The organism is Pantoea sp. C1E2, assembly GCF_056491465.1.
In genome coordinates this window covers 1,268,776-1,326,446 of sequence record NZ_JBSZHT010000002.1, presented here as the reverse complement: position 1 = coordinate 1,326,446, position 57,671 = coordinate 1,268,776, and the positions used below count along the sequence as shown (strand labels likewise).

At 53.8% G+C, this 57,671-nt stretch carries 52 protein-coding genes and 1 pseudogene (1 of these 53 running past the window's edge); 23 read left to right on the top strand and 30 right to left on the bottom strand.

Features of this window, described 5'->3' with window-relative positions:
* The 3 genes in view from ACXI0A_RS06275 to ACXI0A_RS06265 are tightly spaced (at most 24 nt apart) and all read right to left on the bottom strand, a layout consistent with a single transcriptional unit that may run on beyond the window.
* On the bottom strand, positions 1–451 hold the 5' portion of the coding sequence (locus ACXI0A_RS06275) for a SmdB family multidrug efflux ABC transporter permease/ATP-binding protein (RefSeq protein WP_476149844.1). It extends 1,325 nt beyond the left edge of the window; only the first 451 of its 1,776 coding nucleotides appear in the window; its start codon is at positions 449–451; its stop codon lies off the left edge, out of view.
* Entirely contained in the window at positions 444–2,213 is a 1,770-nt protein-coding gene (locus ACXI0A_RS06270) for a SmdA family multidrug ABC transporter permease/ATP-binding protein (RefSeq protein ID WP_476149846.1), read from the bottom strand. The genes ACXI0A_RS06275 and ACXI0A_RS06270 overlap by 8 nt, the downstream gene beginning before the upstream one ends.
* Before the next feature lie 24 nt (positions 2,214–2,237).
* Positions 2,238–2,699, bottom strand: coding sequence for an Lrp/AsnC ligand binding domain-containing protein (locus ACXI0A_RS06265; protein WP_476149847.1), 462 nt, complete (start codon positions 2,697–2,699; stop codon positions 2,238–2,240).
* A gap of 115 nt (positions 2,700–2,814) precedes the next feature.
* Here ACXI0A_RS06265 and ACXI0A_RS06260 point away from each other — a divergent pair.
* Positions 2,815–3,840: pseudogene (locus ACXI0A_RS06260) on the top strand (PLP-dependent cysteine synthase family protein); the annotation flags it as partial.
* Between the two features lie 168 nt (positions 3,841–4,008).
* Here ACXI0A_RS06260 and cof read toward each other — a convergent pair.
* Positions 4,009–4,830: an HMP-PP phosphatase gene (gene cof, locus ACXI0A_RS06255; protein ID WP_476149849.1), complete on the bottom strand. Its 822-nt coding sequence runs from the start codon at positions 4,828–4,830 to the stop codon at positions 4,009–4,011.
* 93 nt (positions 4,831–4,923) lie between these two features.
* Between cof and ACXI0A_RS06250 the strand changes: the two genes are divergently transcribed.
* Positions 4,924–6,639, top strand: a complete 1,716-nt coding sequence (locus tag ACXI0A_RS06250; RefSeq protein ID WP_476149851.1) for an SgrR family transcriptional regulator — start codon at positions 4,924–4,926, stop codon at positions 6,637–6,639.
* Between the two features lie 26 nt (positions 6,640–6,665).
* Complete coding sequence (gene queC / locus ACXI0A_RS06245) at positions 6,666–7,361, top strand: 7-cyano-7-deazaguanine synthase QueC (protein ID WP_476149852.1); 696 nt, start codon at positions 6,666–6,668, stop codon at positions 7,359–7,361.
* Between the two features lie 245 nt (positions 7,362–7,606).
* Here queC and ACXI0A_RS06240 read toward each other — a convergent pair whose 3' ends face one another.
* The 9 genes from ACXI0A_RS06240 to bolA all read right to left on the bottom strand — a co-directional run bounded on the left by ACXI0A_RS06240 (position 7,607) and on the right by bolA (position 17,991).
* A complete protein-coding gene (locus tag ACXI0A_RS06240) occupies positions 7,607–8,014 on the bottom strand; it encodes a YbgC/FadM family acyl-CoA thioesterase (protein WP_476149854.1) in 408 nt (135 codons plus the stop codon).
* A gap of 101 nt (positions 8,015–8,115) precedes the next feature.
* Positions 8,116–8,439, bottom strand: a complete 324-nt coding sequence (locus ACXI0A_RS06235) for a ComEA family DNA-binding protein (RefSeq protein ID WP_224934137.1) — start codon at positions 8,437–8,439, stop codon at positions 8,116–8,118.
* 140 nt (positions 8,440–8,579) lie between these two features.
* A complete protein-coding gene (ppiD, locus tag ACXI0A_RS06230) occupies positions 8,580–10,448 on the bottom strand; it encodes a peptidylprolyl isomerase (protein WP_476149857.1) in 1,869 nt (622 codons plus the stop codon).
* Between the two features lie 237 nt (positions 10,449–10,685).
* Positions 10,686–10,958 (bottom strand): nucleoid-associated protein HU-beta, encoded by a 273-nt coding sequence (gene hupB / locus ACXI0A_RS06225; protein WP_034828113.1) that lies wholly within the window; start codon positions 10,956–10,958, stop codon positions 10,686–10,688.
* Positions 10,959–11,171: 213 nt separating this feature from the next.
* Complete coding sequence (gene lon / locus ACXI0A_RS06220) at positions 11,172–13,526, bottom strand: endopeptidase La (RefSeq protein ID WP_224934139.1); 2,355 nt, start codon at positions 13,524–13,526, stop codon at positions 11,172–11,174.
* Positions 13,527–13,712: 186 nt separating this feature from the next.
* Positions 13,713–14,984, bottom strand: a complete 1,272-nt coding sequence (clpX, locus tag ACXI0A_RS06215; protein WP_100702281.1) for an ATP-dependent protease ATP-binding subunit ClpX — start codon at positions 14,982–14,984, stop codon at positions 13,713–13,715.
* Positions 14,985–15,110: 126 nt separating this feature from the next.
* Complete coding sequence (gene clpP, locus ACXI0A_RS06210) at positions 15,111–15,734, bottom strand: ATP-dependent Clp endopeptidase proteolytic subunit ClpP (RefSeq protein WP_008103933.1); 624 nt, start codon at positions 15,732–15,734, stop codon at positions 15,111–15,113.
* A 336-nt stretch (positions 15,735–16,070) separates the two neighbouring features.
* The gene (gene tig / locus ACXI0A_RS06205) at positions 16,071–17,375 is read right to left on the bottom strand and encodes a trigger factor (RefSeq protein WP_200573274.1); all 1,305 of its coding nucleotides are present in this window, start codon (positions 17,373–17,375) and stop codon (positions 16,071–16,073) included.
* A 301-nt stretch (positions 17,376–17,676) separates the two neighbouring features.
* Positions 17,677–17,991, bottom strand: coding sequence for a transcriptional regulator BolA (gene bolA, locus ACXI0A_RS06200; RefSeq protein ID WP_034828103.1), 315 nt, complete (start codon positions 17,989–17,991; stop codon positions 17,677–17,679).
* 267 nt (positions 17,992–18,258) lie between these two features.
* Here bolA and ACXI0A_RS06195 point away from each other — a divergent pair, with 267 nt between their 5' ends.
* The 8 genes from ACXI0A_RS06195 (at position 18,259) to ACXI0A_RS06160 (ending at position 27,073) form a co-directional block, all read left to right on the top strand.
* Positions 18,259–18,837, top strand: coding sequence for a YajG family lipoprotein (locus tag ACXI0A_RS06195; RefSeq protein ID WP_476149861.1), 579 nt, complete (start codon positions 18,259–18,261; stop codon positions 18,835–18,837).
* A 54-nt stretch (positions 18,838–18,891) separates the two neighbouring features.
* Positions 18,892–20,379, top strand: coding sequence for a muropeptide MFS transporter AmpG (gene ampG / locus ACXI0A_RS06190; protein ID WP_476149862.1), 1,488 nt, complete (start codon positions 18,892–18,894; stop codon positions 20,377–20,379).
* A 440-nt stretch (positions 20,380–20,819) separates the two neighbouring features.
* Positions 20,820–21,746: a cytochrome o ubiquinol oxidase subunit II gene (gene cyoA, locus ACXI0A_RS06185; RefSeq protein WP_200573279.1), complete on the top strand. Its 927-nt coding sequence runs from the start codon at positions 20,820–20,822 to the stop codon at positions 21,744–21,746.
* Positions 21,747–21,750: 4 nt separating this feature from the next.
* Entirely contained in the window at positions 21,751–23,733 is a 1,983-nt protein-coding gene (cyoB, locus tag ACXI0A_RS06180) for a cytochrome o ubiquinol oxidase subunit I (RefSeq protein WP_224934141.1), read from the top strand.
* A complete protein-coding gene (locus ACXI0A_RS06175; RefSeq protein WP_007886985.1) occupies positions 23,733–24,347 on the top strand; it encodes a cytochrome o ubiquinol oxidase subunit III in 615 nt (204 codons plus the stop codon). The genes cyoB and ACXI0A_RS06175 overlap by 1 nt, the downstream gene beginning before the upstream one ends.
* Positions 24,347–24,676, top strand: coding sequence for a cytochrome o ubiquinol oxidase subunit IV (locus ACXI0A_RS06170; protein ID WP_200573281.1), 330 nt, complete (start codon positions 24,347–24,349; stop codon positions 24,674–24,676). The genes ACXI0A_RS06175 and ACXI0A_RS06170 overlap by 1 nt, the downstream gene beginning before the upstream one ends.
* Positions 24,677–24,689: 13 nt before the next feature.
* On the top strand, positions 24,690–25,577 hold the full coding sequence (gene cyoE / locus ACXI0A_RS06165; protein ID WP_200573283.1) for a heme o synthase: 888 nt from the start codon (positions 24,690–24,692) through the stop codon (positions 25,575–25,577).
* A gap of 131 nt (positions 25,578–25,708) precedes the next feature.
* Positions 25,709–27,073 carry an MFS transporter gene (locus ACXI0A_RS06160; RefSeq protein ID WP_224934142.1) on the top strand — a complete coding sequence of 455 codons (1,365 nt, stop codon included), beginning with the start codon at positions 25,709–25,711 and terminating at the stop codon, positions 27,071–27,073.
* A gap of 64 nt (positions 27,074–27,137) precedes the next feature.
* On the opposite strand, the gene adhP is transcribed toward ACXI0A_RS06160, so the two are convergent.
* Entirely contained in the window at positions 27,138–28,178 is a 1,041-nt protein-coding gene (gene adhP / locus ACXI0A_RS06155) for an alcohol dehydrogenase AdhP (protein WP_414004107.1), read from the bottom strand.
* 30 nt (positions 28,179–28,208) lie between these two features.
* The gene (gene exaC, locus ACXI0A_RS06150; protein ID WP_476149866.1) at positions 28,209–29,729 is read right to left on the bottom strand and encodes an acetaldehyde dehydrogenase ExaC; all 1,521 of its coding nucleotides are present in this window, start codon (positions 29,727–29,729) and stop codon (positions 28,209–28,211) included.
* Between the two features lie 290 nt (positions 29,730–30,019).
* Here exaC and ACXI0A_RS06145 point away from each other — a divergent pair, with 290 nt between their 5' ends.
* Positions 30,020–31,792 carry a sigma-54-dependent Fis family transcriptional regulator gene (locus ACXI0A_RS06145; RefSeq protein WP_224934144.1) on the top strand — a complete coding sequence of 591 codons (1,773 nt, stop codon included), beginning with the start codon at positions 30,020–30,022 and terminating at the stop codon, positions 31,790–31,792.
* Here ACXI0A_RS06145 and ACXI0A_RS06140 read toward each other — a convergent pair.
* Entirely contained in the window at positions 31,789–32,280 is a 492-nt protein-coding gene (locus ACXI0A_RS06140) for a YajQ family cyclic di-GMP-binding protein (protein ID WP_034831052.1), read from the bottom strand. The two genes, ACXI0A_RS06145 and ACXI0A_RS06140, sit on opposite strands and share 4 nt — an antisense overlap.
* A 125-nt stretch (positions 32,281–32,405) precedes the next feature.
* Between ACXI0A_RS06140 and panE the strand changes: the two genes are divergently transcribed.
* Both panE and yajL read left to right on the top strand, forming a co-directional pair.
* The gene (gene panE, locus ACXI0A_RS06135; protein ID WP_224934145.1) at positions 32,406–33,326 is read left to right on the top strand and encodes a 2-dehydropantoate 2-reductase; all 921 of its coding nucleotides are present in this window, start codon (positions 32,406–32,408) and stop codon (positions 33,324–33,326) included.
* Positions 33,280–33,891: a protein deglycase YajL gene (gene yajL, locus ACXI0A_RS06130; RefSeq protein ID WP_476149869.1), complete on the top strand. Its 612-nt coding sequence runs from the start codon at positions 33,280–33,282 to the stop codon at positions 33,889–33,891. Before panE ends, yajL begins: the two co-directional genes overlap by 47 nt.
* 69 nt (positions 33,892–33,960) lie before the next feature.
* Here yajL and thiI read toward each other — a convergent pair whose 3' ends face one another.
* A complete protein-coding gene (thiI, locus tag ACXI0A_RS06125; protein WP_476149870.1) occupies positions 33,961–35,409 on the bottom strand; it encodes a tRNA uracil 4-sulfurtransferase ThiI in 1,449 nt (482 codons plus the stop codon).
* Between the two features lie 233 nt (positions 35,410–35,642).
* Here thiI and xseB point away from each other — a divergent pair, with 233 nt between their 5' ends.
* The 4 genes from xseB (at position 35,643) to ACXI0A_RS06105 (ending at position 39,706) form a co-directional block, all read left to right on the top strand.
* Positions 35,643–35,885: an exodeoxyribonuclease VII small subunit gene (gene xseB, locus ACXI0A_RS06120; RefSeq protein WP_034831045.1), complete on the top strand. Its 243-nt coding sequence runs from the start codon at positions 35,643–35,645 to the stop codon at positions 35,883–35,885.
* Positions 35,885–36,784 carry a (2E,6E)-farnesyl diphosphate synthase gene (ispA, locus tag ACXI0A_RS06115; RefSeq protein ID WP_224934147.1) on the top strand — a complete coding sequence of 300 codons (900 nt, stop codon included), beginning with the start codon at positions 35,885–35,887 and terminating at the stop codon, positions 36,782–36,784. The genes xseB and ispA overlap by 1 nt, the downstream gene beginning before the upstream one ends.
* Before the next feature lie 19 nt (positions 36,785–36,803).
* On the top strand, positions 36,804–38,669 hold the full coding sequence (gene dxs, locus ACXI0A_RS06110; RefSeq protein WP_476149872.1) for a 1-deoxy-D-xylulose-5-phosphate synthase: 1,866 nt from the start codon (positions 36,804–36,806) through the stop codon (positions 38,667–38,669).
* A gap of 62 nt (positions 38,670–38,731) precedes the next feature.
* Positions 38,732–39,706 carry an aldo/keto reductase gene (locus tag ACXI0A_RS06105; RefSeq protein WP_476149873.1) on the top strand — a complete coding sequence of 325 codons (975 nt, stop codon included), beginning with the start codon at positions 38,732–38,734 and terminating at the stop codon, positions 39,704–39,706.
* A gap of 162 nt (positions 39,707–39,868) precedes the next feature.
* Here the strand turns inward: ACXI0A_RS06105 and pgpA are convergent, their stop codons facing one another.
* The 6 genes from pgpA to nrdR form a co-directional block, all read right to left on the bottom strand.
* Positions 39,869–40,360 (bottom strand): phosphatidylglycerophosphatase A, encoded by a 492-nt coding sequence (gene pgpA, locus ACXI0A_RS06100; RefSeq protein WP_224934150.1) that lies wholly within the window; start codon positions 40,358–40,360, stop codon positions 39,869–39,871.
* The gene (gene thiL / locus ACXI0A_RS06095; protein ID WP_476149876.1) at positions 40,347–41,324 is read right to left on the bottom strand and encodes a thiamine-phosphate kinase; all 978 of its coding nucleotides are present in this window, start codon (positions 41,322–41,324) and stop codon (positions 40,347–40,349) included. Before thiL ends, pgpA begins: the two co-directional genes overlap by 14 nt.
* A gap of 46 nt (positions 41,325–41,370) precedes the next feature.
* On the bottom strand, positions 41,371–41,790 hold the full coding sequence (nusB, locus tag ACXI0A_RS06090; RefSeq protein WP_007887007.1) for a transcription antitermination factor NusB: 420 nt from the start codon (positions 41,788–41,790) through the stop codon (positions 41,371–41,373).
* Positions 41,791–41,809: 19 nt separating this feature from the next.
* Positions 41,810–42,280 carry a 6,7-dimethyl-8-ribityllumazine synthase gene (gene ribH, locus ACXI0A_RS06085; RefSeq protein WP_224934152.1) on the bottom strand — a complete coding sequence of 157 codons (471 nt, stop codon included), beginning with the start codon at positions 42,278–42,280 and terminating at the stop codon, positions 41,810–41,812.
* Between the two features lie 93 nt (positions 42,281–42,373).
* Positions 42,374–43,477: a bifunctional diaminohydroxyphosphoribosylaminopyrimidine deaminase/5-amino-6-(5-phosphoribosylamino)uracil reductase RibD gene (gene ribD, locus ACXI0A_RS06080; RefSeq protein ID WP_476149879.1), complete on the bottom strand. Its 1,104-nt coding sequence runs from the start codon at positions 43,475–43,477 to the stop codon at positions 42,374–42,376.
* A gap of 3 nt (positions 43,478–43,480) precedes the next feature.
* On the bottom strand, positions 43,481–43,930 hold the full coding sequence (gene nrdR / locus ACXI0A_RS06075) for a transcriptional regulator NrdR (RefSeq protein WP_034831027.1): 450 nt from the start codon (positions 43,928–43,930) through the stop codon (positions 43,481–43,483).
* A gap of 172 nt (positions 43,931–44,102) precedes the next feature.
* On the opposite strand from nrdR, the gene lysM reads away from it, so the two are divergent.
* Both lysM and ACXI0A_RS06065 read left to right on the top strand, forming a co-directional pair.
* A complete protein-coding gene (gene lysM, locus ACXI0A_RS06070; RefSeq protein WP_224934154.1) occupies positions 44,103–44,540 on the top strand; it encodes a peptidoglycan-binding protein LysM in 438 nt (145 codons plus the stop codon).
* A gap of 15 nt (positions 44,541–44,555) precedes the next feature.
* Positions 44,556–45,119, top strand: coding sequence for a DUF3251 domain-containing protein (locus ACXI0A_RS06065; protein ID WP_476149881.1), 564 nt, complete (start codon positions 44,556–44,558; stop codon positions 45,117–45,119).
* 139 nt (positions 45,120–45,258) lie between these two features.
* Here the strand turns inward: ACXI0A_RS06065 and secF are convergent, their stop codons facing one another.
* From secF to queA, 5 genes are read right to left on the bottom strand one after another with little or no spacing between them, the layout of a single operon-like run.
* Positions 45,259–46,227 (bottom strand): protein translocase subunit SecF, encoded by a 969-nt coding sequence (secF, locus tag ACXI0A_RS06060; RefSeq protein ID WP_476149882.1) that lies wholly within the window; start codon positions 46,225–46,227, stop codon positions 45,259–45,261.
* A gap of 10 nt (positions 46,228–46,237) precedes the next feature.
* On the bottom strand, positions 46,238–48,085 hold the full coding sequence (gene secD / locus ACXI0A_RS06055; protein WP_476149883.1) for a protein translocase subunit SecD: 1,848 nt from the start codon (positions 48,083–48,085) through the stop codon (positions 46,238–46,240).
* 25 nt (positions 48,086–48,110) lie between these two features.
* The gene (gene yajC / locus ACXI0A_RS06050) at positions 48,111–48,443 is read right to left on the bottom strand and encodes a preprotein translocase subunit YajC (protein ID WP_034831018.1); all 333 of its coding nucleotides are present in this window, start codon (positions 48,441–48,443) and stop codon (positions 48,111–48,113) included.
* A gap of 25 nt (positions 48,444–48,468) precedes the next feature.
* On the bottom strand, positions 48,469–49,593 hold the full coding sequence (gene tgt, locus ACXI0A_RS06045) for a tRNA guanosine(34) transglycosylase Tgt (RefSeq protein ID WP_476149884.1): 1,125 nt from the start codon (positions 49,591–49,593) through the stop codon (positions 48,469–48,471).
* A gap of 38 nt (positions 49,594–49,631) precedes the next feature.
* On the bottom strand, positions 49,632–50,702 hold the full coding sequence (gene queA / locus ACXI0A_RS06040; protein WP_476149885.1) for a tRNA preQ1(34) S-adenosylmethionine ribosyltransferase-isomerase QueA: 1,071 nt from the start codon (positions 50,700–50,702) through the stop codon (positions 49,632–49,634).
* Positions 50,703–50,930: 228 nt separating this feature from the next.
* Between queA and ACXI0A_RS06035 the strand changes: the two genes are divergently transcribed.
* The 3 genes from ACXI0A_RS06035 to ACXI0A_RS06025 all read left to right on the top strand — a co-directional run bounded on the left by ACXI0A_RS06035 (position 50,931) and on the right by ACXI0A_RS06025 (position 54,721).
* On the top strand, positions 50,931–51,512 hold the full coding sequence (locus ACXI0A_RS06035) for an ACP phosphodiesterase (RefSeq protein ID WP_476149887.1): 582 nt from the start codon (positions 50,931–50,933) through the stop codon (positions 51,510–51,512).
* Positions 51,513–51,676: 164 nt separating this feature from the next.
* Entirely contained in the window at positions 51,677–52,486 is an 810-nt protein-coding gene (locus tag ACXI0A_RS06030; protein ID WP_476149889.1) for an inositol monophosphatase family protein, read from the top strand.
* A gap of 282 nt (positions 52,487–52,768) precedes the next feature.
* Positions 52,769–54,721, top strand: a complete 1,953-nt coding sequence (locus tag ACXI0A_RS06025; RefSeq protein ID WP_476149891.1) for an SGNH hydrolase domain-containing protein — start codon at positions 52,769–52,771, stop codon at positions 54,719–54,721.
* Positions 54,722–54,848: 127 nt separating this feature from the next.
* Here ACXI0A_RS06025 and proY read toward each other — a convergent pair whose 3' ends face one another.
* Together proY and brnQ are read right to left on the bottom strand one after the other, a co-directional pair.
* Positions 54,849–56,204 carry a proline-specific permease ProY gene (gene proY / locus ACXI0A_RS06020; protein WP_476149893.1) on the bottom strand — a complete coding sequence of 452 codons (1,356 nt, stop codon included), beginning with the start codon at positions 56,202–56,204 and terminating at the stop codon, positions 54,849–54,851.
* A gap of 67 nt (positions 56,205–56,271) precedes the next feature.
* Positions 56,272–57,591, bottom strand: coding sequence for a branched-chain amino acid transporter carrier protein BrnQ (brnQ, locus tag ACXI0A_RS06015; RefSeq protein ID WP_224934163.1), 1,320 nt, complete (start codon positions 57,589–57,591; stop codon positions 56,272–56,274).
* Positions 57,592–57,671 lie beyond the last annotated feature (80 nt).

The following is a 57,671-nucleotide window of genomic DNA, read 5'->3' as shown; positions in this document are numbered from 1 at the left end:
CCGCACTGCGCAGCACGGTGGCCACCACCGTGACATACAGGTCTTTGATCACTTCGGTATCGTTGGTGACGCGCGAAATAATCTGCCCCACCGGCTGGGTATCGAAGGCGCTCAGCGGCTGACGCAGCGCAGCGTTCATCACGTCCACGCGCAACTGCTGCACCACACCAATCGCTGCGCGGTTAAACAACAGTGCCTGGAAATAATGTAAACCGGCAGCCAGCAGTTGTAGCAAAATAAAGCACACCAGCAGACCGATGGCGATGCCCCACGGCATCTGGTGTTTCGCCACCAGATTGTCGATGAAGTAGCTCACCAGTACCGGACCGGTAACTTCGGCCGCCGCGGCGATCCACAACATACCGACCGCCAGCCACAGCGATTTGCGCCAGGGCTTACCGTAAGCCAGTAGACGCTTGAGCGTTGGCCATAAACGTTGCGATTTAGCCATGGTTGGAACCCTCTGCCACTTCGTCCTCATCCAGCGCCGCTTCGAGTTGCTGATAGCGATACATATCGCGATACCAACCCTCTTGCACCGCCAGGCTTTCATGGTCGCCGCGCTGGGTCACCGCACCTTGTTGCAGCACCAGAATTTCACTGGCTTCTGTCAACGCCGATAAACGATGTGCGCTGATGATCAACGTGCGGCCTTTGCCCCACTGACGCAGGTTATGCAGAATTTCATACTCCGTGCGGCCGTCAACGGCTGACAGTGCATCGTCGAGGATCAGGATTTCCGCGTTCAGCAACAGTGCACGAGCAATGGCAATACGTTGCTTTTGACCGCCGGAAAGCATCACACCGCGCTCACCCACTTCGGTGTCATAGCCTTGCGGCAGGCGCAAAATGTCATCATGTACACAGGCCATGCGCGCCACGCGCTCAATCTCTTCCTGAGACGCATTCGGACGCCCCAGCGCCAGGTTATTGGCGATGGTATCGGAGAACAAAAACGGTGTCTGACTCACCACAGCCAGCCGACTGCGCCAGCTATCGAGTCGCAGCTGTGTCAGCGGCAGGTTATGGTAGCGGATGTCGCCCTGGTCGATGTCAAAGTGGCGCTGAATCAGGCTCAGCAGCGTGCTTTTACCACAGCCGGTTGGACCGCACAGCCCCAGCATCTGGCCCGGTTTCAGTTGAAAATTAACATGGCTTAGCGCTGCGCCGGAATTAGCGGGATAACGGAATTCTCGAATGGCGACCTGTAAAACACCAGCGTCGTCGGGCAGGGTTTTCTGTCCATCTTCCACCGCCGGGGCTTCCGCCAACAGCGCGCGAATGCGACTCCATGCCGCACTACCCCGCTCAACGATATTGATCATCCATGCCAGCGCCAGCATCGGCCAAATCATCAGGCCGAGATACATGACAAAGCTGGTGAGCTGACCGAGCGTCAAGCTGCCGTGCCACACCATCCAGCCACCACCGGCAATCGCCAGCAGGTTAGAGAAACCCACAGCGATATAAATGATGGGATCAAAGCGTGCATCAACCCGCGCCACATGCAGGTTTTTTTTACCCGTATCGCGGGCAATGTCTGCAAACTGCTGTGATTGATGATCTTCCAGGCCGAACGCTTTGATCATACGGATACTGGTGAGGCTCTCCTGTGTTTGATCGTTCAGGCTGGAGAAGGCTGCCTGCGCGACTTTGAAGCGCTGGTGCAGACGCGAACCATCTTTCTGAATGGCAATCGCCATCAGTGGCATCGGGATCAGCGCCAGCAGCGTCAGCTGCCAACTGATCTGAGTGCTCATTACGGCCAATACCACCAGGCCCATCACCAGCGAATCCACCAGTGTCAGGACGCCCTCGCCGGCGGCAAACACCACGCGATCGACATCATTGGTCGCGCGCGCAATCAGATCGCCAGTGCGATGGCGCAAGTAGAACGCAGGATGCTGGCGACTCAGCTGGCGATAGAAATCCTCGCGCAGCTCCACCGCGAGTTGATAGGACGCGCCAAACAGCAGCACACGCCAGACATAGCGCAGCAGATAGACGATCACCGCCGTCACCAGCATCACGCCAATCCACATGAAAATTTTGCTGCTGCTTAAAGTGTGTTGCGTCACGCCATCGACGATGACGCCAACTACATGCGGTGGCAACAGCTGCAATAGCGCAATCACAATCAGCAAGCTGACGGCACCCAGATATCGCCGCCACTCGCGCAGGAAATACCAACTTAATTGGCTAAATAATCGCACAAGACACTCTCTTTCTGTGCCCGCTCAGGGCGCTACCGGCAAGGCGGTGGTGTATTTAATCTCTTCCATGGCGAAACTGGAGGTCACATCAATCAGGCCTGGCACGCCATTTACCAGACGCTTGTAAAAAGCATCGTAACTTTTCATATCGGCCACCTGAATGCGCAGCAGATAATCGTATTCACCGGCCATGCGATAGAATGCCATCACTTCTGGCATCTGCTGTACCACGGCAACAAATTGCTGAAACCAGTCGCTGCTGTGCTGCTGAGTTTTCACAAACATAAATGCCGTGAGCGAAAGACCGATCTTCTCCCCATCCAGCAACGCCACGCGCGCACGAATAATGCCATCATCTTCCAGCTTTTTCAGGCGTTTCCAGCAAGGCGTGGTGGTGAGATTGACCGCCTCCGCCAACGCTTGCAGCGATAATGTGCAATCCTGTTGCAGCAGAGCCAGCAAAGTGCGGTCAGTTTTATCTAGCATTGGGCGCTCCGGGAGAAAATTTTTCTCTTATTCGGGCATTATACCCGGATTAAAGCAACCTTATTTTCCTGCCAGTGCCTTACACTGTGCACAATAATTATTACGGATTCACCACATGCAAACGCCCTGGGTTCGCCACGCCATCAATGAAATTAACGCCGATTTTCAACGCTCTGCGGATACGCACCTTATTCGTTTCGCATTGGATGATTTTCCTGGCATCCGCTTTTATCTTAAAGATGAAAGTACTCATCCGAGTGGCAGCCTGAAGCATCGCCTGGCACGATCACTATTCCTGTATGGGTTGGCTAATGGCTGGATCCGCGAGAACACGCCGATTATTGAAGCCTCATCAGGCAGCACAGCGGTATCAGAGGCTTATTTTGCGCGTTTGCTGGGTCTGCCTTTTATCGCGGTAATGCCCGCCAGCACCGCGAAACGCAAAATTGAAATGATTCGTTTTTATGGCGGCGAGTGCCATTTCGTTGCCGATCCTTGTCAGCTGTATAGCGAATCGGAACGTCTGGCGCGTGAACTCAACGGTCATTTTATGGATCAGTTCACCTATGCCGAGCGCGCCACCGACTGGCGCGGCAACAACAACATCGCAGAAAGCATTTTCCGTCAGATGGCGCATGAACCTTCCCCCGTGCCGCATACCGTGGTCATGAGCGCCGGCACCGGCGGGACCTCGGCCACACTGGGCCGCTATATTCGTTATCAGGGACACAATACGCGTCTGTTGGTGGTGGATCCGCAGCATTCCGTGTTCTTTGATTTCTGGCATAGCCGCGACAGGGCGCTGCGCAGCGATCGTGGCAGCATGATCGAAGGCATCGGACGTCCGCGCGTGGAGCCTTCATTTTTACCCGATGTCATCGACGAAATGATCAAAGTGCCAGATGGCGCAACGGTGGCTGCGATGTTGCAACTGGAGAAGATTCTGGGTCGTCGCCCGGGCGCTTCAACCGGCACCAATTTCTGGGGCATGTTGCAGGTGGCGAAACGCATGCGGGAAAATGGCGAGCAAGGTTCACTAGTGACACTGTTGTGCGACAGTGGTGATCGTTATCCGGACACCTACTACAACCCTGAATGGGTCGCGCAGAATATCGGGGATATTCAACCGTGGCTGCGTGAGTTTTACCCTAAAAAATTCGAATTACAGGAAGGCAGCAAACAAGAGCATCCCGATGAGCTTACTGAAGTCAGTGATTCGGGTAAACGAGTGCAGCCAACCCACCTGTGATTCGAACTATGACGTGTATGCAATAAAAAACCGGACGTCCTGTCCGGTTCACTGTAAGCCTCAGCATTCGGGGGAATAATCGAGGTGTGGTGTGGTCATCCAGTGATTTAAGTAATGAGACACCGCCTGTGTCTCGCAATGTCCAATAATCGGTAAATGTGGCAGCGACGATTTCAATTGATGCATGGCGTTGCCCATGATGAAGCCACTGCCCACGCGCTCCAGCATCTCGCGGTCATTCATCGCATCACCAAACGCCATACAATCCGCCATTGATAGCGACAGATGCTGGCACAAGTGCGCCAGCGCCGCGCCTTTATGGCACTCCAGCGGCAGAACTTCCAGACAATCCCATGCTGAAAAGCAGATATTGGCGCGCTCGCCCAGCGCATGCTGCAACTCCACTTTTAACGCCTGCAGCATCTCATGCGGCGCAATAAAGCAAATTTTGGTCACCTCATGCGCCGACATCTGACGCAAATCGCGCAGCTGATAGTGGAAGCCGCTCATCACGTGCGCTTCCAATGCTCCCAGCAACGGTTTATCGGTAAACCAGCCTTCATCGTTAAAGATGTGGATTGATGCTGGCGTTTGCCAATGAGTGTGAATCACCTCTTCGGCAACGGATGAGGACAAATCACAACCAAATAGCTGCTGCCCTTCCAGATCGTGAATACGTGTGCCATTGCCGGTGATCAGCCAGGCTGGCAGAGTCAGTTGGTCGCGTACCACCTGCACGTCCATCAGATGGCGGCCCGTGGCGAAAGCAATGGTGATATCGCGCTGATGCAAGGCATGCAGGGTGTCGATGGTCTCATTCCCTAACCGGTGCGTCGGCAGTAACAACGTGCCATCCATATCAAATGCCGCGAGGCGAGCCATGCAATTTCTCCTGTCTGAGTGAGGAATCTACTATCACCTGGTAATTGCGGAACTAATAGTGAATACTTTTACAAAACTGTTCCGGGTTTAGCCATGCGCCAACTTCATCGGGTTAATCAATTTCAGCGCCTGTGGCAACTCAGCCAGGGCGAGCCTCTGCGTCTGAGCGTAGCCGCCATGGCGCAGCACTGTTTTTGCAGTGAGCGCCATGTGCGAACCTTATTACGTCAGTGGCAGGATGCAGGCTGGCTGCGCTGGCGCGGCGAGTCCGGCCGCGGAAAACAAGGCGAACTAACGTTTCTGATCTCCCCTGAACAACTCCGCCAGCAGCTGTTAACCCAACAACTGGAAGCGGGCGAAGCGGTTCAGGCGTTGCAGGTGCTGGATCTCCATCCTGAACGGCTGGTGAAAATGCTGCGACCGCTCATGGGCGGCCAATGGCAAAACCAGGCACCTGTGTTGCGTATCCCCTACTATCGCGCAATGGAGCCGCTGCGGCCGCTTCGTCTGACCGGAAGGGCTGAACAGCACCTGGTGCGGCAGATTTTCTCCGGCCTGACGCGCTTTAATGGCGACGATGTAGAAGGCGATCTTGCGCATCACTGGCAACATGATGGCAGCGGCTGTGACTGGTATTTCTGGTTGCGCCCGCAGCTCAGCTGGCACAACGATGAGCCAATTCAAGCGGCGCAGCTGGCCTCGCAACTGCAGCAGATTATGCAAACCGTGCGCGGCAGCCGCCTGCTGGCTTCTATCGAACATATTGAGGCGCCACATCCGCTGGCTCTGCGTATTCAACTGCGTCAGAGTGACTACTGGCTGCCGCAGCGGCTGGCCCATCAATACTGCCTGCTGCCACACCCTGATGCGGTTGACGTTGGTAGTGGGCCGTGGAAGCTGACCCATTTCACTGATGAGCTGGTTCGCCTGGAAAGCCATGCCCGCTGGCATCTGCAACGTCCTCTGATTCAGGTGGTGGAATACTGGATTACACCACAGCTGTTTGCCCATGGCCTCGGCACCAGCTGTCGCCATCCGGTGCAAATCGCTATTGGCGATCCTGACGAACTGGACGCATTGCGCCCCGTCGATCACAGCATCAGCCTCGGCTTCTGTTATCTGGCACCGCGCATTTCCGTCGATTTCACTGCCGCACAAGTCACGGCACTGATTGCATTAATACAACACAGCGGAGTGATTCAGCAGTTACCGTTGGATGAAGGCTTGATTACCGCGAGCAAGGAATTGCTGCCCGGTTGGCCGGTGCCGTCTGCCGGGATGACAGCCGTCACGCTGCCCGAGAAACTCACACTGCATTATCATCTCCCTATCGAACTGCATGTAATGGCACAGGCGCTGGTGCCGTTGCTGGCAAAACAGGGCTGCAAATTAACCTGTGTTTTTCATGATGTGAAAAACTGGCGTGACGATATCGACCTGAGCGATGCCGATGTGGTGATGGGTGACCGTTTGATTGGCGATGCCCCGCTGTTTACCCTGGTGAACTGGCTGGAGAACGATCCCGTATGGACTCCCTTACGTGCTCCGGTATTACAAGCGCCACTTCGCGCTATCGCCCATCAGCCCAGCCCAGAGCAACGCGCAGCATTAACGCACCAGCTTTTCCAGCAGCTGATGCGTGACGGACATCTGTTACCGCTGTTTAACTATCGCTATCAGGTGTTTGCCCCGCCTGGCGTCGAAGGCATCCAGCTCAATACGCTGGGCTGGTTTGATTTCACCCGCGCCTGGATTCCACCTCCCAGTGCCGCAGGGACTGTTCAGCCTGCGCCCGAGCCAGTACCATAGACGCACTGCTTTTTGGGGAAATAAAGATGAAACAAGCCGTTGTCGTATTCAGTGGCGGACAAGATTCCACCACCTGTCTGATTCAGGCACTGCAACAATATGATCAAGTGCACTGTGTCACCTTCGATTATGGCCAGCGCCATCGCGAAGAGATTGAAGTCGCGGCTCAACTCGCGCAGAAACTGGGCGCCTGTGCGCACAAAGTGCTGGATGTGACGCTGCTCAATGAACTGGCGGTCAGCAGCCTGACGCGCGATAACATTCCGGTGCCCACTTACGATCCTGATGCCAGCGGTTTGCCGAGCACTTTTGTACCGGGCCGCAATATTCTGTTCCTGACCTTAGCCTCCATCTACGCTTACCAGGTGGAAGCCGAAGCGGTGATTACCGGTGTTTGTGAAACGGATTTCTCCGGCTACCCTGATTGCCGCGATGAGTTCGTCAAAGCACTCAACAATGCCGTCAGCCTGGGCATGGCGCGCAACATTCGCTTCGAAACGCCACTGATGTGGCTGAATAAAGCGGAAACCTGGGCGCTGGCCGATTACTGGCAGCAGTTGCCACTGGTACGTGCGGAAACCCTGACCTGCTACAACGGTGTGAAAGGTGATGGCTGTGGTGAATGCGCGGCTTGCCATCTGCGTGCGCGAGGGTTGGCGGATTACCAAGCCAATACGTCTGCGGTGATGGCAGCGATGAAACAAAAAAGCGGCCTTAACTGATTGCGCTGAATCGGTGGCTCGCAATGATTAATTGGTGGCTCGCACTGATTGAGCGGCTTTGCTGGCTGTAACTGATTAAACAGCTTTGCTCGATGTAACTGATTAAGCGGCTTAGCTGGCTTGAACTTATTAAGCTGGAACTCATTGAGCAGCTTCGCTAGCAGGTAATGATTGAGCTGCTTTACTCGCTGAACTCATTAAGCTTCTTCGCTGGCTGGCGTTTCTGACGCCAGCTCGCTCCACTGTTAATGGCTTTCTACCATCAACGCCGACATACGGTCGCGCAACTCCCCTTCCATCGGTACCGCTTTTTGCGTACGCAAATCGATGCAGACGAAGGTCAAGGCCGCATCCGCCACCACGGTGTTATCACCTGCCAGCAGCACGCGCTGCGAAATGATGCCGCTTTTGCCACTGAGCTGTGATACTTCGCTCTCAATATGTAATACGTCGCCCAGCACCGCCGGACGACGATAGTTAATGTTGATATTGACCACCACAAACGCCAGCTTCTTATCCATCAACCAATGAAAGGCATCGACATCCTCCAGCCACTGCCAGCGCGCTTCTTCCAGAAACTCCAGATAGCGCGCGTTGTTCACATGCTGATAAACGTCGAGATGATAGCCGCGTACTTTGATGGTGGTTTGCATTGTTGCTCCTGTTCTGGCTGTGAATGACAACTGGTATGACCTGTTGAGCATAGCACAGCCAGATTTAACGCTTTATCAATCCTTCAAAGTCGCGAGCCGCCTCACAGTTTCAGCCGGCCGCTATTACGCTCCACCAGCGCATTGCCGATGCCCGGTATTTCCTTGAGCTGCTCGATGGCGGTAAACGGACCATACTGCTCGCGATAACTGACTATCGCCTGCGCTTTCTTCAGGCCGATGCCGTTCATTGCGGCGGCGAGTTGTTCAGCACTGGCTTGATTAATGCTGACCTGTCCTTCTTGCGGCGGGGATACCTGCGTCGCCTGCGTTTCGCTGGGGCTTTCGGCAGCGGCCAGTCCGGTGGTATAGAGTGCGCCACCCAGCGCCAGCGTGACGCATAATGCGCGAAATGTAGATTTCACCATGCTGTGTTTCTCCTTGTGTTTGACAGCCACAGCAGAGTGTCACAGCGGGTTTTCAGGCTCAAAAGGACAATGACAGAAATGGAAAAGGCCGCAGAAGCGGCCTTTGTGTTGTTGCAGCGGATTCACATTTTTTGTGAGGCTTACTGGTTTTGAGCCGCCGCACCGTATTTGATTTTCGCGTCTTTGCGCAGGTTTTCCAGCAGTGCTTCAAACGCAATCTGCGCGTTATTCTGCGTTACGCCTTTCACCATCTCATCCATCTGCGCCTGCGGCATATTACCTGGGCTGACCTTATCTAGCGCGACCAGTACCACGTTGCCCTGCATATCTTCACTCACGCCCCAGGACGGTTTGTTGTCCGCTGGCTGTGGCAGGTTAAAGGCAGACTGTGCAACCGGATCCTGCGCATTGCGATCAAAGGATTTGCTGGCGCTCAGGGTTAAGCCTGCCGCTTTCAGCGCATCTTCTTTACCGGCTTTCAGATCAACCAGCAGTTTATCTGCCTGCGCTTTAGCCTGCTGGGTGGCTTTGTCATGCTTCAGCGTGTCGGCAATCTGCGCTTTCACCTGATCCAGTGGTTTAACGGCTTCAGGCTTGTGCTCGCTAATGCGCAGCACGAATGCACGATCGCCATCGACGCTAATGATGTCAGAGTTATTACCCGGCGCACCATTTTGCCCCACCAGTCCACCATTAAAGATCGCCTGCTTAACCTGATCGAAATCGAGTTCTGCTGGAACGTCATCACGGGTGATCCAGCCGGTTTCAGCCACTTTCAGACCAGAAGCCTGTGCTGCACCTGCTAGCGACTCGTTGTCATTGCTGGCCGCTTCACTGACTTTTTGCTGCAGCTTGTAGAAAGCATCGACTGCTTTTTCCTGCTTCACCTTGTCGGCAACAGCGTCATGGATCTCAGCCAGCGGTTTAACCTGTTCTGCCTGGATATCATCCAGACGCACCACCAGGAAGCCAACTGAAGATTTGATCACACCAGACAGCTGACCTTTTTGCGTCAGGTTGGCGTTTTTCAGCTCATCCGGCGTGGTGCCCGGCTCCAGCCAACCCATATCGCCGCCTTTGCGCGCCGAGATTGGGTCAATGGATTTGCTTTTGGCCAGCGTGGCGAAGTCTTCACCCTTTTTCAGCGCATCCAGAACCGCATTGGCATCCGCTTCAGTTTTGGTCTGAATCACGCTGTAGCGATTACGCTGCGGCTGTGAATAGTCGGCTTTGTGTTGATCGAACCAGCTCTGGATGTCAGCTTCGCTCGCTGTTTCCTGCATGCTGGCTGCATCCATCTTGATGTAGCTGACGCGGAACTGCTCTGGTGCCATGAAGCTGTTCTGGTGCTGCTGGTAATACTGATTGATCTCATCATCATTGACAGTTTGTTTCGCTGCCAGCGCGTTGACATCAATCACTGCCTGACGCACTTCACGCTGCTGCGAGACCAGATCCACCAGCTTGCTGGTTTCGCCTTTCAGCATGAAATCGGTATTGGCAACCGCATTGATCAACTGCTGAGTGGCTAACTGCTTGCGCAGTGCTGCCGCGTACTGATCCGGCGTAAAGCCCATCTGGGTGATTAAACCGTTGTACTTCGCGTTGTCGAACTTACCGTTGGTCTGGAAGGCTTTTTGATTAAAGATGGCCTGCTTGATCTGATCATCGCTGATGCCAATCTTTAAATCTTTGATGTATTGATCGAGCAAAGCCTGATCAATCAACTGTGACAGCGCCTGCTGACGCATCTGCTGCATGTAGCCTTCGTTACTGGCCAACTGTGAGAATTGATCGCCCAGCATCTGCTGCTGACGATTACGCTCGTTGTTATAGCCTTGCTCAAGCTCTGCACGGCTAATTTCATGACCATTAACTTTGGCAGCGTAGTCGCTGCCACCGCCGATCAGGTAGTTGCCCACCCCGGTCAGTACGAAAGACAGGATGATCAATCCCAGAATAATCTTGAGCACGACATGATTCGACGCCGCGCGTAAATTGTCCATCATGGTATGACAACACTCCGCTGTAGTGTGAATGTAAAGCTCTGACACGATGTCATCATCGTGCAACTGCTGTTCAGGCTGGCAGTTGGCAACCATGCGGAGACAATAGCCTAAGGCCATCGCCGCGCATCAAGAATAAAAAAGGCACATCAAAAATGATGTGCCCGTATGTTACATGAGAACGGCTTTTTCGTCCTCAATCCATAGAAGAAAATGCTTCAATGGATGTATCAGCGGTCATTAATTGACTGAGTCTTTCAGTGCTTTACCTGCACGGAAGCCCGGTACTTTACCAGCCGGGATGGTGATCTCTTTACCAGTTTGCGGGTTACGGCCTGTACGAGCAGCACGCTCACGTACAGAGAAAGTACCGAAACCAACCAGTGCCACTTCATCACCGCCTTTCAGCGCGTCAGAAACGGAGCCCATGAATGCATCTAACACACGTCCCGCTGCTGCTTTAGAAATGTCAGCGTCTGCAGCAATTTTGTCGATCAACTGTGACTTATTCACTCTATTCATCCCCTCTTTTATTATTCACATCGCACCCGCGCTTCCCGCCCGGTGCGAACGCGCAGCCAGTTATATCAAGCCTGTGGAGCTGAAACAACGGTATTCATCTTAATCGTTGATTCAACAGCCCCCTAAAGTAGCGGCACAAAAAAAAGCTGGCAAGCACCATTTGGCCTGCCAGCTTCGCTTTTTAACGGTTTTTGCCGCTAATCACTATTTTGCCGTCGCAACCTGCATACCGTAAGGCGCATTTTCCAGTGCCAGGTTCAGCACTTCTTCAATACGCTTCACAGGATGGATAGTCAGATCGGCAATCACGTTCTGTGGAATCTCTTCCAGATCGCGCTTGTTTTCATCAGGGATCAGCACGGTTTTGATGCCGCCGCGATGCGCTGCCAGCAGCTTCTCTTTCAGGCCACCAATTGGCAGCACCTGACCGCGCAGGGTGATTTCACCCGTCATCGCCACATCAGAGCGCACCGGGTTACCCGTGAGACATGAAACCAGTGCAGTACACATCGCGATACCGGCACTTGGACCATCTTTCGGCGTTGCCCCTTCCGGCACGTGCACGTGGATATCACGTTTCTCGTGGAAATCACCGTTAATGCCGAGTTTCTCCGCACGCGCGCGAACCACTGTCAGCGCCGCCTGGATAGACTCCTGCATCACTTCACCCAGCGAGCCAGTGTAAGTCAGTTTACCTTTGCCAGGTACGCAGGCGGTTTCGATGGTCAGCAGATCGCCGCCCACTTCCGTCCATGCCAGACCGGTCACCTGACCCACGCGGTTTTCAGTATCCGCGCGACCATAGTCAAAGCGCTGCACGCCCAGGAAGTCGTTAAGGTTTTCACCGTTAATCTTGATGCTCTTCCTGGTCTTATCCATCAGCAACGTTTTCACCGCTTTACGGCACAGCTTGGACAGTTCACGTTCCAGACTACGCACGCCCGCTTCACGGGTGTAATAGCGGATAATGCCGATGATGGCGCTATCGTCAACGCTGATCTCTTTCTCTTTCAGCGCATTACGTTCAATCTGTTTCGGCAGCAAATGCTGTTTGGCGATGTTGAGTTTTTCATCTTCGGTATAACCCGACAGACGAATCACCTCCATACGGTCCAGCAGCGGTGCCGGGATGTTCATGGAGTTAGAGGTCGCCACAAACATCACATCGGAGAGATCGTAATCCACTTCCAGATAGTGATCGTTGAACGCGATGTTCTGTTCTGGATCCAGCACCTCAAGCAGGGCTGAAGCCGGATCGCCACGCATGTCCGAAGACATTTTGTCGATCTCATCCAGCAGGAACAGCGGGTTCTTAACACCCACTTTCGCCATTTTCTGGATCAGTTTGCCCGGCATAGAACCGATGTAAGTACGACGATGTCCGCGGATTTCCGCTTCATCGCGCACGCCACCCAGTGCCATACGCACATATTTACGGCCGGTGGCTTTAGCAATTGACTGACCCAGCGAGGTTTTACCCACCCCTGGCGGTCCGACGAGGCACAGAATTGGCCCTTTAATTTTGCTGACGCGACTCTGCACCGCAAGATACTCAAGGATGCGATCTTTGACGCGTTCTAAACCGTAGTGGTCGATATCCAGCGTTTCCTGCGCTTTCAGCAGATCTTTCTTCACTTTGCTACGCGCGACCCACGGAACCTGAACCATCCAGTCGATATAACCGCGCACCACGGTGGCTTCTGCAGACATCGGCGACATCATCTTCAGCTTCTGCAGTTCTGCTTCGGCTTTTTCGCGCGCTTCAGTCGGCATTTTTGCCGCTTCAATTTTACGTTTCAGCGCTTCGTATTCGTCCGGCGCATCATCCATTTCGCCCAGCTCTTTCTGAATGGCTTTCATTTGCTCATTCAGATAGTACTCACGCTGGCTTTTCTCCATCTGCTTTTTCACGCGATTGCGAATGCGCTTCTCAACCTGCAGCAGATCGATTTCGGATTCCATCATCGCCATCAGATATTCGAGACGCTCGTTGATGTCGGACATTTCCAGCACTGACTGCTTATCAGCCAGCTTCAGCGGCATATGCGCTGCCACGGTGTCGGCGAGACGCGCCGCATCGTCGATGCTGTTCAGTGAGGTCAAAACCTCAGGTGGAATTTTTTTATTCAGTTTGATGTAGCCTTCAAACTGATTGATCGCCGTGCGCACCAGCACTTCCTGCTCGCGCTCTTCAATTTCTGGCGAGATCAGGTATTCGGCCTGGGCAACAAAATGGTCGCCATTGTCAGCCAGCGTGGTGATGTGTGCACGCTGCAAGCCTTCAACCAGCACTTTTACCGTGCCATCGGGCAGCTTGAGCATTTGCAATACGGAAGCGACGGTCCCTACCGAGAAGAGATCGTTGATACCAGGTTCATCCGTTGAAGCCTCTTTCTGGGCAACCAGCATGATCTTCTTGTCATGATCCATCGCCGCTTCGAGGCAACGAATCGATTTTTCCCGACCAACAAACAACGGAATTACCATGTGCGGATAAACCACCACGTCGCGCAAAGGCAACACGGGGATTTCAATGCGTTCAGAACGCTCAGGATTCATAGAGCTCTCTCTTAGTTTAATGTCCGCCAGGTGATGGGTACCGCGTATAAGAAGTTTGCAGTTCAACCCACAGGATATTGAGTATATGGGGATGCTTGGTCGACATTCAATGTCACGGGAGAGAGAAAAACAAAAGGGGAAACATTTTCCCCTTTTTTAAGATAACAACATGGTTCGATTGTTTATTTATTCGCCAGAAGCCTGAGCTTCATGCTTGCCATAAATCAACATCGGCTCGGATTGACCGTCAATCACTGACTCGTCAATCACCACTTTTTCCACGTCATCCATCGATGGCAGATCGTACATGGTTTCCAGCAGCGCACCTTCAACGATAGAACGCAGACCACGTGCACCGGTTTTACGGGACATCGCTTTCTTCGCAATCGCCGTCAGCGCTTCGTCGCGGAACTCCAGCTCAACGCCTTCCAGGTTAAACAGCGCCTGGTACTGCTTGGTCAACGCATTCTTCGGCTCACGCAGAATCTGAATCAGCGCTTCTTCGCTCAGCTCATTCAGCGTCGCCACAACAGGCAAACGACCAATGAACTCAGGAATCAGACCAAATTTAATCAGATCTTCAGGCTCAACCTGCGACAGCAACTCGCCTTCGCTGGCTTTCTGAGATTTGCCCTTCACCGTTGCACCAAAGCCAATACCGGTTCCAGTCTCAACACGCTGAGAAATCACTTTATCGAGGCCGGCAAATGCGCCACCACAGATGAACAGAATTTTTGAGGTATCAACCTGCAAGAATTCCTGCTGCGGATGCTTACGTCCACCCTGCGGAGGAACGGCTGCCACGGTGCCTTCGATCAATTTCAGCAACGCCTGCTGTACACCTTCACCGGAAACGTCACGCGTGATTGACGGGTTGTCTGACTTACGAGAAATCTTGTCGATTTCATCGATGTAGACAATGCCGCGCTGTGCTTTCTGCACATCGTAATCACACTTCTGCAGCAGTTTCTGGATGATGTTTTCCACATCCTCACCCACATAACCGGCTTCGGTCAGTGTGGTCGCATCCGCCATAGTGAACGGAACATCCAGCAAACGTGCCAGGGTTTCAGCCAGCAACGTTTTACCGCTACCGGTTGGACCGATCAGCAGAATGTTACTTTTGCCCAGCTCAATACCATTGCTGGTATCGCCGTTGCGCAGACGTTTGTAGTGGTTATATACCGCAACCGCCAGCACTTTTTTCGCCTTTTCCTGACCGATGACGTAATCATCTAAATGATGACGAATTTCATGCGGCGTCGGCAGTGCACTGCGCTCACGATGCGGAGCGACTTCTTTGATCTCTTCGCGAATGATGTCATTGCATAAATCAACACACTCGTCGCAAATATACACTGACGGCCCGGCAATCAGCTTACGGACTTCATGCTGGCTTTTGCCGCAGAAAGAGCAGTACAGCAACTTACCTGAACCGTCTTTGCGCTTATCTGTCATCAGCTAACCTCTTTTCTTTCTCAGACTCAATTTGGTGTACGGCACTGGCCGTACATCAACGGCCGTATTCATTCAACCCAACTACCTGCCCCGTTAACTATAGCGTAAGGGGCAGCCAGATGTGTCTTATTGGCGATGCGTCAGGATGGAATCGACCAAGCCATACTCTACCGCTTCGCTGGCAGAGAGGAAACGATCGCGTTCGGTATCGCGTTCGATCTCTTCCAGTGATTTGCCGGTGTGTTCAGCCATCAATTCATTCATACGCTGCTTCACTTTCAGAATTTCACGCGCATGGATTTCAATATCCGTCGCCTGGCCCTGATAGCCGCCCAGCGGCTGGTGAATCATGACGCGGGAGTTAGGCAGGCAGAAACGCTTGCCTTTCGTGCCTGCGGTCAGCAGGAACGCACCCATTGAACAAGCCTGACCCATACAAATGGTGCTGACGTCCGGCTTGATGAATTTCATGGTGTCATAAATCGACATCCCGGCAGTAATCACGCCGCCTGGCGAGTTAATGTAGAGATAAATGTCTTTTTCAGGATTCTCAGCTTCCAGAAACAGCATCTGTGCCACGATCAGGTTGGCCATATGATCTTCAACCTGGCCGGTCAGGAAGATCACACGCTCTTTGAGCAGGCGGGAGTAGATGTCGTATGAACGCTCGCCGCGCGAGGTTTGTTCGACCACCATTGGCACCAGCGCCATGTGCGGTGCAGTAAATTCACGATCGCCACTGTATGACATTACCGTCTCCTGATAAATTTCATTGGCAACATTCTGTACCGATATTACGTGAGGCGCGTCGGGAAAACTATGCGCTGCCCTCTCACTCCGACATAACAGGACGGTTAATCAGCCAGTCTCACTGTTTTCATGCATGCTCCCTGTATCTGGGGATGCTGGCCAGTTGTTTCAAGCATAACAACCTTTTGCCCATTCGCTAACACGGAAAAAGAGCTTAGCGAACAATTTGCCGATTAATTAGGCAAATAGAGGACAAATCTGTGCGGTTAACGCCTCAAAACGAAAAAGCCCGCGACTTTTCAGTCGCGGGCTTCGCACTTTCGGTTAACTAAAGAATCAGGCCGCTGAGGTCTGGTTCATCAGTTCCTGGAAGTTGGTTGCTTTATCGGTCACTTTAGCTTTCGCCAGAACCGCTTCAACAGCCTGCTCTTCCAGCGCAACGTTGCGCATGTTGTTCATCAGCTCGTTATTCTTGCTGTAGAACTCGATCACTTCCTGCGGATCTTCGTACGCAGAAGCCATCTCTTCGATCAGCGCTTTAACGCGGTCTTCGTCAGCTTTCAGCTCGTTGATGCGAATCACTTCGCCCAGCAGCAGACCGACAACAACGCGACGTTTAGCCTGCTCTTCGAACAGCTCACGTGGCAGTTCGAAAGCTTGCTTCTCGTTGCCACCAAAACGCTGAGCAGCCTGGCGACGCAGAACGTCGATTTCGCTGTCGATCAACGCGACTGGCACGTCGATGTCGTTGGCTTCAACCAGACCATCAATCGCCTGAGACTTAACGCGGTTACGGATAGCGCCTTTCAGCTCACGATCCATGTTCTTACGCACTTCTGCACGCAGACCGGCCACTGAACCATCTTCAACGCCGAAGCGTTTGATGAACTCTTCAGTCAGCTCTGGCAGTTCGCGAGTTTCCACTTTCTTCAGCACGATTTCGAACTTCGCGTCTTTCCCTTTCAGGGTTTCAGCGTGGTAATCGTCTGGGAATTTCACGTCGATAGTGAAGGTTTCGCCCGCTTTGTGGCCAACAACACCTTCTTCGAAGCCTGGGATCATACGACCCTGGCCCATCGCCAGTACGAAGTCAGACGCTTTGCCGCCTTCGAACTCTTCGCCGTCTACAGAACCGGAGAAGTCGATGGTTGCGCGATCTTCAGCAGTAGCTGCTGCATCGCTCTCTTTCCAGGTCGCCTGCTGCTTCTGCAGGGTTTCCAGCATGGTATCAACGTCAGCATCGGTGACTTCAACCACTGGCTTCTCAACTTCGATAGCGTCCAGGCCTTTCAGCTCAACTTCTGGATACACTTCGAACTCAACCGCGTAAGTGAAATCTTCACCTTCTTTATACTCACCTGGCACGTAGTTCGGTGCGCCAGCTGGGTTGATTTTCTCTTTGATGATGGCGTCAACGAAGTTGCGCGTCATCAGCTCGCCCAGCACGTCCTGGCGAACAGAAGCACCGTAGCGCTGAGAAATGATGTGTGCCGGCACTTTGCCTTTACGGAAACCGTCGATACGGACTTTCTTAGCTACTTCCACCAGTTCTTTCTTCACTGCGCTTTCGATGCTGTCCGCTGGAACAGTAATCGAAATGCGACGGCCCAGACCCTGAGTGGTTTCTACTGAAACTGTCATCTTGTTACCTCAAAAAATCACGTGCTCGGTCAACTTCAGACACCACACATTAAATGCGCCGTATCCAACAACCGGGACGGCCTCTGCAGGCAGAACCTAATCCCTGTCACCAGAAGCGTCCCGAAGACATTCCGGAAAAATAGACGCAGCATTATAGCGACATCGCTGGAATGAGTCGAGGCTGCAAACTCACCACTTTTTAGCGGTTTTGCTGCTTTTTTGCGCCATGGATCGCGTTTAAGGGTAATTAATGAAAAGAAAACGGCCCGCAGGCCGTTTTGAGAGAGGATGAAGTGTGAACTCAGGCGAGGGTGCCGGCACCCCGACAGTTAGGTGATGCCAGTACGGTATCTTGTAATCCATCCCACTCTTTTTGCGTGTAAGTGTGCAGCGCCAGCGCGTGCACGCTCCCTGCTAACTCTTCGGTCAATTCGCCATAAATGGCACGATGACGCTGCAGGAATCGTTGGCCGGTAAACACATCGCTGACAATCACCACTTTAAAGTGACTTTCAGAACCAGCGGGCACGTTATGACGGTAGCTCTCATCATGCACTTCGAGATGTGCAGGTTCGAACGCCTTACGCAGCTTTTCTTCTATTTGTTCGCGAATCATTGTTAACTCTCCTCAACGGCGAGCGCTGTGCCCATCTGTTTAAATATTAGTAGGTTTTTTGCCCAACCCGCAGGCGAGCCGGAAATAAATCCTGATCTGCTGCGCATCTTAACGGGCTCATTCGTCAGGTCAACGCTGTTAAGTGACCGTCTGTCCGAAAAAAGCCTTTACAATCAATTTCCACTGGCACGGGGCTTTTTTCGCCGTCGCGCAATGCTATGATGGCCGCAGTTTTGCAAACCAACCCATATGCTAACGAGAATGAGTATGTTGAAAAAACTGTTATTCCCTCTGCTGGCTGCTTTTATTTTGGCCGGCTGCGCCAGCAATAACACCACCCTGAACATTCAGCCTAAGATCCAGCTGCCACAGCAAGATCCTGGTCTGATGGGTGCGACCATCAGCGTTAACGGTGCCGATCAGCGTTCCGATCAGGCACTGGCAAAAGTGAATCGTGACGGCCAGTTAGTCACTTTAACGCCATCCCGCGATCTGCGTTTCCTGTTACAGGAAGTGCTGGAGAAGCAGATGACATCACGCGGTTACATGATCGGACCTAACGGTGCGGTTGACCTGCAGATTGTCGTCAATGGTCTTTACGCTGATGTGACACAAGGTAACGTGCGTTACAGCATTACCACCAAGGCTGACATTTCCATCATTGCGACCGCGAAAAACGGTAACAAGCAGGTTAAAAACTATCGTCAGACATACAGCGTAGAAGGCGCATTTACCGCCACTAACGCGAAGATCACCAACGCGGTCAACTCTACCCTGAGTGACGTGATTGCTGATATGGCACAGGACACCAGCGTTCACGAATTCATTAAACAGAACGCCCGCTAATTCCTCAGCTATTCTGCCCGGTCATCTTTGGCCGGGCATCATTTCAGGTTGGTTATGACTTCTCACTATCTGCGCATTTTCACCCAACGTAATGCCGCCGTATTGCTGTTGCTCGGCTTTGCTTCCGGACTGCCTTTAGCACTCACAGCCGGGACTTTGCAGGCGTGGATGACCGTAGAGAATGTCGACCTGAAAACCATCGGTTTCTTCTCCCTTGTCGGCCAGGCTTATGTATTTAAGTTCCTGTGGTCGCCGATGATGGATCGCTATACCCCGCCATTTCTTGGTCGTCGTCGTGGCTGGCTGCTGGTCACTCAACTCGCGCTGATCGCGGGAATTGTCGCCATGGGCTTTATGCAGCCCTCGCACGACCTGACGCTGCTGGCTGCCCTGGCCGTGCTGGTGGCCTTCTGTTCAGCTTCGCAAGACATCGTGTTTGATGCCTGGAAGACCGATGTGCTGCCACCAGAAGAGCGTGGTAGCGGCGCGGCAATTACCGTGCTGGGTTATCGCCTGGCGATGCTGATTTCAGGCGGCCTGGCGCTGTGGCTGGCCGATCGTTATCTCGGCTGGCAGGCAACATACTGGTTAATGGCGCTATTAATGCTTCCAGGGTTGATTGCGACATTGCTGGCTAAAGAGCCCGCGACACCTGCGCGTGAGCCGCACACCCTGCGTCAGGCCGTATCGTTCCCGCTGAAAGATTTTTTCCTGCGCAACAATGCCTGGCTGCTGATCACCCTCATCATCCTTTATAAGCTGGGTGATGCTTTTGCTGCATCACTCACCACCACTTTCCTGATTCGCGGCGTGGGTTTCAGCGCGGGCGATGTAGGGCTGGTGAATAAAACGTTGGGATTGCTGGCAACCATTATTGGTGCGCTGTACGGCGGCGTGCTGATGCAGCGCCTGAGCCTGTTCCGCGCGCTAATGATTTTCGGCATTCTTCAGGCGGTTTCCAACTTCGCTTATTGGCTACTGGCCGTGACGCCACCTCATTTATGGAGCATGGCCAGCGCCGTGTTCATTGAGAACCTTTGCGGAGGGATGGGCACCGCCGCCTTTGTTGCGCTGCTGATGACGCTGTGCAACAAATCGTTTTCCGCGACGCAGTTTGCCCTGCTCTCTGCCCTTTCTGCCGTTGGGCGTGTCTATGTGGGACCTGCAGCGGGATGGCTGGTTGAGCTGTGGGGCTGGCCGACCTTCTACGCTTTCACCGTCTTTGCTGGCGTGCCTGGCTTATTGCTGTTGTGGATTAGTCGCGGCACTCTGCACGCCATTCAGCAGGATGGGCGTTTTGTCATGCGGAGCCTGTGGCCACAAGGTTATCGCTGGACAGTACGCCTGTTTAGCACCGGTTGTGGCCTGCTGGCGCTCTGGTTAGTGCTGCTGGCACTGAATGCAGCGGACATCTGGCATGTCAATGCCTTGCTGACACCGCTTTTTGAGTTGGGCATGGCGCTGGCACTGATGGCTGTGGCGCTGGGTGTGATTCTGGATTGTCTGGCGTTAAGAAAAATTCCGGGAAAAAATCTGAGTTAAGTAATGATAATTTGCCAGCCGCTAAATATTTGGCTAAAAAAATAACAACGAACTCATTTTAACGAATAGCATTTTTTTCATCGCGAAAAAGAAACATTAAATTAACATCCTTAGATTATATTTAAATCCGGTGCGCAATTACTTTGTAGAAAAGTCATCACCCAAATGCTACATAATTGTTAAATAAATGAGCATTAAGAGTACGGTTTATGCTTTCCCTGATTTTTCTGCGGTTTCTATCATTGATTTTTGTTATATTGACGCCAACTGCTTGTCGCAATTAATAATTTGTCACCCTGCGCAACATCTGTGACACCCTTAGCAAAAGGTGTCAACAGCCTTCTGACACATCCTTAAGCTGGTTTACACTGCATAAACCTTCCCGTAAAATGCGCGCACACTTAAACGACAATAGAGCCCTTTGTCATTGAGGTCGTTAAATGAGACTCAGTAAATACAATAAAAGTTTGGGGATTTTGTCATTAATAGCAGGCGCTGTATTACTCAGTGGCTGTGATAGTGCGTTGTTAAATCCCAAAGGACAGATTGCACTGGAGCAACGTTCGTTGATTCTGACAGCTTTCGGCTTGATGATGATCGTGGTTATCCCGGCAGTCTTCATGGCGGTATTCTTTGCCTGGAAATATCGGGCAACAAATACTAATGCAACATATAGCCCTAACTGGTCACACTCTAACAAAGTGGAAGCCGTGGTCTGGACCATTCCGATCCTGATCATTATCTTCCTCGGCGTGCTGACCTGGAAATCGACCCACGCACTGGAACCGAGCAAACCGCTTGTTTCTGATGTGAAGCCGATTGAGATCGATGTTGTCGCGCTGGACTGGAAATGGCTGTTCATTTACCCAGAACAGGGTATCGCAACCGTGAACCAGATTGCCTTCCCGGCAAATACTCCGGTGAACTTCAAGATCACGTCCAACTCCGTTATGAACTCCTTCTTTATTCCTACGCTTGGCAGCCAGATTTACGCCATGGCCGGTATGCAGACTAAACTGCATCTCATCGCCAATGAGCCAGGAACATTCGACGGTATCTCTGCGAACTTCAGTGGTCGCGGTTTCTCTGGTATGAAGTTCAAAGCCATTGCAACCAAAGACGATGCGGAATTCCAGCAGTGGGTTGCCAAAGTTAAAGCGGCACCTAACGCGCTGACCACTATGGATGATTTCGAAAAACTGGCTGCGCCAAGCGAAAATCACCCGGTGGAATATTTCTCAACTGCGAATCCAGAACTGTTCAAGCAAGTTATTGATAAGTTCATGATGAGCCACGGGAAAATGGACATGTCAGAGCACAAAGGCATGGACATGAATCACGCCGCTACTGCGGGAGCCGAGGAATAATACGATGTTAGGAAAATTAACACTGGATGCAGTGCCATACCACGAACCCATTATCGTGGTTACGGTTGCCGCTATCATCTTAGGTGGTCTGGCACTGGTTGCCGCGATTACTTATTTTGGTAAGTGGCAGTACCTGTGGTCAGAATGGTTCACCTCCATCGACCACAAAAAACTGGGTATCATGTACATCATCATGGCTTTCGTCATGCTGCTGCGCGGCTTTGCCGATGCGGTAATGATGCGTACCCAACAAGTGATGGCTTCCGCAGGTGAAGCCGGCATATTACCACCGCATCACTACGACCAGATCTTCACCGCTCACGGCGTGATCATGATCTTCTTCGTGGCGATGCCTTTCGTGGTAGGTCTGATGAACATCGCGGTACCGCTGCAAATCGGTGCACGTGACGTTGCCTTCCCGTTCCTGAACAACCTGAGCTTCTGGTTTACCGCGATCGGTGTGATCCTGGTTAACTTGTCTCTGGGTGTGGGCGAGTTCGCACAGACTGGCTGGTTGGCTTATCCACCACTTTCGGGCGCGGAATACAGTCCTGGCGTCGGGGTCGATTATTGGATCTGGAGTCTCCAGCTATCCGGTATCGGTACGACACTGACCGGTATCAACTTCTTCGTGACCATTCTGAAGATGCGTGCACCGGGCATGGACCTGTTCAAAATGCCTGTTTTCACCTGGGCATCACTGTGTACTAACGTCCTGATCATCGCTGCGTTCCCGGTCCTGACCGTAACGTTGGCACTGTTGACACTTGACCGTTACCTCGGCTTCCATTTCTTTACCAATGAAATGGGCGGTAACATGATGATGTACGTCAACCTGATTTGGGTCTGGGGTCACCCGGAAGTATACATCCTCGTACTGCCAGTCTTTGGTGTGTTCGCGGAAGTCACTGCAACCTTCTCCAAAAAGCGTCTGTTCGGTTACACCTCTCTGGTGTGGGCGACCATCGCGATTACCGTTCTGTCGTTCATCGTTTGGCTGCACCACTTCTTCACCATGGGTGCCGGTGCGAACGTTAACGCCTTCTTCGGTATTATGACTATGATCATCGCGATTCCGACCGGCGTGAAAATCTTCAACTGGCTGTTCACCATGTATCAGGGTCGCGTTGAGTTCCACTCAGCGATGCTGTGGACTATCGGCTTCCTGGTCACCTTCTCTATCGGTGGTATGACCGGTGTTCTGCTGGCAGTTCCAGGCGCAGACTTCATTCTGCACAACAGCCTGTTCCTGATTGCACACTTCCATAACGTAATTATCGGTGGTGTGGTGTTCGGTTGTATGGCTGGCGTGACCTACTGGTTCCCTAAAGCATTCGGCTTCACCCTGAACGAAAAATGGGGTATCCGTGCATTCTGGTTCTGGATCATTGGTTTCTTCGTAGCCTTTATGCCGCTGTATGCCCTGGGCTTCATGGGTATGACCCGTCGTATCAGCCAGGACATCGATCCACAGTTCCACTCACTGCTGGTTGTTGCAGCAGGCGGTGCGGCACTGATTGCATGCGGTATCTTGTGCCAGCTGACTCAGTTCTACGTTTCTGTGCGTGACCGCGACCAGAACCGCGATCTGACCGGTGACCCGTGGGGTGGTCGTACGCTGGAGTGGGCAACCTCTTCACCGCCGCCGTTCTACAACTTTGCTGTTATCCCTGAAATCCACGAGCGCGATGCGTTCTGGGAAATGAAAGAGAAAGGCGAAGCGTACAAGCAACCAGAAAAATATGAAGAAATTCATATGCCGAAAAACAGCGGCGCAGCCATTGTTATCGCAGCGTTCATGACCATCTTTGGTTTCGCGATGATCTGGCACATCTGGTGGCTGGCTGGCCTTACCTTCCTGGCCACAGTAGTGACCTGGATTGTGAAGAGCTTCGACGAAGACGTGGATTACTACGTTCCGGTTGCTGAAGTTGAGCAGATCGAGAAGAAGCACTTTGACGAAATCAGCAAAGCAGGTCTGAAATAATGTCAACTGAAACTGCAAAACATCACCACGACGCCCATGCGGAGCATGGGCATCACGATGCAGGAGCCAATAAAGTCTTTGGCTTCTGGATCTACCTGATGAGTGACTGCATTATCTTCGCAACCCTGTTTGCGACCTATGCTGTCATGGTCAATAACACTGCCGGTGGCCCGGCAGGTAAAGACATCTTTGAACTGCCGTTTGTGCTGGTTGAAACCGCGCTGCTGCTGCTCAGTTCCATTACTTATGGAATGGCAGTGATTGCGATGAACAACCAGAACAAAGGTTCAGTCATCAGCTGGTTGGCATTGACCTTCCTGTTCGGTGCTGGATTCATCGGCATGGAAATCTATGAATTCCATCACCTGATCAAAGAAGGCTTCGGTCCTGACCGCAGTGGCTTCCTGTCAGCGTTCTTTACGCTGGTCGGTACCCACGGTCTGCACGTGACCTCAGGCCTGATCTGGATGGCTGTGATGATGTTCCAGATTTCTAAACGTGGTCTGACTGCAACCAACCGCACCCGTATCATGTGCCTGAGCTTGTTCTGGCACTTCCTGGATGTGGTTTGGATCTGCGTATTCACCGTTGTCTATCTGATGGGAGCCATGTAATGAGTCATTCAGTTAACGAACATGGCGCTTCTCACGGTAGCGTGAAGTCTTACATGATCGGCTTCATCCTCTCTATCATCCTGACCGGTATTCCGTTCTGGATGGTAATGGATGGCGGCGCATCTCACGGCACGATTCTGGCTGTGGTTCTGGTGTGTGCGGTAATTCAGGTGCTGGTTCACCTGGTTTACTTCCTGCACCTGGACAGCAAATCAGAAGGTGGCTGGAACATGGTGGCGATAGTCTTCTCAGCACTCATCATTCTGATTGTTGTCGTGGGCTCACTGTGGATCATGTGGAACCTCAACTACAACATGATGGCCGACTAAAGAGTCACACGTAATGATTAAGCAATACCTGCAAGTAACAAAACCAGGAATTATTTTCGGCAACTTAATTTCTGTGATCGGTGGATTCTTGCTGGCCTCGAAAGGCAGCATTGATTACCCCCTATTTCTCTATTCACTGGTAGGCGTTTCGCTGGTTGTCGCATCAGGTTGTGTATTCAACAACGTGATTGACCGCGATATCGACATCAAAATGGAGAGAACGCGGAACCGTGTTCTGGTCAAAGGCCTGATCTCGGCGAAAGTAAGCCTGGTTTATGCAACCGCATTGGGTATTGCTGGCTTTGCGCTGCTGTATTTCGGTGCTAACCCGCTGGCCATGTGGCTGGCGGTGATGGGCTTCGTCGTCTATGTGGGCGTTTATAGCCTGTATATGAAGCGTAACTCCGTCTATGGCACGCTGATTGGTAGCCTCTCTGGTGCAGCGCCACCCGTCATTGGCTACTGTGCGGTGACCAACCAGTTTGATGCTGGTGCCTTGATCTTGCTGGCTATTTTTAGCCTGTGGCAGATGCCGCACTCGTACGCGATTGCGATTTTCCGCTTCAAAGATTATCAGGCGGCCAATATCCCGGTTCTGCCGGTCGTGAAAGGCATCTCTGTGGCCAAAAATCATATTACGCTGTATATCCTGGCGTTTATGATTGCCACCTTGATGCTGACACTCGGCGGTTATGCGGGCTATAAGTATCTGGTTGTCGCAGCAGCGGTTAGCGTGTGGTGGCTGGGCATGGCACTCTCAGGTTACAAAACCTCAAACGACAAAGTTTGGGCGCGTAAGCTGTTTGTGTTCTCGATTGTCGCTATCACTGCACTGAGCGTGATGATGTCGGTAGATTTCATGACGCCAGCGTCGAAAGATCTCCTGACATACGTCTGGTAATACAGCTCCGCAACACCAGAAAGGGCGCGAATTTCGCGCCCTTTCTTTTTGTTACCACTGCTTAAGAACAAATGTTTTACCCGCCCTGCCCTGCTCCCTAAAATGAGAGCAGCAAAATTACAGAGGTTGGAATGAACGATAACAAAATGACGCCAGTAGAGCTTCGGGCTACATGGGGTTTAGGCACAGTTTTTTCCCTGCGCATGCTGGGAATGTTTATGGTCCTGCCGGTTCTCACCACTTACGGTATGGCGTTACAGGGAGCCAGTGAAACCTTAATTGGTCTGGCGATTGGCATCTATGGTCTGGCGCAAGCCCTATTCCAGATTCCGTTTGGTCTGCTCTCCGATCGCGTCGGTCGCAAACCGCTCATCGTCGGCGGATTATTAATCTTTGTTCTCGGTAGCGTGATCGCCGCCATGACCACCTCCATCTGGGGGGTGATCCTGGGTCGTGCGCTGCAGGGTTCTGGCGCGATTGCCGCTGCTGTTATGGCGCTGTTGTCTGATCTCACTCGCGAACAGAACCGTACTAAAGCGATGGCGTTTATCGGCATCAGCTTTGGCGTAACCTTTGCGATTGCGATGGTCGTCGGACCGATTGTGACCCACGCATTAGGGCTGAACGCCCTGTTCTGGATGATCGCTATCCTTGCCAGCCTGGGTATTGTCATCACGCTACTGGTGGTGCCAAACGCGCCTAATCACTTACTCAATCGTGAGTCCGGCATAGTAAAAGGCAGCATCCGTGCGGTGCTCACCAATCCGAGGCTGTTAAAACTCAACATCGGCATTCTCTGCCTGCACATTTTACTGATGTCGAGTTTCGTCGCCCTGCCGGGTCAGTTTGAGCAAGCCGGTCTTCCGGCATCAGAGCATTGGAAAATTTATCTGGTGACCATGCTGGTGGCATTTGTGGCGGTGGTACCTTTTATAATTTATGCCGAAGTTAAGCGCCGCATGAAGCGCGTGTTTGTCGGTTGCGTGGCACTGATTCTTATCGCCGAAATTGTGCTGTGGGGCGCGGTGGGCCATTTTTGGACGCTGGTGATTGGCGTGCAACTCTTCTTCCTGGCCTTCAACGTGATGGAAGCGATTCTGCCTTCTCTGATCAGTAAAGAGTCACCGCCGGGCTATAAAGGCACTGCGATGGGGATTTACTCCACCAGCCAGTTTATCGGCGTGGCGATTGGCGGCAGCATGGGCGGCTGGATTTTTGGTCACTTCGATGCGCAAACCGTGTTTCTGGTCGGCGCGATTGTGGCGGCAGCGTGGCTGTTTGTAGCGATGTCGATGCAGGAGCCACCTTATGTCAGCAGCCTGCGCATGGTGCTCAGTGATGCTGTGCTGGCGGTGCCAAACCTTGAAAAGCGTTTGAAAGCGCAACCGGGTGTCTCTTCAGTCTTTATCGTACCGGAAGAGAAAAGCGCCTATATCAAGATCGACAGTAAAGTGACGAGCCGCGTCGAGATCGAAGCGCTGCTCGCCAGCTGTTAGTAAGCGGTTGCACACATTGTAGCGGCGCAATTTATTGCGCGATAAATTACGCCGCTGCAAAACATTACAACGACATATCCACCACGATACGCCCTTCAATTTTACCCGCATGCATACGCGCAAAGATGTCGTTGATGTTGGTCAGCGGTTCAACCGCCACGTTGGCTTTCACTTTATGACGACCAGCGAAATCCAACGCTTCCTGCAGATCTTTACGCGTGCCGACAATCGAGCCACGCACCGTAATCCCGTCCAGCACCATATCGAAAATCGACAGATCGAATTTGCCCGGTGGCAGACCGTTCAGCACCATAGTACCGCCTCGACGCATCGTCCCAATCGCCTGCTCAAACGCCTTCGGTGATACTGCCGTCACCAGTACACCATGCGCACCACCGAAACTCTCCTGGAACACTTTAGCCGGATCGACGTTCTTCGCATTGGCCACCACGCTGGCACCGAGACGCTTGGCAAAGGCCAGCTTCTCATCGTCGATGTCCACCGCAGCCACATTCAGCCCCATCGCCACCGCGTACTGCACCGCCATATGGCCCAGACCACCAATACCGGACACCACTACCCAGTCACCCGGTTTGGTATCGGTCATTTTCAGGCCTTTGTACACCGTCACACCAGCACACAGAATTGGCGCGATTTCGTTGTAATCGATATTGTCCGGAATGATGCCGACATAATTAGCGTCAGCGAGGCAATATTCGGCGAAGCTGCCGTTCACGGAATACCCGGCGTTCTGTTGAGACAGACACAGCGTTTCCCAGCTATCCAGACAGTGCTCGCAGTGACCGCATGCGGAATAGAGCCACGGCACACCCACACGATCGCCCAGTTTTAAATGCTTCACACCTTCGCCCAGCGCCACTACCTGCCCTACGCCTTCGTGGCCAGGAATGAACGGAGGATTAGGTTTAATCGGCCAGTCACCTTCGGCGGCATGCAAGTCGGTATGGCACACGCCGGTCGCGGCGATTTTCACCAGGATCTGACCCGGTCCCACTTGCGGTACCGGTACCTGCTCAATAACTAAAGGTTCGCCAAAGGCTTTAACAACAGCGGCTTTCATGGTGGTTTTGATTTGCATATTCATCTTTCACTCTCCATTTGATCGGATGCAGACTCAGAACAGGCCCAAAGGCGCGGTGCCATAGCTGACCAGCAGATTTTTGGTTTGTTGGTAGGCGCTCAGCGCCATCTTGTGCGTCTCACGACCCACACCAGACTGCTTGTAGCCACCGAAGGCCGCGTGTGCAGGATAGATGTGATAGCAGTTGGTCCAGACGCGACCGGCTTTGATGCCACGTCCCATGCGATAGGCCAGATTGGTATCGCGCGTCCACACACCCGCACCGAGGCCAAACTGGGTTTCGTTGGCAATCGACAAGGCTTCCGCTTCATCTTTAAAGGTGGTGATGCCGATCACCGGCCCAAAAATCTCTTCCTGGAAACACCGCATCTGGTTGGTGCCTTTGATCAGGGTTGGCTGGATATAGAATCCGTTATCCAGTTCCGCAGCGACGCTGGCGCGATCGCCTCCGGTAAGAATTTGCCCCCCTTCGTCGCGCGCGATGTTGATGTAAGACAGGATTTTGTCGAATTGCTGACGGGAAGCCTGAGCACCGATCATGGTGTCAGTATCCAGCGGATCGCCACGGCGGATGTTCGCCACTTTATCCATCACCCGTGCCATAAACGGCTCATAGATCGATTCATGGATCAGCGCACGTGAGGGACAAGTACAGACCTCTCCCTGATTGAAGAAGCCCAGCACCAGCCCTTCCACCGCTTTTTCGATAAAGTCCGATTCACCTTCCATCACATCGGCAAAGTAGATGTTAGGCGACTTGCCACCCAGCTCGACGGTGCAGGGAATGATGTTTTCAGCGGCGCAGGCCATGATATGACGACCCACTGGCGTAGAGCCGGTGAAGGCAATTTTGGCGATACGTTTGCTGGTGGCGAGTGCTTCACCCGCTTCACGACCAAAGCCCTGCACCACGTTAAGCACGCCCGCCGGGAACAGATCGCCGATCAACTCCATCAGCAAGGTGATCGCCAGTGGCGTTTGCTCAGCCGGTTTCAGCACCACGCAGTTACCGGCTGCCAGCGCGGGAGCCAGTTTCCACGCCGCCATTAACAGCGGGAAGTTCCAAGGGATGATTTGTCCGACCACGCCCAGCGGTTCATGGAAATGGTAAGCGACGGTGGTTTCATCGATCTCAGCGGTACTGCCTTCCTGTGCACGCAGACAACCGGCGAAGTAGCGGAAATGATCCACCGCCAGCGGCAGATCGGCATTGAGGGTTTCGCGGATCGGTTTGCCGTTGTCCCAGCTCTCCGCCACAGACAACATTTCGAGATTTTGTTCGATGCAGTCGGCCACCTGCAGCAGCAGATTGGCGCGGTGTTGCACGCTGGTTTTTCCCCAGGCGTCAGCAGCCTGATGAGCAGCGTCCAGTGCTAAATCAATATCCCGCGCATCAGAACGCGGAAACTGCGCAATATCGCTGCCATCAACAGGCGAGGTGTTAGTGAAATACTGGCCGCTGAGCGGCTCTGTGAATTTGCCCGCAATAAAATTGCCGTATGTCGCTTTAAAGGTGACCAAAGCGCCGGGCGTGCCGGGATGTGCATAACGCATCGCAAACTCCTTCGTGTAGGGTCGTTTATTGTTAGCTGGCAGCGGCAACCTGTGGGTCAACAGATTGAACAGCCCGCTGCCTGATAAGCTATTGCAGTGGCCGTGCCAGTTTTTTTCAGCTTGCGAAGTTTCGAAAAATCGTTTTATCTATCATCGATTTATAAAACCAATAGCCCTTAAAAACGCACGGGTTCTGCCACCAAAATCCTCATCTGTGTTGCGTATCGCAACACCGCAGAAACCGAGTCGCTACAATGCTGCAACACTTTCGCTTAGGCATGAGGTTACCAATGCAGGGAAATTCAGCCGCGTCTGCCGTTAATACCAACCCGCTTTTGAGCGACTCCTGGTTTCGTAGCCAGCTGTATGGTCTCGACCGCACCGCCGATGATTTCCCTCGCGTCCGTCAGGGCGAACTGGCTGATGTGCTGGCCAGTAATGCCGGGCTACAACAGTTCGCCCAGCCGGTGATCAAACAGCTGGCGCAGAAACTGGCGGAAAAACAATCCGTGGTGATCCTTTCTGATGCCACCGGGCTGGTGTTGAATACTTTTGGCGACATGCAATCGATGGAGAAAGCACAGCGATTTGCGCTCGCCCCGGGTAATTTGTGGAGCGAATGCGGGCGCGGCACCAATGCGATTGGCACCGCGCTGGCGATTGACGATGGCTGTGAAATTGAAGGCCAGCAGCATTTTCTCACCCTGAATCAGGGGCTGTACTGCGCCGCCATGCCGTTGCAGATGCCCAACGGTCAGATTGCGGGCGTGTTGGATATCTCCGGCCCGGCGCACTTCCCGCATCCGCAAACCTTCCAGTGGGTGAAGGCTGCCGCTAAACAGATTGAGTATTTGTGGGTAAAACAGAGCCTGCATCCCCAGCAATGGTTGATGAGCCTGCACGTTGAGCCGCACGGTATTGATACCAGCGATGAGCTGCTGCTGGTGTTCTCCGATAATGTACTCACCGCCGCTAACCGCCTGGCGATGCGTGAACTGGATCTCACCGCCGAGCAGCTGGGCACCCTGACTTTCCAGCAGCTGTTTGCTCAACTGGAGCAGCAGGCCAACACCATTCCTTTACCGATTCATTTTGCACAACAGCGCTTCTACTTCCGCCTGCGGGCGCCACATCGCACCCACTTTGCTACGCCGAGCGAACCCAGCGTCGATCTTCCCTTTTCGCTGGGTCGTGATGGCGAGAAAATGGTGCGTCTGATGAATGCCGGTGTGTCGTTGTGTATTCACGGTGAGACCGGCAGCGGCAAAGAGTATGTCAGCCGTGCGCTGCATCAGCAGAGTCGCTGGCGCGAGGGTAAGTTCGTCGCCATCAACTGCGCCGCCATTCCGGAAGCGTTGATTGAGTCGGAGTTGTTTGGTTATCAGCCTGGCGCCTTTACCGGAGCCAGCAAAAACGGCTATATCGGTAAAATTCGCGAGGCGGATGGTGGCGTGCTGTTTCTCGATGAAATCGGTGATATGCCGCTGGCGTTGCAAACCCGTTTGCTGCGCGTCCTGCAGGAAAAAGAGGTCGCGCCGCTCGGCTCCAGCCGCAGCTGGCCGGTGAATTTTGCGGTGATCTGCGCGACGCACCGTGATTTGGCGCAGCGTGTGGCTGAAGGCGAGTTCCGCGAGGATCTTCTCTATCGCTTGCAGGAATTTTCCATGACCATCCCGCCGTTGCGTGCCTGGCCAGATATCGAAGACTTTATTGGTCGGTTATGGATTGAGTTGGGCGGCGCAGATCGCGACATCCAGCTTTCCCCAGCACTGCTGACATCACTGGCACAATTGCCATGGCCGGGGAACGTGCGTCAATTGCGCAGTCTGTTGCGCGTGCTGCTGGCGTTGGCGGACGAAGGGGAAGAAGTCACCGATGTGCATTTACCGGCCGAGTATCGACGGGCAACGGTGCTACCGGTGGAGGACAGACAACGTCATGATGAGCGGTTAATCAGCGAAACGCTACAACGCTTTAATGGCAATATCAGTAAAACAGCGGAGGCATTAGGTGTTGCGCGCAGCACGCTCTATCGTCGTGCCGCACGCGACAAACGCGATTAATCGCGGAAGTTTTTGAACTGGAACGGCTGGCCGAGGTTGCCACCGCGCACCAGCGCCATCGCACCCTGCAAATCGTCGCGTGATTTACCGGTCACGCGCAACTCTTCACCCTGAATCTGCGTTTGCACTTTCAGCTTGCTGTCTTTAATCAGCTTCACCAGCTTTTTAGCGATATCGCTTTCGATACCCTTTTTCAGCTTGGCTTCCACGCTCCAGCTTTTACCGCTGTGGATGATCTCTTCTGGCACTTCAATCGCTGCGCCTTCAATGCCGCGTTTCAGCAGCTTTTCACGCAAAATATCCACCAGCTGTTTAACCTGGAAATCAGATTCGCTGGTGATTTTGATGGTCTCATTCTTTTCGTTGAGCTCAATGCTGGCGCTCACGTTGCGGAAATCGAAACGGGTTGAGATCTCACGGCTGGCATTCTCCACCGCATTACGCACTTCCGGCAGTTCGACTTCGGAAACGATATCGAAAGATGGCATCTTTTCTTCTCCTGATACTAAAGTGACATGCATAATACGCGTCTTGTGGCGCTAATTAAACACGATACGCGGAAAGCTATACTTAACCATGTCGTGAAATTGAGAACCCGTCAGCGGGAGGCAAAATGAAAATTACCGTGTTGGGTTGTGGCGCCCTGGGTCAAATTTGGCTCGCCGCGCTCGCACGTCAGGGACATGAGGTTCAGGGCTGGTTGCGTGTACCACAGCCCTATTGCTCGGTGAACGTGATTGATCCGCAAGGCCATGTCAGCAATCACACGTTTATCGCCAACGATCCACTGTTTCTTGCCGAAAGTCAGCTGTTGCTGGTGACACTGAAAGCGCCTCAGGTTTCCCCGGCAGTCAAAAACCTGCAAAGCATCCTGCCTGCTCATGCTGCCATTTTGTTATTGCACAATGGCATGGGCACGCTGGAAGAGCTGAAGGAGTTGCAGCAACCGCTACTGCGCGGCATTACCACCCACGCGGCGATGCGCGATGGCACGGTGATCAAACACGTCGCACAAGGCATCACGCATATCGGTCCCACCGGACGCGAAAGTGCAGCGATGAGCGACATCGCCGACATCCTGCATCAGGCGCTGCCGGACGTGGCCTGGCACGACAATATTGCGTCTGCCAGCTGGCGCAAACTGGCGGTGAACTGCGTGATTAATCCGCTTACCGTTGAACACGATTGTCAGAACGGTGCACTGCGCGCCTGGCCGCAGCAGATTGCCACGCTGTGCGAAGAAATTGCCTGGGTGATGGAGCGTGAAGGCCAGCACATCGCGGTCGATAATCTGCGCGACATTATTTATGACGTCATTGACAGCACCGCGGCGAATACCTCCTCAATGTTGCAGGATGTACGCGCACAGCGCCTGACAGAAATTGATTACATCACCGGCTACCTGCTGCGCCGCGCTCGCGCCCAGGGCATTTCGTTGCCGGAGAACACCCGTTTGTACGATCTGATTAAACGCAAGGAGTCCCAATATGAGCGCGACCGCATCGGTTCTGGTTTGCCTGGCACATGGCAGTGAAGAGATAGAAGCTGTCACCACTATCGACCTGCTGGTCCGCGCCGGCTTAAGCGTCACTACCGCCAGTGTCGAAAGTGATGGCACACGTGAGATCGTCTGCTCACGCGGCGTGCGCCTGCTGGCAGATGCGCCTCTGGTCGAGGTGGCGGATAACGATTATGACGCAGTTGTGCTGCCCGGCGGCCTGAAGGGCGCAGAGACATTCCGTGACAGCCCATTGCTGGTGGAAACGGTGCGCCAGTTTCATCTGGCTGGGAAAATCGTTGCCGCGATTTGTGCCGCACCCGGCACGGTGCTGATTCCGCATGACCTCTTCCCGGTAGGCAATATGACCGGGTTTCCTGGCTTGCGTGACACCATTCCCGACAAACACTGGATGGATCGCCGCGTGGTATGGGATCCGCGCGTCAACCTGCTATCCAGCCAGGGGCCAGGCACTTCGATTGATTTTGCACTGAAGCTGATTGATCTGCTGGTGGATAAAGATAAAGCGCGTGAAGTGGCGTCACAGCTGGTGTTAGCGGCGGGGATTTATAACTATCAGGAATTTGAAGAGCGCGAATGAAAAAGGCCGCCAACCTGGCGACCTTTCATCAATCAATCTACTGGGTGCGCCGGTGTGCGCACGCCAGATTTACGGGCGATAAACCTTCACGTTTTTAAAGCCCTGCTCATGCAGATACAGCGCCTGCAAACGGCTCATCACGCCGCGATCGCAATACAGCAACCAGGTTTTGTTCTGATCCAAATCGCCAAACTGCGTGCTCAATTTATAGAACGGCAGAGTTTTCACTTCCACGCCTTGCAGCGCCAGCGGTGATGACTCTTGCTCATCCACAGAGCGGATATCCAGCACCACATCTTCCGCGGTGAATGAGACCACCGTCTCCACTTCAACCACTTCTTCCTGTGCTTTCTCCGCGATTTCGCGGATATCCACATTGCTGGCTTCCTGCACCATGCGATTGAGGATCTCAAAATCGAAGTTCTGCTCTTCTGCTTCGATCTTCGCCTTCACCGCTTTCACCGTTGGGCTTTTCGAAATCACACCACAATATTCTGGCATGGTTTTCGCGAAATCTTCGGTGCCGATATGGCGCGCCAAATCGATGATGTGCTCTTTATCATGCGAGATAAGCGGACGCAGGATCAGCGTATCCGAGGCGTTATCGATCAGACGCAGGTTGGTCAGTGTCTGGCTCGATACCTGGCCCAGTGCTTCACCGGTTACCAGCGCCTGCACGCCGTAGCGCTCAGCGACCATCGATGCCGCACGCACCATCATACGCTTCAGCACCACGCCCATCTGGCCGTCGTCTACCTTCTCTAAAATCTCACCGACTACCGGCTCGAAGTTGATCGCCACAAAGCGCACACGATGCGAACGACCAAAACGCTGCCACAGATAATGCGCGACCTGACGGACGCCGATTTCATGGGCGGCACCGCCGAGGTTGAAGAAGCAGTAATGGACGCGGCAGCCTCGACGCATCAGCATATAGCTGGAGACGCCGGAATCGAAGCCGCCTGAGATCAGCGACAGCACATCTTCTTGTGTCCCGATCGGGAAACCACCCAGCCCTTCATAACGGCCGGTGATCAGCAGCAGACGATCGTCTTCGATCTCGAGGTTGACCGTCACATCAGGATTTTTCAATTGCACGCGTGCAGTCTCAATGTGCTGATTGAGGCCACCACCCACGTAACGCTCGACATCAATCGAGCTGAAGCTGTGCTTGCCGCGACGCTTCACGCGCACACAAAAACTTTTCCCTTCCAGACGTTCACGATTCAGCGCCAGAGCCTGCTCGAAGATATCGTGCATATCGGTATAAGGCTGATCCTCAACCTCCAGTACATGGTGAATACCGGGAATACGCGTGAGCTCATCGATAACGACGGTACGCAGCGCTTCTTTTTTAGCGCGAACTTCAATATGGTCCCAGTGACGCACCACGGCGATTTCGTCGTCGACAGTACGCAGGGTATTGCGGATGTTACCGGTCAGGATCTTGATAAAGCGCAGACGCACCGACTGACTTTTGATGGTGATTTCAGGGAAGAGCTTAATGATAAACTTCATGGCGACACAGCTTCGTTGGGCAAATAAGTGCTAAAAACATCGGCACTTAACTGGTAAAATCATATAATTACGGGTAACGCAGAAGCGCCCGCATCCGAGGCGCAAAAGTATACCACCTTTGTCAGATGACCGCTTCTGCAACCGCAATCACATTCATTATTTTGCTAATTATTCCTCGTCGGCTACCATGACCGATTGCAAGATGATTCCTAACCTGTGAGTCGACACTGATTATGCCGAAAAAAGCCGAAGCGCCAGCCAGTTTTGAAAGCGCATTACAGCAGCTGGAACAAATCGTCAGCCGTCTGGAAAGTGGTGAACTGCCGCTGGAAGAAGCGCTGAACGAATTTGAACGCGGCGTACAGCTGGCACGCACCGGTCAGCAAACCCTGCAGCAGGCTGAACAGCGCGTACAGATTCTGCTCAGCGATGACAAAGATGCTGCGCTCGCGCCGTTCACACCGGAAAATGACTGATGGATTTCGCCAAATTACTCAACGCGTATCACGAACGCGTTAATCTGGCGTTGACACGCTTAATAGATCCACTTCCTTTTCAGAGTTCTCCTCTGGTGCAATCCATGCAATATGGGGCACTATTAGGCGGTAAGCGTCTGCGTCCATTTTTGGTTTACGCCACGGGCGAGATGTTAAAGGCCGATGCGGCCAGCCTGGATGCTCCGGCCGCTGCCGTAGAGTGCATCCATGCTTACTCTCTGATTCATGATGATCTGCCCGCGATGGATGACGATGCGTTACGTCGTGGACAGCCAACCTGCCATATTAAATATGGTGAAGACACAGCGATTCTCGCTGGTGATGCGTTGCAAACCCTGGCGTTTTCGATTCTGGCCGATGAGCCAATGCCCGGCGTCAGCCCGCAAGATCGCATTGCGATGATCTCCGAACTGGCTCAGGCCAGCGGTGTGGCAGGCATGTGCGGTGGCCAGGCGCTGGATCTCGCCGCTGAAGGCAAGCACATTGACCTCGCCCAGCTGGAGCAGATTCATCGTCATAAAACCGGCGCATTGATTCGCGCTGCGGTGCGTCTTGGCGCATTGACGGCGGGTGAACGTGGCCGTGCGGCACTTCCGGTACTGGATACCTACGCCAACGCCATTGGACTGGCGTTCCAGGTGCAGGATGACATTCTTGATGTGGTGGGCGATACCGCGGTGCTGGGCAAAACTCAGGGCGCGGATCAGGCGTTGGGTAAGAGCACTTATCCGGCGCTGATGGGACTGGAAAATGCCCGCAGCAAAGCGTGGGATCTTTATCAGGAAGCACTGGGCGCGTTAGAGATTCTGGCGGCGCAGTCCTACGACACCACCGCATTACAAGCACTGGCAAGCTTCATAATTGAACGCGATAAATAACTTTCATAATGAGTCTCTGATGAGTTTTGATATTGCAAAATACCCGACACTGGCATTAGCGAGCACGGTTCAGGAATTACGTTTATTACCGAAAGAAAAACTTCCGGTACTGTGTGACGAGCTGCGTCAGTATCTGCTGGATAGCGTGAGCCGATCTTCCGGCCACTTTGCTTCGGGTCTGGGCGTCGTCGAACTAACAGTCGCGCTGCATTATGTTTATAACACCCCGTTTGACCATCTGGTGTGGGACGTCGGCCATCAGGCCTATCCGCATAAGATTCTGACCGGACGCCGCGATCGTATCGGCACTATCCGCCAGAAAAATGGCCTGCATCCGTTCCCATGGCGCGGCGAAAGTGAATACGACGTATTGAGCGTCGGTCACTCATCGACCTCGATCAGCGCCGGATTGGGTATGGCGGTTGCCGCTGAGCGTGAAGGTAAAGGACGTCGTACCGCCTGTATTATTGGCGATGGCGCCATCACCGCGGGCATGGCGTTCGAAGCCATGAACCACGCAGGCGACATCAAGCCTGACATGCTGGTGATCCTTAACGACAACGAGATGTCGATCTCCGAGAACGTTGGCGCACTCAACAATCGTCTGGCACAGATTCTCTCCGGCAAAACCTATTCACGTCTGCGCGAAGGCGGCAAGCGTGTGTTGGGCGGGCTGCCTCCGATCAAAGAGCTGGTGAAGCGCACCGAAGAGCACCTGAAAGGCATGGTGGTGCCGGGCACGCTTTTTGAAGAGCTGGGCTTTAACTACATCGGTCCGGTTGATGGCCACGATGTGCTGACGCTTGTAAGCACGCTGAAGAATATGCGCGACCTGAAAGGCCCGCAGTTCCTGCACATCATGACCAAAAAGGGCAAAGGCTACGCGCCTGCCGAGCAAGATCCTATCGCCTGGCATGCGGTACCGAAGTTCGATCCGGCCAGTGGTTCTCTGCCAAAAAGCGCGCCTGGCCTGCCGAGTTACTCGAAGATTTTCGGTAGCTGGCTGAGCGAAATGGCCGCTGACGATCCGCGATTGATGGCGGTGACGCCGGCGATGCGTGAAGGCTCCGGCATGGTCAGCTACTCTCGTGACTATCCTCAGCAATACTTTGACGTGGCGATTGCCGAACAGCACGCGGTGACGTTTGCCGCGGGCATGGCGATTGGCGGTTATAAGCCGGTGGTGGCGATTTACTCCACCTTCCTGCAGCGCGCTTACGATCAGCTGATTCACGATGTGGCGATCCAGAAGCTGCCGGTGCTGTTTGCTATCGATCGCGGCGGCATCGTGGGTGCTGATGGCCAGACGCATCAGGGCGCGTTTGATATCGCCTTCCTGCGCTGTGTACCAGAAATGGTGATCATGACGCCAAGCGACGAGAACGAATGCCGCCAGATGCTGTACACCGGCTATCACTATCAGGATGGGCCGAGTGCGGTACGTTACCCGCGCGGCACCGGCACCGGCGCAACACTGGAGCCCCTGGCCAGCCTACCGCTGGGCAAAGGCATTGTGAAGCGCCGCGGTGAAAAACTGGCGATCCTTAACTTCGGTACGTTGTTGCCTGAAGCGCAGGCTGCCGCTGAAGCGCTTAACGCCACGCTGGTGGATATGCGTTTTGTGAAGCCGCTGGATGAAGCCTTGATCGTTGAACTGGCCACCCGCCATGATTCGCTGGTGACGCTGGAAGAAGGCGCCATCAAAGGCGGTGCTGGTAGCGGCGTCAACGAATACGTGATGGCGAAACGCCTGCGTGTGCATGTGCTGAACCTCGGCCTGCCGGATGAGTTTATTCCGCAAGGCACGCAGGAAGAAGTTCGTCAGGATTATCAGCTGGATGCCGTGGGTATTCAGCAACAAATCACTGACTGGCTGGCGCAGTAATCCCCTCCCCGCTCCTGCTGCTATGCTTAGGGCATTCCTAACGCATAAGAGCAGGAGCTCCCATGAAAACCATTCGTTTAGGCCAAACCGACTTAGAGGTTTCGCGTCTCTGTTTAGGCTGCATGACTTACGGCGATCCGATGCGCGGCAATCACGCATGGACCCTGCCCGAAGAGAGCAGTCGACCGCTGATCAAACAGGCGTTAGACGCCGGGATTAACTTTTTCGACACCGCCAACAGCTACTCCGATGGCAGCAGCGAAGAGATTGTGGGTCGCGCGTTGAAGGATTTTGCCCAGCGCGATCGGGTGGTGGTTGCCACCAAAGTTTACTTCCCACTCAGCAACCTCTCTCAGGGCCTGTCACGTAAGAACATCCTGCAATCTATCGACGACAGCCTGGCGCGCCTCGGCATGGAGTACGTTGACCTGTTGCAGATTCACCGCTGGGATTACGACACGCCGATTGAAGAGACGCTGGAAGCGCTCAATGATGTGGTGAAAGCCGGTAAAGCACGCTACATCGGCGCTTCTTCCATGCATGCTTCCCAGTTTGCTCAGGCGCTGGATCTGCAAAAGCAAAATGGCTGGGCGCGTTTTGTCAGCATGCAGGATCAGTACAACCTGATTCAGCGCGAAGAAGAAAACGAGATGCACCCGCTGTGTGAACGAGAAGGCATTGCAGTGCTGCCGTGGAGCCCGCTGGCACGCGGCAAGCTCACGCGTCCATGGGGTGAAACCACCGCGCGTTCGGTATCGGATAACGTGATGGAGAAACTGTATACCGGCACCGAGGAGAACGATGCGGCGATTGCAGAGCGTCTGGCAACCATTGCCGCCGATAAAGGCGTGACGCGTGCACAAGTGGCGCTGGCGTGGCTGCTGCATAAACCGGTAGTGACCGCGCCGATCATTGGTGCATCACGTGAGCAGCAGTTTGCCGAATTGGTTAAAGCGGTGGATGTGGAGTTGAGTTCAACGGATATCGCTGAGCTGGAGACGGTGTATCAACCGCATCCGGTGGTGGGATTTGAGTAATCATTGAACCAGGTCGCCATAAATGGCGACCCTACAATGTTGAGTGCGCACATTGGGTAATCCGTAGGGTGCGCATTCACAGCCACATCTGGTCATCGTAGGGTGCGCATTTACAGCCACATTAGGTCATCGTAGGGTGCGCATTTATGCGCACTTGCCGATTTAAAGCACCAGCCCCAACCCATACAAAATCGCCGCTGATATCACACCCGCGATAATGTCATCGACCATAATGCCCATGCCGCCATGCACGTTCTGATCGAACCAGCGAATCGGCCAGGGTTTCCACATATCAAAGATACGGAAGATGACAAACCCGGCCAGCACCCACTGCCAGCTCATTGCCGGAATCGCCATCAGCGTGATCCACATACCGATGAATTCATCCCATACGATGCTGCCATGGTCGTGCACGCCCATGTCTTTCGCCGTGCGATGACACAGATAAACGCCCACGCTGATACCAATCAGCACCAGCAGGGAGTAGATCTGCAATGGCAAAAACGTCATCAGCCACCAGAAGGGGATCGCCGCAATCGAACCGGCGGTGCCTGGCATGATCGGGCTCAGGCCACTGCCAAAACCGACTGCCAGCAGATGCCATGGGTTGCTCAGGCGTAAACGGCCTTTCGCTACATCTTTACTTGCCGCCAAAGTGATCAAATCCCTTGTGATTAAAACTCCGCGGCTTGCCGTTTTCCAGCAGCGTCAACCCATCGGATTCAGGCGCAATCTGCCCGATGCAGGTGTAAGACACGCCGAGATGAGCCAGCGCCACGTCCAGCGCACCACGATTCACTTCCGGCACGGTAAAGCACAGCTCGTAATCTTCGCCGCCGCTTAAGGCCCAGGTCAGCACCTGTTCCGGCTCAAAATGATCGCGCAACGCAGCGGACAGCGGTAACGCTTCCAGATTGATACGCGCACCAACGCGGCTAGCCGTGAGAATATGGCCGAGATCGGCAATCAAACCATCGGAGATATCAATCGCCGATGTCGCCAGATTGCGCAGTGCCTGGCCTTGCAGTACACGAGGCATCGGACGCAGATGGCGCTTAATCAGCACTTCATGTACGGCCGGATCGTTCAGGCGATGACGATGTTGCAGTAGCGACAAACCAGCCGCACTGTCACCCAGCGTACCGGTAACAAAGATCCAGTCGCCAGGTTTGGCACCCGAGCGCTTCAATGCGCGTCCTGTCGGCACCAGACCGTGAATACCCAACGTCAGGCTCAGCGGTCCGCGCGTGGTATCACCGCCAATCAGCTGCATATCGTAGTAATCCAGCAGCTCAAACAGGCTGTCGCTAAATGCCGCCAGCCAGCTTTCATTTACTTCAGGCAAGGTAATTGCCAGCGTCAACCACGCCGGGTCCGCGCCCATTGCCGCCAGATCACTCAGATTTACGGCCAGTGCTTTGTAACCCAGATCGGCAGGATGGATATCACGCAGGAAGTGCACACCCGCCACCAGCGTATCGGTGCTAATGGCCAGCGTTTGTTTTTCGGGCACGTTCAGTAACGCACAGTCGTCACCAATTCCCTTCTCCACATCGCGGCGGGAGCTGGTGACGCGATTAAAATAACGTGCGATCAGTTCGAATTCACCACAAGACATAAGTCAGGTCTCAATGAAAAAAAGGCCGGTAAACCGGCCTTATGCATTATTTTTTGTTGGGTCTAATTTGTGGAGCTGCTTTATCCAGCACGCCGTTGACAAACTTGTGGCTGTCTTCAGCGCCAAACACCTTGGCCAGCTCGATGCCTTCGTTGATGGCCACTTTATAAGGCACATCAGAACGCTTGCTCAGCTCATACAGCGAAATACGCAGAATGGCTTTCTCAACCTGACCCAGCTCTTCCAGCTGACGTGACAGGTAAGGCTTCATCAGACCGTCCAGGTACGCGCTGTTAGTCGCCACACCGGCCAGCAATTCGCGGAAATAGCTAATATCGACGTCTTTGACGTCTTGTTCCGCCAGAAACTGGTATTCCACATCGGCAATGTCGTTCTTAGACAGCTGCCAGGAGTAAAGCGCCTGAACAGCGCACTCACGGGCGCGACGACGAGCAGCAGGTTTCACAAAATTCCCCTTCCAAAAATCAGGCTTTGATGGCTTTCAATACGTTAATCATTTCGAGTGCAGTCAGGGCCGCTTCGGCGCCTTTATTACCTGCTTTGGTGCCGGCGCGTTCAATCGCCTGCTCGATGTTTTCGGTGGTTAACACGCCGAAAGTCACCGGAATTTCGCTGGTCATCGCCACGTTGGCAATACCAGAGCTGGCTTCACCTGCCACATATTCGAAGTGGGCGGTGCCGCCACGGATCACGGTTCCCAGTGCCACGATCGCGTCGTGCTTACCGGCTTTCGCCAGTGCGCGCGCTGCCAACGGCAGTTCGTAAGCGCCTGGAACCCAAACCACTGTGATGTTGTCTGCTTTGACCTGGCCAATACGCTTCAGCGCATCGATGGCGCCATCCAGCAGGCTGTCATTAATGAAGTTGTTAAAACGCGCAATAACGATGGCAATGTTAGCATCAGGCGTGGCAACAGGAGCTTCGATAACTTTCATACATATCCTTTGGGTGTTTGATTTATGGCCCCGCAGAAGGGGGCGGATTCTATCATACTCTTCGGCGACGCGCTCAGGCTTTTCAGTCGGTGCTCAAGCGGGCGTCAGGGTCAGTCGCAGGTCCGCGCCAACCATGCGCACATCGCTAAACTTCAGGCCTGGCGCATCGGCCAATTGTTCCAGTCCAGGCAGTTCGCACAGACCCCGTGCCGCATTGCCCAGCAGCTTCGGCGCCATATAAACGATCAGTTCATCGACCAATCCGACCTGCAACAGCGCCCCGGCTAAACGGGCACCGGCTTCGACCCACACCGAGTTAATCTGACGCTGGCCGAGCAACATCATCATCGCCACCAGATCCAGTTGCTCTCCGCGCAGCGGCACCGCAATTTGGCTGACGCTGTCGGGCCAGGTTTGCTGATCGATTTCACTGCGCATCAGCCAGGTTTCGCCCGGCTGACTTAGCAGTCGATGTTGTGGCGTCACACGCTGCTGGCTATCAATCACCACGCGAATCGGCTGGCGCAGCGTTGCTTCATCCAGCTGCTGGCGCACATCTTCATTCAGCTCGCTCCAGCGCACCGTTAGTGATGGATCGTCTGCCAGCACCGTTGCACTGGAAGTAAGAATAGCCGAACTCTGGGCACGTAATTGTTGCACATCGCGCCTTGCCGCCGCCGAGGTGATCCACTGGCTTTCGCCACTGGCCATCGCGGTGCGCCCATCAAGGGATGCGCCGAGTTTGAGCTGAATCCACGGGAAGCCGGTGCGCATACGTTTCAGAAAACCACGATTCAATGCTTCAGCTTCGCTCATCATTAAACCGTGGCTGACTTCAATACCGGCCTGCTGCAAACGGTATAAGCCGCGCCCCGCCACCTGCGGATTGGGATCTTGCATCGCCGCCACTACGCGGCTGACGCCGGCGGCGATCAGCGCATCGCAGCACGGCGGCGTGCGGCCATGATGGCTGCAGGGTTCCAGCGTAACGAAGGCGGTCGCGCCTTTGGCTTTGTCCCCCGCCATACGCAGCGCGTGCACTTCTGCATGCGGCTCACCCGCACGGTGATGCCAGCCCTCGCCGACAATCTCGCCGTCGCGCACAATCACACAGCCCACATTAGGGTTTGGTGTGGTGGTGAAACGTCCGCGTCGCGCCAGTTCCAGCGCGCGCGCCATGTAGCGTTCGTCAGTCATGGCTTAGTCCTGTAAGCGGGCGATCTCTTCGCCAAAATCACGGATATCTTCGAAGCTGCGGTAGACCGAGGCAAAGCGGATGTAGGCGACCTTATCGAGCTTCTTCAACTCTTCCATCACCAGATTGCCCACCAGCTTGCTGGGAATTTCGCGCTCACCCGTGGCACGTAGCTGGGTTTTAATGTGGTTCACCGCGTTATCAACGGCGTCCGCGCTGACCGGACGTTTCTCCAGCGCCTTCATCATGCCGCTGGCGAGCTTATCTTCGTTAAAGGGTTCACGCACATCGTTGCTTTTCACCACGCGCGGCATCACCAGTTCAGCCACTTCAAAGGTGGTAAAACGCTCATGGCACACCAGACACTGGCGGCGGCGACGCACCGATGAACCTTCACTGACCAGGCGAGAATCAATCACTTTGGTGTCCACAGCGGAGCAGAAGGGGCAATGCATGACGTTTCCTGTCGCGAGATAAATAGGCCACACAGTGTAGCGCGATCTCGCAGGCAACTAAATACACCGGACCGAATCACCGCCCGGCTCACAGACGCAGGATGTCACGCTCTGTAAACAAGAAAAGCCACTAAGCTTAAACAGCCAATCCGGCACATTTGCAGGAGGTCACATGGGTCTGTTCAATTTCGTGAAAGAAGCAGGTGAAAAGTTATGGGATGCCGTTACCGGCGCTGACGATCCCAGCAAAAAATTACAGGATCATATTAACCAGCTCGGCTTACCTGACAGCGATAAAGTCAAAGTCGATGTGCAAGGCGACACCGTTACCGTGAGCGGCGATGGCATTTCGCAGGAGCTGAAAGAGAAAATCCTGGTGGCCGCCGGTAACGTCGCGGGGATCACTAAGGTCGATGACAAGGTCACCGTGACGGACAGTGCGCCAGAAGCGGAATTCTACACGGTGAAAAAAGGCGACACCTTAAGCGCGATTTCCAAACAGGTTTACGGGAATCCCAATGAATACAACAAGATTTTCGAAGCAAACAAGCCAATGCTGACGCATCCTGATAAGATCTATCCTGGCCAGGTATTACGTATTCCGAAATAACAGAAAGGACAATGCATGACGATCAGGACGTTTTGGGCGCCCGCGGCACTTTCGCTGCTGGTGCTCAGTGGTTGTAGTTCAACGCCGACTTCACCGCAGGTCAAAGAGTTACATCAGGAAGTCAGCCAGCTTAATCAGCAGATGCGCAAGCTCACTAATCAGGCAACGGCGCTGGAAATTCAGGGTCAGCTCAATGGGCAGTCAACCCAGGGAGCATGGCTATTGCCGCAGGCCAATACGCCGGTCGAGTTACAGACGCAGATCGGCAAATTGCGTCTGTCACTGTCTCGTGTGGGAGGGGAAGCCAGCGGCAGCCGCGCCAACCTGAATATTCGATCCACCGATGACCAGCCAGTCCCTGCCCTGACCGCCACGGTGGTGTGGGGTGAACTGGATCCGGCGAGCGGCAAACCGCTGAGTGCAGAGAGTCTGAGCCAGACGATTCAGGTTGAAGCCAGTCTGACGCCGCGAAGTTCTGTCACGGTGCCGCTGCGGTTGAGCGGACTGACACCGGAGCAACTCGGCTATGTGCGCGTGCATGATGTGTTACCTGCAGCGGAAAAAGCCAAAGCGCCCTGATCGTATGGAGTCTCGCACGGTCACCATGAATGGCGACCCTACGGAGATACACCGTTGCACTGTAGGGTATGCACTCATGCGTACCTCGCATAAAAAAACGGGCTGCCCTTAGGCAGCCCGTTTCACTTCATCAGCACAATTAAGGCAGGATCGAAGGCTGATCCGCGCCCTCTTTCTCGACTTTCTGCACCAGCATGTGTTCACGCTTCATACCCAGTTTCAGCGCCAGAGCAGAAGAAACATAGATAGAGGAAATGGTACCGATGGTGACACCGATCAGCATGGTCAACGAGAAGCCTTTCAGCAACGCGCCACCAAACAGGAACAGAATCATGATCATCGCCAACGTGGTCAGCGAGGTGATCAAGGTACGGCTCAACGTCTGGGTCAACGACACGTTGGTGATATCGTAAGAAGTACCGCGACGAATTTTGCGGAAGTTCTCACGAATACGGTCGGAAACCACGATCTTATCGTTAAGCGAGTAACCAATCACCGACATCAGCGAGGCCACAATCGTCAGATCGATCTCGATGTGCACCAGCGCCAAAATGCCGCAGGTGATGATCACATCGTGCGCCAGTGCCAGTACGGTACCCAGTGCCAGACGCCACTCAAAACGGATGCCGATATAGATCAGAATCGCAATCAGTGCCGACAACAGCGCCATCGCCCCCGCCTGCGCCAAATCGCTACCCACACTCGGGCCAACGAATTCGATACGCTTCACGGTCGCGTTCTGCTGCGTGGTCTGGTTAATCGATGCCAGAACCTTGGTGCCCAGTTCCTGACCTTCTGGCCCGGTTACCGGAGGCATACGCACCATCACGTCACGGCTGCTGCCAAAGTTCTGCACCAGCGGCTCCTGGAAGCCTGCTTTCACCAAACCTTCACGCAGTGCGTCCAGATCGGCCGGTTTTTCCAGGTTAATCTCAATCACCGTTCCGCCGGTAAAGTCGAGGCCCCAGTTGAAGCCTCGCACACCGATAATGGCGATAGACGCAACAATCAGCAAACCGGAGATGATGAAGGCCAGCGTATCCCAGCGCATAAAGTCAACGACCTTACGCCCGTGGTTTAGCTGTTCAATACTATAGTCCTGTGCCACAACGCACTCCTCAGATAGACAGCTTGTTGATGCGTTTGCCGCCGTACACCAGGTTAACGATGGCACGGGTGCCGACGATAGCGGTGAACATCGAAGTTGCGATACCGATAGCAGTGGTAATCGCAAAGCCTTTGATGGAGCCGGTACCGACCGCATAAAGAATGATAACTTTAATCAGCGTAGTGACGTTGGCGTCGACGATACTGGAGAAGGCGCCTTTATAGCCTTCATGAATCGCCTGCTGTACCGAGCGCCCGTTACGCAGTTCTTCTTTAATACGTTCGTTAATCAACACGTTGGCATCAACTGCCACCGCCAGCGTCAACACGATACCGGCAATACCCGGCATTGTCAGTGTTGCGCCCGGCAGTAATGACATGACACCGACAATCAGCACCAGGTTGCACAACAGTGCACTGGATGCAATCAGACCAAACTTCTTGTAGAACAATACCATGAACAGAATGGAGGCGATCAGACCCCACAAGCAGGCTTCGAGACCCTGAGTGATGTTCTGCTGGCCCATAGTTGGACCAATGGTACGCTCTTCCACAATCTGAATTGGCGCAATCAACGCACCGGCACGCAGCAGCAGCGAAAGCTGACGGGCTTCGTTCGGGTTGTTGATACCGGTGATGCGGAAGCTGTTACCGAGGCGCGACTGAATGTTCGCCACGTTAATCACTTGCTCCTGCTTCACCAGGATTGCACGACCGTTCGCGTCTTTCTTACCGCTGTCCTTGTACTCCACAAACAGGGTCGCCATCGCTTTACCGATGTTGTCCTTGGTGAAGTTCGACATCATGTTACCGCCCGCGCCATCCAGTGAAATGTTCACCTGCGGCTGGTTATACTCGTCCATGCTGGACGTCGAATCGGTAATATGGTCACCGGTCAGAATCACACGCTTGTACAGCACCACTGGCTGGCCTTCACGCGTTTCTTTCACTTCCGAATCACCCGGTACACGGCCGCTGGCCGCGGCACTTGGATCAACGGCGGTGTTCACCAAACGGAATTCCAGGGTCGCAGTCGCACCCAGAATCTCTTTAGCACGCGCCGTATCCTGAATACCCGGCAGTTCCACCACGATGCGGTCAGAACCCTGACGCTGCACCAGCGGCTCGGCAACGCCAAGCTGGTTGACACGGTTACGCAGGATATTGATGTTCTGCTGAACCGCATACTCACGGGCTTCGCTCAGACGCGCATCGGTCATCACCGCACGCAGCGTATCGCTGCCGACGCTGGAGATCACCAGATCGCGATGACGTGCTGACAGATAGCTGATCGCCGCATCACGGCTGGCACCGTCGCGGAAACGCACTTCTACGCCGTAGTTAGCGATTTTATTGACGTTGGTATACGGGATGCTTTTGTCGCGCAGATCGCTACGCAGGCCATCGGCATTCTGCTCTTGCAGCTTGCCCAGAGCGGTATCCATATCCACTTCCATCAGGAAGTGTACGCCGCCACGCAGATCAAGACCGAGTTTCATCGGCTGTGCGGCCAGCAGGGTCAGCCAGCGCGGGGTTGCCGGCGCGAGGTTGAGTGCCACAACATAGTTGTCGCCCAATACCGTGGTGAGCGCATCACGCGCGCGCAGCTGCACATCCTGATTGTCAAAACGGGCCAGAATGGCACCATTTTCCAGAGCGAGGGATTTGCTCTGGATATTATCTTGTTTTAATAAAGTCTGGATCTGATCCAACGTCTGTTCACTGGCGGCGCCACCGCGCGCACCAGTGATCTGAACGGCCGGATCCTCACCATAAAGGTTAGGAAGCGCATAGAGCAGGCCGACGATAATCACGACGACCAGCATGATGTACTTCCACAAAGGATAACGGTTTAACACGGCAGTTCCCTTCGGGAAGAAAAAATTACAGCGCCTTCATAGTACCTTTCGGCAGAACGGCGGCCACGAAATCACGTTTTACAACTACTTCAGTGGTGTCGTTCAGGGCGATAGAAACGTAGCCGTTGTCAGCCACTTTGGTCACACGACCTACCAGGCCACCGCTGGTCAACACTTCATCACCTTTAGAGATGGAATCCATCAGCTTCTTGTGATCTTTAGAACGTTTCTGCTGCGGGCGCAGAATCATGAAATAGAAGATCAGACCAAACACCACCAGCATGATCACCAGAGAATAAGGACTTCCCTGAGACGGAGCGCCTGCTGCGGCAACGGCGTCAGAAATGAAAAAGCTCATTAAATTTCCCTCATTGATAGAATTATCAGACGTTTAACGGTGGAACCGCTTTACCCGTCCGTTGGTAGAACTCGCTAACAAAGTGCTCTAATTTACCCTCTTCGATGGCCTTACGTAAACCCGCCATCAGTCGCTGGTAGTAGCGCAGATTGTGAATCGTATTCAGACGTGCGCCCAGTATTTCGTTACAACGATCAAGATGATACAAGTAGGCGCGGCTATAATTGCGACAGGTGTAACAATCACACTCCGCATCCAGCGTTGTCGTGTCATCTTTATACCTGGCGTTACGGATTTTCACCACGCCATCGGTCACAAACAGGTGACCATTTCGCGCATTACGCGTTGGCATGACGCAGTCAAACATATCGATACCGCGGCGAACGCCTTCCACCAGATCTTCTGGCTTGCCGACGCCCATCAAATAACGCGGTTTATCTTGCGGAATTTGCGGACAGACGTGTTCCAGGATACGGTGCATGTCCTCTTTAGGCTCACCCACCGCCAGGCCGCCCACAGCGTACCCATCAAAGCCAATATCTACCAGACCTTTAACCGAGACATCTCGTAAATCTTCGTAAACACCGCCCTGAATAATGCCGAACAACGCATTTTTATTGCCAAGCGAATCAAAGCGATCGCGGCTGCGCTGTGCCCAACGTAATGACATCTCCATCGAGCGTTTGGCGTAATCCCAGTCTGCTGGATACGGCGTACATTCGTCGAAAATCATCACCACGTCTGAACCGAGGTCGTACTGAATTTCCATCGATTTTTCAGGATCGAGGAAAATCGGATCGCCGTTGATCGGGTTGCGGAAATGCACACCCGCTTCGGTAATCTTACGGATGTCGCCGAGGCTGAACACCTGGAAACCGCCGGAGTCGGTAAGGATCGGACCCTGCCAGTTCATAAAATCATGCAGGTCGCCGTGCAGTTTCATGATCTCCTGGCCTGGACGCAGCCACAGGTGGAAGGTGTTACCGAGCAGGATCTGTGCGCCGGTCTCTTTAACTTCTTCCGGCGTCATGCCCTTTACAGTGCCGTAAGTACCCACTGGCATAAATGCCGGGGTTTCAACCACACCACGATCGAACACCAAACGGCCACGGCGCGCGCGACCATCGGTGGTATCTAATTCAAATTTCACATTGACCTCATTAGATAATCAGAGAAACAGTCTGATTATTAAGCTCCAACCACTTCGTCAGGAGCCTGTGGATTACGGGTGATGTACATGGCATCCCCATAGCTAAAGAAACGGTACTGCTCTGCCACCGCGCTTTGATAAGCCGCCATGGTATTTTTATAACCGGCAAATGCCGAGACCAACATAATCAGCGTCGATTCCGGCAGATGGAAATTGGTGATCAACGCATCAATCACCTGATAGTGATAGCCCGGGTAGATGAAGATTTGCGTGTCGTCGAAGAATGGCGCGATCAGCGCATCCTGAGTCGCCTTCGCCGCGCTCTCAAGTGAGCGCACGGAAGTGGTGCCTACGGCCACGACTTTATTGCCACGTGCTTTACAGGCCAGCACCGCATCCACCACATCCTGCGGCACTTCGGCATATTCGGAGTGCATGATGTGGTCGTTGATGTTCTCGACGCGTACCGGCTGGAAAGTGCCCGCGCCAACGTGTAGCGTGACAAATGCCATTTCGATGCCTTTGGCACGCAGCGCATCCAGCAGCGGCTCGTCAAAGTGCAAACCGGCGGTCGGTGCGGCTACCGCACCCGGACGCGCGCTGTAAACGGTTTGATAAAGTTCGCGATCCGCTTCTTCGTCCGGACGATCGATATACGGCGGCAGCGGCATATGGCCGACGCTGTTAAGGATATCCAGCACCGCACGGTCATCAGCAAATTCGATCTCAAACAGCGTATCGTGGCGCGCCACCATGGTGGCTTTGACGCTTTCGTCATCGCCCAGCAGCAACTCTGCACCCGGCTTCGGCGCTTTCGAGGCACGCACGTGCGCCAGTACGCGTTTGTCGTCCAGCATGCGCTCAACCAGCATCTCGATTTTGCCGCCACTGGCTTTGCGGCCGTAGACGCGCGCCGGTATCACGCGGGTGTTGTTGAAGACCAACAGGTCGCCCGGATTGAGCTTATCCAGCACATCGGTAAACACTTCATGGCGCAACGCACCGCTCGGACCCTCCAGCGCCAGCAAGCGGCAACCGCTTCGCTGCGCCTGCGGATAGTGGGCGATCAAAGATTCTGGCAACTCAAAAGCAAAATCGGCTACACGCATGCATCACTTCTTCAGGACTAAAAAACAGGCGGCATAGTTTAGCGGAAAAGCGGGAAATTCTGAACAACTGGCTGCATCTCTGTGCTGCTGCCTTTACACAACATCATTAGAGGTACAGAAAGGTGGCACATGGGAGCAGCACGATGTGCTCACTTTAGTCAGTGATTCAGGTGAGCGAGAGCAGCCAACGCACCTGTAACTTGAAGGTTGACGTGTATATAATGCGCCATGAACTTTCTCGCTCACCTTCACCTCGCACAGCTGGCAGACAGCTCCCTGCTGGGCAATCTAATGGCCGACTTCGTGCGCGGCAATGTACAGTCGCAATGGCCGGAACCGGTTGTCGCGGGCATCTCCATGCATCGTCGCCTGGATGTTTTGACTGATAACCTGCCTGAAGTGCGTGAAGCGCGGCAATTCTTTCGCGCTGAAACCCGTCGCGTTGCGCCCATCACGTTGGATGTGATCTGGGATCACTTCCTCGCGCTGCACTGGGACAAACTGCATCCCGCGCAATCCTTAGTCACGTTCACGGCGACAGCCGAGCGTGAAATCATGCCGCAGCTGCCCGGCACACCGGAAGGATTCATCGAACTCAATTCGGTGATGTGGCGTGAACGCTGGTTTGAGCACTATGCCGAACCGACGCGGCTGGCCCGCGTATTGAGCGGTATGGCTCACCGCCGACCGCGTCTGGCAGCACTGCGCGACTCCTATCAGGATTTCGTCGATCATTATCAGCAACTCGAACCGCTATTCTTCCAGTTCTACCCGCGCCTGATGGAAGCTGCACGCCAGCAGCAACTCTAAACCCGCTTTTTTTCACAATCCCAGCATTTACGCCTCTTGCCAGCCGCAGCCATCTGCGGCTTAATGAAACCTTTCTTAACTTTTGTTAAGTAGGTCACACTGCCAGGTCGCCTGTTTCGGCGTTTTTTGTCACTTCGTTTGCCAGAAAATGATAAGAGGGAAAGATGTCATCAGCTACGCTAACCGAACTTGACGCGCGTTATCACTTTGCCTGTGATGTCGCCAAAACTGCAGCCAGCCGAGCTTTATCCTGGTATCAGCAGCGTCATCAACTGGTGATTGAGCATAAAAAGGATTTACAGGATGTGGTCAGCGAAGCCGACCGCAACGTAGAAGAATTGGTCAAGCATTTGATTTACGAGCGCTTCCCCGATGACGCTGTGCTGGGTGAAGAGAGCGGCGGTGATACCACCGGTGCGCGCTTTGTCTGGGTGATCGATCCCATTGATGGCACCAGTAACTTTCTGAATGGATTACACAACTGGTGCGTGTCGCTGGCGATTGTTTGTGAAAATGAGCCAGTGATTGGCGTGGTCTGCGATCCTAACCATCATGAGACTTTCCATGCCTGTCGCGGTAAAGGTGCCTGGGTCAATGAAAAGCGCATTCAGGCACACAGCGCGCAGCAGCTTAATCAGGGCGTGCTCGGCCTTAGCAGTTCCAACAGCCAACCGGTGGAACCGTTGACGGCCTTCATTGGTGGCTTGCTGTCACAGGGCGGCATGTTCATCCGTAATGGTTCCGGCGCATTAATGAGTGCCTGGGCTGCCGCCGGTCGTTTGATCGGCTATTACGAAGCGCATATGAATCCGTGGGACGGTTTGCCTGGGATTGTATTGATGCGTGAGGCAGGCGGTATGAGCAATGATTATCTTGGTCACAATGGTCTGCAACAGGGTAATCCTGTGCTGCTGGCCAATACGGTTATCTACCCACAGCTTAAGGCGCTGTTACCCTCCCACATCAGCCTGTAGTTGCTTTTCACCACACATAAAGATAAGCCTGAAGGATAATCCGGGCTTATCTTTTCGCTATTTATGCTTCAGCAGTGTAAATATAAACACCCTCTTAATCTGCGATTATTCTAATTTTCCATCGACCTGATATTTCGCGGCTAAAATCACGTATTCTTGCAGCGTCAATCATCCCTTGTAATACCCACTTTTCTCCTTTGTAACTTTTTTCGGCGACAGGATGCGCCGATTTATTTTTTCTGGAACGGTTAACCATCCCTATCCTAACTTCTGGGTTAAATTATGACTGCGAATGCCTCTCACCGCTATCGGGCGGATATTGACGGCCTGCGCGCCGTCGCCATAATTTTGGTGGTACTTTATCACTCTGGCGTCACCTCGCTGCAGGGCGGTTTTATTGGTGTCGACCTGTTCTTTGTTATTTCCGGCTTTCTGATCGGTGGTATTATCAGCAAAGAAATATCCGAGGGTCGATTCTCTTTCTATCAATTCTATTTACGCCGAATTAAACGTATCGCCCCCGCGTTATTTTTTATGATGACGATATTGCTGCTGTTGGGCTTTATTCTGCTATCACCCCTGGAGTTCAGCCAGTTAGCCAAATACAGCCTGGCGGTATTTATCGCCGTGCCAAATATGCTGTTACTGAAGAGTGGCGACTATTTCAGTACCGACTCTGATTTAAATCCCCTGCTCATGACCTGGTCATTGGGAATTGAAGAACAGTTCTACATTGTGTTGCCGTTTATTCTGCTGTTGGCGGTACGACTAAAAAGATCGATGAGCAGTGTCGTGCTGATTCTGAGCGTGATTTCTCTGGCGGCCTGTATCTGGGTTACGCCGTTTGCCGCCACCCACGCCTTTTATTTGCTGCCAACACGTGCCTGGGAACTCGGTGCCGGTGTGCTGCTGGCGCTGTGGAAACCGCAGCCACTCACCGGCCGTGCCGCCGGCATGCTCAACCTGCTGGGCTGGCTGATGATACTCTCTGCCAGCCTGCTGCTCAGTAGCCAAAGCCAATTTCCCGGCTGGTTGGCAATCGTTCCGGTGCTGGCAGGTTGCCTGATGATTGGCGCCCGCAGTGAGCTCAATCAGCGACTGTTAGAAAATCCGCTGATGCGCTTTATCGGTAAGGTCTCCTATTCCTGGTACCTGTGGCACTGGCCGCTGCTGAGTCTGGCGCGCATCTGCAGCGATCATCCCCTTACTGTCTGGCAAGGTTTGATGATCAGCGGCGTAGCACTGGGCATCGCCTGGTTTTCATGGCGCTTTGTCGAACAGCCTTTCCGCCAGGCGCGCACCGGCACGCGTTGGGTGATTCCCGGCTACTGTGCCTCGTCCATCATTGCTGCGGGAGCGATGTTGCTGTTGTGGCAAACCGGGGGCATGAAATCGCGCGTCAGTGAGCTAGTGGTCAATGCGGACAGCTGGAAAATATCGGCACAGCGTAATCCGTGTCTGCTTGAGTACGGGGCTAACCTGCCCTCCCGCCATACTGAATGCCATCCAAACACCGATCGCCCCGGTATCGCCTTAATTGGCGACAGTCACGCTGCTGCGCTGCGTGCTTCGGTGTCGAGCTATGCAGAACGTCAGCACAAGCCGCTGTATCAACTCACCAAAGCCTCCTGCCCGTTTCTGATTGGAGCCACGCGCGTGGTGAACCAAATGCCGCGTCATGCGCAGCAATGCATCACCTTTAATCAGGAAGTACTGAAGATGGTGCTGAGCGACAAGGTGGACGAAGTGGTGATCAGCGCCTATTGGGCATCGGGTATGAGCCTGTTACCGGGGGCCGGTTTCCGCGAAACCGATCATCCCGAAAAAAGTAATCTGGATGCGCTGCAAGCGGGCATGGATCGCGTGGTGGCCCAGCTGACTCAGGCGGGTAAAAAGGTCACGGTAATAGAGGATGCCCCTTCAGTGGATGTCGATCCGCTGCGCTACAGCAATAACCGTAACATCCCGATTCGTCGTGAACTGAGCGCCTGGCTGAGCAAGTGGGAAGCCCCGCCGCTGCTTTCAGAGCGCACCAGGTTGTTCCAGTTCCCGGAAGAGGCCGTGGAGAAATTATTGCAACGCTATAAGCAACACGGCGTGCGCGTGTTATCGCTGCGCGAGAATCTATGTAATGAGCAGGGTTGTATGATCACCAGCGGGGGGCTGCCGCTCTATTACGACGACAATCACCTCAGCCCGGCGGGCGGCGAGATTGCCTTGGGGAGCAACTGGTAGTCGCGCTTCGGCAGGCACGTTTCATCATGCTGAAAAGCTCAGGGCGGGAATCTTTCCCACCCTGAGCGATACTTTTCTCACCATGCTTAACGAGCAAACATTCTGCCCGTCAGGCACATCGGGATAATCAGGCTTTACGCTTTTTTGCCAGCGGCCAGGCCAGCAACAGCAGCACAATCCACGCGAAGCCGACATACAACGACACGCGCGTATCGGGGAAATAACCGATCAGGGCAATGATAAACACAAGGAAGGCCACGCCAACCCAGGCGGTTTTGCCGCCGCCAGGCAGGGCGAATTGCAATTTACCCGCCTGCTCTTTGCCAATCTTGCGACGAAACGCGATTTGCGAAAGCAGAATCATGATCCACACCCACACTGTGGCGAAGGTCGCCAGCGAGGCGATCACCAGGAACACTTTTTCCGGCATCAGGTAGTTGAGATACACCGCGATCAGCATCGCAAACATCATCACCACAACCGTGACCCACGGAATCCCGCGATCGGATACCTTCTGGAACATCTTCGGTGCGTGGCCCTGCTGCGCCATGCCGTGCAGCATACGCCCGACGCCGAACACATCGCTGTTGATTGCCGACAGTGACGCCGTCAATACCACAAAGTTAAGAATCGATGCCGCCGCTGCAATGCCCAAATGCTGGAAAGTCAGCACAAAAGGACTGCCGGAGGTGCCAACCTGGTTCCACGGATAGATCGACATGATGACAAACAGCGTGCCCACATAGAACACCAGAATACGCAGCGGAACTGAGTTAATCGCGCGTGGAATCGACTTCTCCGGCTCTTCGGCTTCACCGGCAGTGATACCGATGATCTCAATACCGCCATAGGCAAACATCACCATCTGCAGTGACAGCAGCATGCCGACAATACCGTGGGCGAAAAAGCCACCGTTGGTCCACAGGTTATGGATACCCGTTGGCTGTCCGCCGTTGCCAATGCCCCAGAAAATCATGCCAAAACCGGCGATGATCATGATGATGATGGTGGCGACTTTGAAGAAGGAGAACCAGAACTCAACTTCACCAAACACCTTCACGCTCATCAGATTAATGGCACCGATAATCAGCACCACCGACAGTACCCAAATCCAGTGCGGCACCTCCGGGAACCACACGCCCATGTAGATACCAAAAGCCGTCACGTCGGCAATCGCCACAATCAGGATTTCAAAACAGTAGGTCCAGCCGGTGATGTAACCCGCCAACGGCCCCAGATAGTCCTGCGCGTAACGCGAGAACGAGCTGGCCTGTGGGTTATTCACTGACATCTCACCCAACGCACGCATGATGATGTACGCCACCGCACCGCCGATGATGTACGCCAGCAGCACGCTGGGACCTGCCATTTTGATCGCATCCGCCGAGCCGTAAAACAGCCCGGTACCGATTGCCGATCCCAGCGCCATAAAGCGGATGTGGCGCGTGCTCAGTCCGCGTTTGAGCTTGTTGGTTTCTTGCATAACACCAATACCTTGTAAATGAAAAAACCACGGGCAAGCCCGTGGTTGAAATTAACAGCAATGTTTCTTACTGGTGGACAGCGACTTGTTCGCGTCCTTTTGCCCGATCCACCACTGCGGCAATCACCAGCATCACCAGCGATGGCGGCAACCAGGAGAGTCCCTGATCGGCCAGCGGCAGATGCTGGCTAAACAGCGGCAGCACATCTTTGAAATTCGTGGTTTTGATGGCATCAACAATACCGAACAGCAGGCTTACCAGCATGGTCGGCGCGATGATACGCGAGCTCTTATTCCACCACTTCAGGGTGAAGCTCAGCACCACCAGCACGATGCACGGCGGATAAATGGCCGTCAGCACCGGAATCGAGATCTGAATTAAATGGCTCAGGCCGAGATTCGACACCACCATTGAGAACAGACCCAGAATAAACACCAGCGCTTTATACGACAACGGCAGGTGTTGCGCAAAGAATTCTGCACAGGCACAGGTTAGGCCCACCGCCGTCACCATGCAGGCTACGAAGATCAATGCCGCCAGGAAGAAGCTGCCCATACCGCCAAAGGTCTGCTGCACATACGCATGCAGAATCGCCGCGCCGTTGGCATTCTGATCAACCAGACCCGCACTGCCAGAACCGAGTTTGAACAGGCTCAGGTACACCAGCGTCAAGCCAACACCGGCAATCACGCCCGCCAGCATGGTGTAACGGGTCAGCAGTTTCGCATCTTCAACGCCGCGAGAACGTGCCGCGTTGACGATAACAATACCGAACACCAGCGCACCCAGCGTATCCATGGTCAGATAGCCGTTAACGAAGCCACTGGAGAAGGCTGCGCGCTGATAATCGGCCGTTGCAGGCGCGATACCACCGGCCGGCCACAGCAGTGCTGCCAGACCGAGAATGGTCAGCGCCACGATTTTCAACGGAGCGAGGAAGTGGCCGACGGTATCCAGCAATTTGCCTGGATACAGGGAAATGCCAATCACCAGCGCAAAATAAATCAGGCTGTAGATGAACAGCGGCAGCGCACCATCACCGGTCAGCGGAGCAATCCCCACTTCAAACGACACGGTCGCAGTACGCGGCGTGGCGAACAGCGGACCGACCGCCAGATAGCAAACCGTTGCCAGCAGCAGGCCTGCGGCTTTACCAATCGGCGAGCTGAGGGCATCAATGCCGCCACCGACGCGTGCCAGGGCGATAACGGTCATCACCGGCAAGCCAACAGCAGTAATCAGAAAGCCGAAAGCGGCAATCCAGACGTGTTCGCCAGACTGAATCCCCACCATAGGTGGAAAGATAATGTTTCCTGCGCCAACGAACAGGGCAAACGTCATGAAGCCCAGCGCCAGGATATCCTTGGAGGTTAAACGATGTGTCATAAACTTCTGTACTGCCTGTAGCTGATGTTGCGGTGGAAGTTGAGTGCGTGTTGTCCTCTGCATGCGCGAAAACAAAGGCT

What these genes read in the sequence shown, in the direction of transcription:
- ACXI0A_RS06265 (WP_476149847.1), bottom strand. Translation starts at nt 2,699, where the DNA reads ATGCTAGATAAAACTGACCGCACTTTGCTGGCTCTGCTGCAACAGGAT.
- clpP (WP_008103933.1), bottom strand. Translation starts at nt 15,734, where the DNA reads ATGTCATACAGTGGCGATCGTGAATTTACTGCACCGCACATGGCGCTG.
- queC (WP_476149852.1), top strand. Translation starts at nt 6,666, where the DNA reads ATGAAACAAGCCGTTGTCGTATTCAGTGGCGGACAAGATTCCACCACC.
- thiL (WP_476149876.1), bottom strand. Translation starts at nt 41,324, where the DNA reads ATGTCTTGTGGTGAATTCGAACTGATCGCACGTTATTTTAATCGCGTC.
- ACXI0A_RS06160 (WP_224934142.1), top strand. Translation starts at nt 25,709, where the DNA reads ATGAACGATAACAAAATGACGCCAGTAGAGCTTCGGGCTACATGGGGT.
- cyoA (WP_200573279.1), top strand. Translation starts at nt 20,820, where the DNA reads ATGAGACTCAGTAAATACAATAAAAGTTTGGGGATTTTGTCATTAATA.
- ampG (WP_476149862.1), top strand. Translation starts at nt 18,892, where the DNA reads ATGACTTCTCACTATCTGCGCATTTTCACCCAACGTAATGCCGCCGTA.
- lon (WP_224934139.1), bottom strand. Translation starts at nt 13,526, where the DNA reads ATGAATCCTGAGCGTTCTGAACGCATTGAAATCCCCGTGTTGCCTTTG.
- proY (WP_476149893.1), bottom strand. Translation starts at nt 56,204, where the DNA reads ATGCAAGAAACCAACAAGCTCAAACGCGGACTGAGCACGCGCCACATC.
- cyoB (WP_224934141.1), top strand. Translation starts at nt 21,751, where the DNA reads ATGTTAGGAAAATTAACACTGGATGCAGTGCCATACCACGAACCCATT.
- ispA (WP_224934147.1), top strand. Translation starts at nt 35,885, where the DNA reads ATGGATTTCGCCAAATTACTCAACGCGTATCACGAACGCGTTAATCTG.
- adhP (WP_414004107.1), bottom strand. Translation starts at nt 28,178, where the DNA reads ATGAATATGCAAATCAAAACCACCATGAAAGCCGCTGTTGTTAAAGCC.
- ACXI0A_RS06235 (WP_224934137.1), bottom strand. Translation starts at nt 8,439, where the DNA reads ATGGTGAAATCTACATTTCGCGCATTATGCGTCACGCTGGCGCTGGGT.
- queA (WP_476149885.1), bottom strand. Translation starts at nt 50,702, where the DNA reads ATGCGTGTAGCCGATTTTGCTTTTGAGTTGCCAGAATCTTTGATCGCC.
- nrdR (WP_034831027.1), bottom strand. Translation starts at nt 43,930, where the DNA reads ATGCATTGCCCCTTCTGCTCCGCTGTGGACACCAAAGTGATTGATTCT.
- ACXI0A_RS06250 (WP_476149851.1), top strand. Translation starts at nt 4,924, where the DNA reads ATGCGCCAACTTCATCGGGTTAATCAATTTCAGCGCCTGTGGCAACTC.
- xseB (WP_034831045.1), top strand. Translation starts at nt 35,643, where the DNA reads ATGCCGAAAAAAGCCGAAGCGCCAGCCAGTTTTGAAAGCGCATTACAG.
- ACXI0A_RS06195 (WP_476149861.1), top strand. Translation starts at nt 18,259, where the DNA reads ATGTTGAAAAAACTGTTATTCCCTCTGCTGGCTGCTTTTATTTTGGCC.
- exaC (WP_476149866.1), bottom strand. Translation starts at nt 29,729, where the DNA reads ATGCGTTATGCACATCCCGGCACGCCCGGCGCTTTGGTCACCTTTAAA.
- yajL (WP_476149869.1), top strand. Translation starts at nt 33,280, where the DNA reads ATGAGCGCGACCGCATCGGTTCTGGTTTGCCTGGCACATGGCAGTGAA.
- ACXI0A_RS06105 (WP_476149873.1), top strand. Translation starts at nt 38,732, where the DNA reads ATGAAAACCATTCGTTTAGGCCAAACCGACTTAGAGGTTTCGCGTCTC.
- ACXI0A_RS06175 (WP_007886985.1), top strand. Translation starts at nt 23,733, where the DNA reads ATGTCAACTGAAACTGCAAAACATCACCACGACGCCCATGCGGAGCAT.
- thiI (WP_476149870.1), bottom strand. Translation starts at nt 35,409, where the DNA reads ATGAAGTTTATCATTAAGCTCTTCCCTGAAATCACCATCAAAAGTCAG.
- ACXI0A_RS06240 (WP_476149854.1), bottom strand. Translation starts at nt 8,014, where the DNA reads ATGCAAACCACCATCAAAGTACGCGGCTATCATCTCGACGTTTATCAG.
- yajC (WP_034831018.1), bottom strand. Translation starts at nt 48,443, where the DNA reads ATGAGCTTTTTCATTTCTGACGCCGTTGCCGCAGCAGGCGCTCCGTCT.
- ACXI0A_RS06025 (WP_476149891.1), top strand. Translation starts at nt 52,769, where the DNA reads ATGACTGCGAATGCCTCTCACCGCTATCGGGCGGATATTGACGGCCTG.
- ACXI0A_RS06065 (WP_476149881.1), top strand. Translation starts at nt 44,556, where the DNA reads ATGACGATCAGGACGTTTTGGGCGCCCGCGGCACTTTCGCTGCTGGTG.
- ribH (WP_224934152.1), bottom strand. Translation starts at nt 42,280, where the DNA reads ATGAAAGTTATCGAAGCTCCTGTTGCCACGCCTGATGCTAACATTGCC.
- dxs (WP_476149872.1), top strand. Translation starts at nt 36,804, where the DNA reads ATGAGTTTTGATATTGCAAAATACCCGACACTGGCATTAGCGAGCACG.
- ribD (WP_476149879.1), bottom strand. Translation starts at nt 43,477, where the DNA reads ATGACTGACGAACGCTACATGGCGCGCGCGCTGGAACTGGCGCGACGC.
- brnQ (WP_224934163.1), bottom strand. Translation starts at nt 57,591, where the DNA reads ATGACACATCGTTTAACCTCCAAGGATATCCTGGCGCTGGGCTTCATG.
- bolA (WP_034828103.1), bottom strand. Translation starts at nt 17,991, where the DNA reads ATGATTCGCGAACAAATAGAAGAAAAGCTGCGTAAGGCGTTCGAACCT.
- ACXI0A_RS06170 (WP_200573281.1), top strand. Translation starts at nt 24,347, where the DNA reads ATGAGTCATTCAGTTAACGAACATGGCGCTTCTCACGGTAGCGTGAAG.
- ppiD (WP_476149857.1), bottom strand. Translation starts at nt 10,448, where the DNA reads ATGATGGACAATTTACGCGCGGCGTCGAATCATGTCGTGCTCAAGATT.
- ACXI0A_RS06030 (WP_476149889.1), top strand. Translation starts at nt 51,677, where the DNA reads ATGTCATCAGCTACGCTAACCGAACTTGACGCGCGTTATCACTTTGCC.
- ACXI0A_RS06140 (WP_034831052.1), bottom strand. Translation starts at nt 32,280, where the DNA reads ATGCCATCTTTCGATATCGTTTCCGAAGTCGAACTGCCGGAAGTGCGT.
- cof (WP_476149849.1), bottom strand. Translation starts at nt 4,830, where the DNA reads ATGGCTCGCCTCGCGGCATTTGATATGGATGGCACGTTGTTACTGCCG.
- ACXI0A_RS06035 (WP_476149887.1), top strand. Translation starts at nt 50,931, where the DNA reads ATGAACTTTCTCGCTCACCTTCACCTCGCACAGCTGGCAGACAGCTCC.
- panE (WP_224934145.1), top strand. Translation starts at nt 32,406, where the DNA reads ATGAAAATTACCGTGTTGGGTTGTGGCGCCCTGGGTCAAATTTGGCTC.
- tig (WP_200573274.1), bottom strand. Translation starts at nt 17,375, where the DNA reads ATGACAGTTTCAGTAGAAACCACTCAGGGTCTGGGCCGTCGCATTTCG.
- lysM (WP_224934154.1), top strand. Translation starts at nt 44,103, where the DNA reads ATGGGTCTGTTCAATTTCGTGAAAGAAGCAGGTGAAAAGTTATGGGAT.
- ACXI0A_RS06145 (WP_224934144.1), top strand. Translation starts at nt 30,020, where the DNA reads ATGCAGGGAAATTCAGCCGCGTCTGCCGTTAATACCAACCCGCTTTTG.
- clpX (WP_100702281.1), bottom strand. Translation starts at nt 14,984, where the DNA reads ATGACAGATAAGCGCAAAGACGGTTCAGGTAAGTTGCTGTACTGCTCT.
- cyoE (WP_200573283.1), top strand. Translation starts at nt 24,690, where the DNA reads ATGATTAAGCAATACCTGCAAGTAACAAAACCAGGAATTATTTTCGGC.